The 57,671-nt window shown below is 53.9% G+C and carries 53 protein-coding genes and 1 pseudogene (1 of these 54 running past the window's edge); 32 read left to right on the top strand and 22 right to left on the bottom strand.

Features of this window, described 5'->3' with window-relative positions:
- Nucleotides 1–1,657: the 5' portion of a bifunctional 2',3'-cyclic-nucleotide 2'-phosphodiesterase/3'-nucleotidase gene (locus RT120_RS15180; protein ID WP_312983907.1), read on the bottom strand. Its footprint begins 290 nt before the window's first position; 1,657 of the gene's 1,947 nt are visible here — the first part of the coding sequence; it begins with the start codon at nt 1,655–1,657; the stop codon falls past the left edge of the window.
- Nucleotides 1,658–1,872: 215 nt separating this feature from the next.
- On the opposite strand from RT120_RS15180, the gene cysQ reads away from it, so the two are divergent.
- Nucleotides 1,873–2,613 (top strand): 3'(2'),5'-bisphosphate nucleotidase CysQ, encoded by a 741-nt coding sequence (gene cysQ, locus RT120_RS15175; RefSeq protein ID WP_312983828.1) that lies wholly within the window; start codon nt 1,873–1,875, stop codon nt 2,611–2,613.
- On the opposite strand, the gene RT120_RS15170 is transcribed toward cysQ, so the two are convergent.
- Nucleotides 2,603–3,160: a YtfJ family protein gene (locus RT120_RS15170; RefSeq protein ID WP_312983826.1), complete on the bottom strand. Its 558-nt coding sequence runs from the start codon at nt 3,158–3,160 to the stop codon at nt 2,603–2,605. The genes cysQ and RT120_RS15170 overlap by 11 nt on opposite strands.
- A gap of 335 nt (nt 3,161–3,495) precedes the next feature.
- On the opposite strand from RT120_RS15170, the gene RT120_RS15165 reads away from it, so the two are divergent.
- On the top strand, nt 3,496–3,702 hold the full coding sequence (locus RT120_RS15165; protein ID WP_032616223.1) for a DUF1107 domain-containing protein: 207 nt from the start codon (nt 3,496–3,498) through the stop codon (nt 3,700–3,702).
- Nucleotides 3,703–3,777: 75 nt separating this feature from the next.
- Here the strand turns inward: RT120_RS15165 and RT120_RS15160 are convergent, their stop codons facing one another.
- From RT120_RS15160 to msrA, 4 genes are all read right to left on the bottom strand, one after another.
- Nucleotides 3,778–5,109, bottom strand: a complete 1,332-nt coding sequence (locus RT120_RS15160; RefSeq protein ID WP_312983823.1) for a hemolysin family protein — start codon at nt 5,107–5,109, stop codon at nt 3,778–3,780.
- Nucleotides 5,110–5,279: 170 nt separating this feature from the next.
- On the bottom strand, nt 5,280–7,028 hold the full coding sequence (locus RT120_RS15155) for a M48 family metalloprotease (protein WP_312983821.1): 1,749 nt from the start codon (nt 7,026–7,028) through the stop codon (nt 5,280–5,282).
- A gap of 3 nt (nt 7,029–7,031) precedes the next feature.
- Nucleotides 7,032–7,472 (bottom strand): hypothetical protein, encoded by a 441-nt coding sequence (locus RT120_RS15150; RefSeq protein WP_312983819.1) that lies wholly within the window; start codon nt 7,470–7,472, stop codon nt 7,032–7,034.
- 197 nt (nt 7,473–7,669) lie between these two features.
- Nucleotides 7,670–8,311, bottom strand: a complete 642-nt coding sequence (gene msrA / locus RT120_RS15145; RefSeq protein WP_312983817.1) for a peptide-methionine (S)-S-oxide reductase MsrA — start codon at nt 8,309–8,311, stop codon at nt 7,670–7,672.
- A 262-nt stretch (nt 8,312–8,573) separates the two neighbouring features.
- Here msrA and tamA point away from each other — a divergent pair, with 262 nt between their 5' ends.
- From tamA to RT120_RS15080, 13 genes and pseudogenes are all read left to right on the top strand, one after another.
- Nucleotides 8,574–10,271 carry an autotransporter assembly complex protein TamA gene (gene tamA / locus RT120_RS15140; RefSeq protein WP_312983905.1) on the top strand — a complete coding sequence of 566 codons (1,698 nt, stop codon included), beginning with the start codon at nt 8,574–8,576 and terminating at the stop codon, nt 10,269–10,271.
- Nucleotides 10,268–14,044, top strand: a complete 3,777-nt coding sequence (locus tag RT120_RS15135) for a translocation/assembly module TamB domain-containing protein (protein ID WP_312983815.1) — start codon at nt 10,268–10,270, stop codon at nt 14,042–14,044. Before tamA ends, RT120_RS15135 begins: the two co-directional genes overlap by 4 nt.
- 2 nt (nt 14,045–14,046) lie before the next feature.
- Nucleotides 14,047–14,391, top strand: coding sequence for a gamma-glutamylcyclotransferase (locus RT120_RS15130; protein ID WP_312983812.1), 345 nt, complete (start codon nt 14,047–14,049; stop codon nt 14,389–14,391).
- Between the two features lie 520 nt (nt 14,392–14,911).
- Nucleotides 14,912–15,445 carry a fimbrial protein gene (locus tag RT120_RS15125; protein WP_312983810.1) on the top strand — a complete coding sequence of 178 codons (534 nt, stop codon included), beginning with the start codon at nt 14,912–14,914 and terminating at the stop codon, nt 15,443–15,445.
- A 74-nt stretch (nt 15,446–15,519) separates the two neighbouring features.
- Nucleotides 15,520–16,077: a fimbrial protein gene (locus tag RT120_RS15120; protein WP_312983808.1), complete on the top strand. Its 558-nt coding sequence runs from the start codon at nt 15,520–15,522 to the stop codon at nt 16,075–16,077.
- A gap of 49 nt (nt 16,078–16,126) precedes the next feature.
- Nucleotides 16,127–18,640, top strand: a complete 2,514-nt coding sequence (locus tag RT120_RS15115; RefSeq protein WP_312983806.1) for an outer membrane usher protein — start codon at nt 16,127–16,129, stop codon at nt 18,638–18,640.
- Between the two features lie 43 nt (nt 18,641–18,683).
- A complete protein-coding gene (locus RT120_RS15110) occupies nt 18,684–19,442 on the top strand; it encodes a fimbria/pilus periplasmic chaperone (protein WP_312983903.1) in 759 nt (252 codons plus the stop codon).
- Nucleotides 19,443–19,487: 45 nt separating this feature from the next.
- Nucleotides 19,488–20,042: a fimbrial protein gene (locus RT120_RS15105; RefSeq protein WP_312983804.1), complete on the top strand. Its 555-nt coding sequence runs from the start codon at nt 19,488–19,490 to the stop codon at nt 20,040–20,042.
- A gap of 10 nt (nt 20,043–20,052) precedes the next feature.
- Nucleotides 20,053–20,541 (top strand): fimbrial protein, encoded by a 489-nt coding sequence (locus RT120_RS15100; RefSeq protein WP_312983802.1) that lies wholly within the window; start codon nt 20,053–20,055, stop codon nt 20,539–20,541.
- On the top strand, nt 20,538–21,014 hold the full coding sequence (locus tag RT120_RS15095) for a fimbrial protein (RefSeq protein ID WP_312983801.1): 477 nt from the start codon (nt 20,538–20,540) through the stop codon (nt 21,012–21,014). Before RT120_RS15100 ends, RT120_RS15095 begins: the two co-directional genes overlap by 4 nt.
- Nucleotides 21,015–21,022: 8 nt before the next feature.
- Entirely contained in the window at nt 21,023–21,550 is a 528-nt protein-coding gene (locus RT120_RS15090) for a fimbrial protein (protein ID WP_312983799.1), read from the top strand.
- A 21-nt stretch (nt 21,551–21,571) separates the two neighbouring features.
- Complete coding sequence (locus RT120_RS15085) at nt 21,572–22,348, top strand: hypothetical protein (RefSeq protein WP_312983797.1); 777 nt, start codon at nt 21,572–21,574, stop codon at nt 22,346–22,348.
- Between the two features lie 270 nt (nt 22,349–22,618).
- Nucleotides 22,619–22,947, top strand: a pseudogene (locus RT120_RS15080) (IS4 family transposase); the annotation flags it as partial.
- A gap of 57 nt (nt 22,948–23,004) precedes the next feature.
- On the opposite strand, the gene ppa reads toward RT120_RS15080, so the two are convergent.
- Together ppa and RT120_RS15070 are read right to left on the bottom strand one after the other, a co-directional pair.
- Nucleotides 23,005–23,535: an inorganic diphosphatase gene (gene ppa / locus RT120_RS15075; protein WP_125294207.1), complete on the bottom strand. Its 531-nt coding sequence runs from the start codon at nt 23,533–23,535 to the stop codon at nt 23,005–23,007.
- 11 nt (nt 23,536–23,546) lie between these two features.
- Nucleotides 23,547–23,858 (bottom strand): hypothetical protein, encoded by a 312-nt coding sequence (locus RT120_RS15070; RefSeq protein WP_312983794.1) that lies wholly within the window; start codon nt 23,856–23,858, stop codon nt 23,547–23,549.
- Nucleotides 23,859–23,935: 77 nt separating this feature from the next.
- Here RT120_RS15070 and ytfQ point away from each other — a divergent pair, with 77 nt between their 5' ends.
- The 5 genes from ytfQ (at nt 23,936) to RT120_RS15045 (ending at nt 30,153) form a co-directional block, all read left to right on the top strand.
- Nucleotides 23,936–24,892: a galactofuranose ABC transporter, galactofuranose-binding protein YtfQ gene (gene ytfQ / locus RT120_RS15065; protein WP_312983792.1), complete on the top strand. Its 957-nt coding sequence runs from the start codon at nt 23,936–23,938 to the stop codon at nt 24,890–24,892.
- A 68-nt stretch (nt 24,893–24,960) separates the two neighbouring features.
- On the top strand, nt 24,961–26,463 hold the full coding sequence (gene ytfR / locus RT120_RS15060; protein WP_312983790.1) for a galactofuranose ABC transporter, ATP-binding protein YtfR: 1,503 nt from the start codon (nt 24,961–24,963) through the stop codon (nt 26,461–26,463).
- A gap of 9 nt (nt 26,464–26,472) precedes the next feature.
- Nucleotides 26,473–27,492 carry a galactofuranose ABC transporter, ATP-binding protein YtfT gene (gene ytfT / locus RT120_RS15055; RefSeq protein WP_312983788.1) on the top strand — a complete coding sequence of 340 codons (1,020 nt, stop codon included), beginning with the start codon at nt 26,473–26,475 and terminating at the stop codon, nt 27,490–27,492.
- Complete coding sequence (gene yjfF / locus RT120_RS15050; RefSeq protein WP_312983786.1) at nt 27,485–28,486, top strand: galactofuranose ABC transporter, permease protein YjfF; 1,002 nt, start codon at nt 27,485–27,487, stop codon at nt 28,484–28,486. Before ytfT ends, yjfF begins: the two co-directional genes overlap by 8 nt.
- A gap of 101 nt (nt 28,487–28,587) precedes the next feature.
- Nucleotides 28,588–30,153, top strand: coding sequence for a methyl-accepting chemotaxis protein (locus RT120_RS15045; RefSeq protein ID WP_312983785.1), 1,566 nt, complete (start codon nt 28,588–28,590; stop codon nt 30,151–30,153).
- A 66-nt stretch (nt 30,154–30,219) separates the two neighbouring features.
- On the opposite strand, the gene fbp is transcribed toward RT120_RS15045, so the two are convergent.
- Nucleotides 30,220–31,218, bottom strand: a complete 999-nt coding sequence (gene fbp / locus RT120_RS15040) for a class 1 fructose-bisphosphatase (RefSeq protein ID WP_312983783.1) — start codon at nt 31,216–31,218, stop codon at nt 30,220–30,222.
- A 174-nt stretch (nt 31,219–31,392) separates the two neighbouring features.
- Here fbp and mpl point away from each other — a divergent pair, with 174 nt between their 5' ends.
- Complete coding sequence (gene mpl / locus RT120_RS15035) at nt 31,393–32,772, top strand: UDP-N-acetylmuramate:L-alanyl-gamma-D-glutamyl-meso-diaminopimelate ligase (RefSeq protein WP_312983781.1); 1,380 nt, start codon at nt 31,393–31,395, stop codon at nt 32,770–32,772.
- 72 nt (nt 32,773–32,844) lie between these two features.
- Here the strand turns inward: mpl and RT120_RS15030 are convergent, their stop codons facing one another.
- Nucleotides 32,845–34,263, bottom strand: a complete 1,419-nt coding sequence (locus tag RT120_RS15030; protein WP_312983779.1) for a glutamate synthase small subunit — start codon at nt 34,261–34,263, stop codon at nt 32,845–32,847.
- A 50-nt stretch (nt 34,264–34,313) separates the two neighbouring features.
- Nucleotides 34,314–38,774, bottom strand: a complete 4,461-nt coding sequence (gene gltB / locus RT120_RS15025; RefSeq protein WP_312983777.1) for a glutamate synthase large subunit — start codon at nt 38,772–38,774, stop codon at nt 34,314–34,316.
- A gap of 682 nt (nt 38,775–39,456) precedes the next feature.
- Between gltB and RT120_RS15020 the strand changes: the two genes are divergently transcribed.
- The 4 genes from RT120_RS15020 (at nt 39,457) to mtgA (ending at nt 44,454) form a co-directional block, all read left to right on the top strand.
- Nucleotides 39,457–40,398 (top strand): TIGR01212 family radical SAM protein, encoded by a 942-nt coding sequence (locus RT120_RS15020; RefSeq protein WP_312983775.1) that lies wholly within the window; start codon nt 39,457–39,459, stop codon nt 40,396–40,398.
- A gap of 112 nt (nt 40,399–40,510) precedes the next feature.
- The gene (arcB, locus tag RT120_RS15015; RefSeq protein ID WP_312983774.1) at nt 40,511–42,847 is read left to right on the top strand and encodes an aerobic respiration two-component sensor histidine kinase ArcB; all 2,337 of its coding nucleotides are present in this window, start codon (nt 40,511–40,513) and stop codon (nt 42,845–42,847) included.
- Between the two features lie 228 nt (nt 42,848–43,075).
- Nucleotides 43,076–43,729 carry an isoprenoid biosynthesis glyoxalase ElbB gene (gene elbB, locus RT120_RS15010; RefSeq protein ID WP_312983772.1) on the top strand — a complete coding sequence of 218 codons (654 nt, stop codon included), beginning with the start codon at nt 43,076–43,078 and terminating at the stop codon, nt 43,727–43,729.
- Complete coding sequence (gene mtgA / locus RT120_RS15005) at nt 43,726–44,454, top strand: monofunctional biosynthetic peptidoglycan transglycosylase (RefSeq protein WP_312983770.1); 729 nt, start codon at nt 43,726–43,728, stop codon at nt 44,452–44,454. Before elbB ends, mtgA begins: the two co-directional genes overlap by 4 nt.
- A 13-nt stretch (nt 44,455–44,467) precedes the next feature.
- Here the strand turns inward: mtgA and npr are convergent, their stop codons facing one another.
- The 11 genes from npr to RT120_RS14950 all read right to left on the bottom strand — a co-directional run bounded on the left by npr (nt 44,468) and on the right by RT120_RS14950 (nt 52,519).
- Complete coding sequence (gene npr / locus RT120_RS15000) at nt 44,468–44,740, bottom strand: PTS phosphocarrier protein NPr (protein WP_125294223.1); 273 nt, start codon at nt 44,738–44,740, stop codon at nt 44,468–44,470.
- Entirely contained in the window at nt 44,737–45,591 is an 855-nt protein-coding gene (rapZ, locus tag RT120_RS14995; RefSeq protein WP_312983901.1) for an RNase adapter RapZ, read from the bottom strand. The genes npr and rapZ overlap by 4 nt, the downstream gene beginning before the upstream one ends.
- A 60-nt stretch (nt 45,592–45,651) precedes the next feature.
- Nucleotides 45,652–46,131, bottom strand: coding sequence for a PTS IIA-like nitrogen regulatory protein PtsN (ptsN, locus tag RT120_RS14990; protein WP_183169760.1), 480 nt, complete (start codon nt 46,129–46,131; stop codon nt 45,652–45,654).
- 83 nt (nt 46,132–46,214) lie between these two features.
- Entirely contained in the window at nt 46,215–46,502 is a 288-nt protein-coding gene (gene hpf, locus RT120_RS14985; RefSeq protein WP_125294226.1) for a ribosome hibernation promoting factor, read from the bottom strand.
- Between the two features lie 22 nt (nt 46,503–46,524).
- Nucleotides 46,525–47,958 carry an RNA polymerase factor sigma-54 gene (gene rpoN / locus RT120_RS14980; protein WP_312983767.1) on the bottom strand — a complete coding sequence of 478 codons (1,434 nt, stop codon included), beginning with the start codon at nt 47,956–47,958 and terminating at the stop codon, nt 46,525–46,527.
- Nucleotides 47,959–48,124: 166 nt separating this feature from the next.
- Nucleotides 48,125–48,850 (bottom strand): LPS export ABC transporter ATP-binding protein, encoded by a 726-nt coding sequence (gene lptB, locus RT120_RS14975; protein WP_312983766.1) that lies wholly within the window; start codon nt 48,848–48,850, stop codon nt 48,125–48,127.
- A 6-nt stretch (nt 48,851–48,856) separates the two neighbouring features.
- A complete protein-coding gene (lptA, locus tag RT120_RS14970; RefSeq protein WP_312983764.1) occupies nt 48,857–49,417 on the bottom strand; it encodes a lipopolysaccharide ABC transporter substrate-binding protein LptA in 561 nt (186 codons plus the stop codon).
- Nucleotides 49,386–49,961: an LPS export ABC transporter periplasmic protein LptC gene (gene lptC / locus RT120_RS14965; RefSeq protein WP_312983762.1), complete on the bottom strand. Its 576-nt coding sequence runs from the start codon at nt 49,959–49,961 to the stop codon at nt 49,386–49,388. Before lptC ends, lptA begins: the two co-directional genes overlap by 32 nt.
- On the bottom strand, nt 49,958–50,524 hold the full coding sequence (kdsC, locus tag RT120_RS14960) for a 3-deoxy-manno-octulosonate-8-phosphatase KdsC (protein WP_312983760.1): 567 nt from the start codon (nt 50,522–50,524) through the stop codon (nt 49,958–49,960). The genes lptC and kdsC overlap by 4 nt, the downstream gene beginning before the upstream one ends.
- Before the next feature lie 17 nt (nt 50,525–50,541).
- Nucleotides 50,542–51,528: an arabinose-5-phosphate isomerase KdsD gene (gene kdsD / locus RT120_RS14955; RefSeq protein ID WP_312983758.1), complete on the bottom strand. Its 987-nt coding sequence runs from the start codon at nt 51,526–51,528 to the stop codon at nt 50,542–50,544.
- Nucleotides 51,529–51,541: 13 nt separating this feature from the next.
- On the bottom strand, nt 51,542–52,519 hold the full coding sequence (locus RT120_RS14950; RefSeq protein WP_312983756.1) for a calcium/sodium antiporter: 978 nt from the start codon (nt 52,517–52,519) through the stop codon (nt 51,542–51,544).
- Between the two features lie 232 nt (nt 52,520–52,751).
- Between RT120_RS14950 and mlaF the strand changes: the two genes are divergently transcribed.
- The 7 genes from mlaF to murA all read left to right on the top strand — a co-directional run bounded on the left by mlaF (nt 52,752) and on the right by murA (nt 57,552).
- On the top strand, nt 52,752–53,567 hold the full coding sequence (gene mlaF / locus RT120_RS14945) for a phospholipid ABC transporter ATP-binding protein MlaF (RefSeq protein ID WP_312983754.1): 816 nt from the start codon (nt 52,752–52,754) through the stop codon (nt 53,565–53,567).
- Nucleotides 53,568–53,574: 7 nt separating this feature from the next.
- On the top strand, nt 53,575–54,357 hold the full coding sequence (gene mlaE, locus RT120_RS14940) for a lipid asymmetry maintenance ABC transporter permease subunit MlaE (protein WP_312983899.1): 783 nt from the start codon (nt 53,575–53,577) through the stop codon (nt 54,355–54,357).
- Between the two features lie 3 nt (nt 54,358–54,360).
- The gene (mlaD, locus tag RT120_RS14935) at nt 54,361–54,912 is read left to right on the top strand and encodes an outer membrane lipid asymmetry maintenance protein MlaD (RefSeq protein ID WP_312983752.1); all 552 of its coding nucleotides are present in this window, start codon (nt 54,361–54,363) and stop codon (nt 54,910–54,912) included.
- A gap of 15 nt (nt 54,913–54,927) precedes the next feature.
- Entirely contained in the window at nt 54,928–55,557 is a 630-nt protein-coding gene (gene mlaC / locus RT120_RS14930) for a phospholipid-binding protein MlaC (RefSeq protein WP_312983750.1), read from the top strand.
- Nucleotides 55,557–55,859: a lipid asymmetry maintenance protein MlaB gene (gene mlaB / locus RT120_RS14925; RefSeq protein ID WP_312983748.1), complete on the top strand. Its 303-nt coding sequence runs from the start codon at nt 55,557–55,559 to the stop codon at nt 55,857–55,859. The genes mlaC and mlaB overlap by 1 nt, the downstream gene beginning before the upstream one ends.
- A 127-nt stretch (nt 55,860–55,986) precedes the next feature.
- Complete coding sequence (gene ibaG / locus RT120_RS14920; RefSeq protein WP_002434217.1) at nt 55,987–56,241, top strand: BolA family iron metabolism protein IbaG; 255 nt, start codon at nt 55,987–55,989, stop codon at nt 56,239–56,241.
- A 51-nt stretch (nt 56,242–56,292) separates the two neighbouring features.
- Nucleotides 56,293–57,552 carry a UDP-N-acetylglucosamine 1-carboxyvinyltransferase gene (gene murA, locus RT120_RS14915; RefSeq protein WP_312983746.1) on the top strand — a complete coding sequence of 420 codons (1,260 nt, stop codon included), beginning with the start codon at nt 56,293–56,295 and terminating at the stop codon, nt 57,550–57,552.
- The last annotated feature ends 119 nt before the right edge of the window (nt 57,553–57,671 follow it).

The following is a 57,671-nucleotide window of genomic DNA, read 5'->3' as shown; positions in this document are numbered from 1 at the left end:
CGGCAAACTTAGCGCCGTATGCGCGATAGTTGTTCGTTGCTACCAGGAAAATCGCGTTCGGGTCGACAGGCTTGCCATTAAAGGTCAGTCCCTTAATCCGTTCAGCGTGAGGATTTACCACCTGGCATTCGCCGTCGTATTTCGCGGGCTGGGTGACATCAATCTGGTAATTCACCCCGTCGATCACATCGAAGTTATAGGTGCGGAAGCCATCCCAGTTAATCAGGCTCTGGGGCTGGCTGTTATTCACATCGATCTGGTTAAACTGCCCGGCGGAGCATTCCAGCCACTCTTTGACCTCTTTACCGCTGGCTTTCACCACCACCAGCGTATTCGGGTAAAGATAGAGGTCGGCGGCGTTACGGAAGGTGAGCTGGCCTTTTTCCACTTCCACATAGCTCGCTGGATCGTTTTTACGCCCGCCCACTTTGAACGGCGCGGCGGCAGAAAGCACCGGCAGCGACGCCAGATCCGGATCGCCCTGAATAAAGTGCTCAACATAGGCGCGCTGGGCGTTATTCACCACCTGAACGGTCGGATCGTCCTGCACCAGCGCCAGGTAGCTGTAGAGATTATCGGCGGATTTGCCGATTGGCTGGCTGACGAAATCGCGCGTGGCGTCGTGGGAAGGCTTCAGCACTTTCACCAGGTTGGCGTCTTCCGCCGCCAGGGATTTTTTCGCTGCGGCGTCGTAAATGGGCCGCGCCTGGGCTTTCGCCTCATTGACCTGCCATTTGCCGGCATCGTTATTCAGCACCATGTCCACTACGCCCAGGTGATCCCCCCACATGCCGGGCATCACCGCAGGAATACCGTTCAGGGTGCCTTTCTCACTATCTGCCCCTTTGATGGCGGCAAAATCTTTACCGGGGAATACCGCGTGAGCGTGACCAAACAGGATGGCATCTACGCCGGGCACGTCGGTTAAGTAGTACACCGAGTTTTCTGCCAGCGCTTTGTAAGGTTCAGTGGAAAGGCCCGAATGCGCCACGACCACTACCAGATCGGCCCCTTTGGTACGCATTTCCGGGATATAACGGCGGGCGGTTTCGGTGATATCGGTAACGGTGACCTTGCCGCTCAGGTTAGCTTTATCCCAGGTCATAATCTGCGGTGGCACAAAACCGATATAGCCAATTTTCAGGGAATGGGTTTTGCCCTCGCGATCTTTCACCTCGGTGGGTTGAATCAAATACGGCGTAAACAGCGGCTTATTGGTTTTGGCGTCGATAACGTTGGCGTTAACGTAGGGGTAGTTCGCCCCCGCCAGCGCGTTGTGCAGGTAATCGAGGCCGTAGTTGAATTCGTGGTTGCCGAGGTTGCCGACAGCGTAATCCAGAGTATTCATCGCCGCGAAGACCGGGTGCACATCGCCCTGTTTTAACCCCTTCGCCGCCATGTAATCGCCCAGCGGGCTGCCCTGAATCAGATCGCCGTTATCCACCAGCACGCTGTTGGTCGCTTCGCCACGGGCGGTGTTAATCAGCGAGGCGGTACGCACCAGGCCGAATTTTTCCGTCGGGGTATCTTTGTAATAATCGAAATCCATCATGTTGCTATGTAAATCAGTGGTTTCGAGAATTCTTAAATCGACCGTTGCCGCATAGACGTTGGCCGTCACAAGCGTCGCCAGGAGCGTTGCGCTAAACTTAATCATCATCAAGGTCCCTTTTTAAGATCTCTGTTGCAAAAAGATATGTATGTATAGGCTGTTGCTTACAGAAATGTGAATCCTGCCATAGATTGATGTAAGGAAATCCAGGCTCTATCACAGATGGCGGAATCAGACGCAATGCTATATAAAAAGTCATCAGGTAAAACAAAGGGTTAATCAGCGGCAGAATATGCCTGTCGCTCACAACGAGGTGGAAGATGTTAGAACAGGTATGCCAGTTGGCGCGCGAGGCGGGAAACGCCATTATGCAGGTCTATCAGGGCGAAAAACCGATTGACGCAACCCATAAAATTGACGATTCCCCGGTCACGGCGGCAGACATTGCCGCCCATAAAATTATCGTTGCAGGACTGAATACGCTGACGCCGGATATTCCGGTATTGTCTGAAGAAGATCCGCCCGCGTGGGAAATTCGTCAGCACTGGCAGCGTTACTGGCTGGTGGACCCGCTGGACGGCACCAAAGAGTTCCTGAAGCGCAACGGCGAGTTTACCGTCAATATCGCCTTGATCGAAAACGGGAAGCCGGTATTGGGCGTGGTGTACGCGCCGGTGATGAAGGTGATGTACAGCGCCGCCGAAGGTAAAGCGTGGAAAGAGGAGTGCGATATTCGCAATCAAATCCACGTGCGCGACGCCAGGCCGCCGCTGGTGGTGATCAGCCGTTCGCATACCGATGATGAACTGAAAGAGTATTTGCAGCAATTGGGCGAGCACCAAACCACGTCCATCGGTTCATCGCTCAAATTCTGCCTGGTGGCGGAAGGGCAGGCGCAGCTTTATCCGCGTTTCGGGCCGACCTGCATCTGGGATACCGCTGCGGGGCATGCGGTGGCGGTGGCGGCCGGGGCGCACGTTCACGACTGGAAAGGCGTCACGCTGGATTACACCCCGCGCGAGTCGTTCCTGAACCCCGGCTTCAGAGTTTCTATTTACTAAGCAACTGTTGCAGCAGGCTCATTACCTGCTGCACTTCCTGCTGGGTCAGCCCGCCGTCTTTAGCGAACTGCACACGTCCCTGTTTATCCAGCACCACTACCGCTGAACTTTCTGGCTCCAGCGCCCAGGATTTGGCGACCACACCATCGCTATCAACAATGAACTGCGACCACGGATACAGCTTTTTGTTGTCCTCCAGGCTGCTGCGCACAAACATCGCGCTACCGGGGATGGCATCGTCAGTATTTACAATGGTGGTGGTTTGATAGGTGTCATGAGGCAGTTTGGCGTTTTTGATGGCTTCAATCAGCCCGGCGTTTTTTTCTTTGGCGGAGGTGCGTCCGGCAATATGCTGCACCACTCGCACTTTTCCACTTAACTGCGCGCTGTTCCAGTTTTTGTAGCTAAACTTATCGTTAGTAAGAATCAATTCGCCACGGTCAGATACGCCGACCGGCGGGACGCGTTGATTATCCTGAAAATTATGTGCCGATGCCATTAATGGCAGCAGCAGTGTCGCGAGCGTCACGGCTTTGCGAAGGGTCATAGATTGACTCCATATTGTTGTTGTAAGCAGGTGATCGGACCACCTGGTCCCGACATTTTAAGCATATGTGCTAAATCCCGCATTTACCCGCAACCTTGATGCCAGTTTGCGGGCGGACGCACATATCCTGAAGAAAATCGCGCTTTATACTGCCTTTTATGAGCAACTGAAAAGAAAACTCTTAAAAAGTGTAATAAAACGGTAAATAAACTTAATCACACTGTGTCACCTGACCAATCTGGTCTATAGTCATTTGGCAACAAAATTTGCGCCTTATCCATGACGGTCCGATTGTGGAACCGCCGGGGCGTAACACTAAGCAGGAGTAGAAAAAAGTGAAAATATTCCAACGTTATAACCCCCTTCAGGTGGCTAAATACGTGAAGATCCTGTTCCGTGGACGGTTATATATCAAGGATGTAGGCGCTTTCGAGTTTGATAAGGGCAAGATCCTTGTCCCGAAAGTGAAGGACAAGCAGCATTTCTCTGTGATGTCCGAAGTGAACCGTCAGGTTATGCGTCTCCAGACTGAGATGGCTTAACCCTTTAAGTCGTACGTGAGTATTACCTGTGCAGTAATCAAACGGCCCCGATGGGGCCGTTAGTGTTTCTGAAGGTCAGGAAGCAGGGGTTTCTTCCGGCTTGCGGGGAACCAGCACGGTAGGCTTGTTATCAATGCGCGTCACCAGCAGTTGGTCGATGCGGTAGTTATCAATATCGACCACCTCGAACTTATAGCCGGAGAACTTCACCGAGTCGGTGCGTTTCGGGATTTTACGCAGCATAAACATCATAAAGCCGCCGATGGTCTCGTAATTGCCGGACTGCGGGAACTCATCAATATCCAGCACGCGCATCACGTCATCAATCGGCGTCCCGCCGTCAATCAGCCACGAGTTCTCGTCACGCGCGACAATTTGCTCTTCCAGCCCCTGGCCGACTAAATCGCCCATCAGCGTGGTCATCACGTCGTTCAGCGTGATAAGGCCTACTACCAACGCGTATTCGTTCATGATCACCGCAAAATCTTCCCCGGCGGTTTTAAAGCTTTCCAGCGCTTCAGAAAGGGTCAACGTGTCAGGAACAATCAGTGTATTGCGGATTTGCACGCCGCTGTTCAGCGCCAGGCTCTGGTTGCCCAGCACCCGGTTCAGCAGTTCTTTGGAATCAACATAGCCGACGATATGGTCGATATCGTCATTACACACCAGGAATTTGGAATGGGGATGTTCGGCGATTTTGCTCTTAAGGCTCTGCTCATCTTCATGCAGATCGAACCAGACGATGTTTTCACGCGAGGTCATCGACGACGGCACGGTGCGCGATTCCAGCTCAAACACGTTTTCAATCAGCTCATGTTCCTGTTTACGCAGCACCCCGGCCAGCGCCCCGGCTTCTACCACGGCGTAAATATCATCAGAGGTAATATCGTCTTTGCGCACCATCGGCAATTTGAAAATGCGGAAAATCACGTTGGCAAGGCCGTTAAAGAACCACACCAGCGGGCGGAACACAAACAGACAGAAGCGCATCGGGTTGATGATACGCAAAGCAATCACTTCAGGCGCAATCATACCGATGCGTTTCGGCGTCAGGTCGGCGATTAAAATAAACGCGCCGGTGACCAGCGAGAACGACATAATAAAGCTCAGTTGCTCCGCCATTTCAGGGGACACTAAGCCGTCAAATATTTTGTGAAAGGCCGGTGAAAACGCCGCATCGCCGACAATACCGCCAAGGATCGCCACCGCATTAAGGCCAATCTGCACCACGGTGAAGAACATGCCTGGGTTTTCCTGCATCTTCAACACGCGCATGGCGTTGATGTTGCCTTCATCGGCCATCAGTTTAAGTTTTATCTTGCGGGAGGCGGCAAGCGAGATCTCAGAAAGCGAGAAAAACGCACTGACGCCGATGAGACAAAGTATTAATAAAATACTGTTTAACATAGTTTATCCAGCCTGAGCCGGATCCTCGAAAGGGAAGTGAAAAATCCATTGAAAATAACATGATAAATTCCGGTCTCACCCTGGAGCGAGGCCGGAATTTCACCGCCTAGTATAGCAGCAGCCGCAACTGGGCTGCCAGTGGAAGCGGTTTTGCCTTAATAATCGAAGGGTTAAGCCGCTTTATTTGGCATGGCGGTTTTATCCTGCAAGGCATAATCGGGGTGGGTTTTGACGGATATCGGGCGCGCCTGAACGTAACGCATCACCGCCATGATTATAAAAAGCAACAGCAGCAGAATGGCCCAAAACAGCAACTGGGCTCCGGGTGCGGCGCGCAAAAATTCATTTTTTACCGCGTCATGAAAATCGGGGTTGATCAGTGCCGTGACGGAAAAATAGAGCTTACGAATAACGTCATTATCTCCGCCTACCATAAAGAGGATGCCGTAGGCCCATTGCACGACAGCACCCACACCTGTCCAGAGTACCGATAAGTAAATAACGCGCCCAGTCCGGGTACGGTAGTGGCGTTTTACGTACAAAAAGGCGGACAGAAAACCCGTCAGCACCATAACGGCAATTAATACCAGCGTTAGGCTGAAATACATCATGGCCTCCGACACCGCCTGCATCAGCGCAGCCGAGTCATGAATATATGTTTTGTTATACAGGGTTCTTAAAAATTGTGAGTCTGTAAAAAAGGCCAGCAACAATCCAAAGGTAATGGACAGCAGCGCGATAAGTATTTGCTTCAAAAAGAGGGTTCTTGAGGCGTTATTGTAGATAAGCGTAGACGCGACACGATTGATATGATTAAGAAACACAAACGACATCAGGGCGGTAACCATAAAAGCGACCAGAATAAACGTAGTACCAAAAAGTAAATCATACATTTGATCGACACTGATACTGTTAATGTCCTGCTCAACGTGCGGCATCACATTATCGATAAGTGAGGTAATGTCATCCGTCATCCATGAAAATATTCTGGCGATAACCCAGGAAATGGCCACCATAAATCCACTATCAATGTGTTGCCATATATCAGCCGTCGTCAAATTTTTTACGCGCTTTTCCACGGGGGGATGAAAGGAAAAAAGCGTTTGGCGTCTTGCTTTCTTTAGTGAAAGTTGAGAGATCAGCGCGCTTCGATATCCTTCCTGAGCCGCGACTTCATCAGTCAGCAATTCGCGAGTGCGAATAAAGTGCCGAATAATAAGTAAATTCACAATCAGAATAAAAATATCATCGTCTACGTTGATCAGTGCGCGCGGGATCATTACAACAAAATTATATAAAATGCTCTGGCCCTGCGCTGTCATTGTCGGCATGGCAGTGAAAAATTGTGACCAGAAGTAGAGTTGAATGGCAATGATATTAAATATTGTGAGTGCGGCAAAAGCGTAAAACAGGTAAAGGGGGAAGGTGATAAATAAAATATCTTTCTGTTTTATATGGGCGCATTCATGCGCGATAATACCATCGATATTTTCCTGCTTATTGAATGCAATGCATAACCCTTTTTCCGCGACCACGCGCGGGTGAAAATTGTGATACGTGTAGTACGCATTTTTGCCAATGGTTGAGGCCATCACCAGGGGAACTGTCTTGCCCATGATGCCACGAATGATCAGCGCGCAGTGGCTGAAAAAGTTAGCGTCCTGCTCATCGTTGGCGTTAACACGGTACCGTTGGTCACGCCGATAAGCGCTCACCATATATAAAACCAGGGCAAGCAGTAATAACAAACCACAATCAAACCAGGGAAGTAAAGGGTCGTCAATGCCGGGATAGAAAACCAGGCTAAGGTTATTAACCGGCCCATTGCCATAATAAAAATAAGCCAGCATAGAAAGGATAATTAACCACTGGCCGAGCCGGGTTTCGTCGTAAAAAGACAACTGATTTATTTTGCGCATACTTTACCTCTCAGGAGGCGTAAGTAACCTCAGGGCAATCGCATCCGCGATGCTGTCCGCTAATTCCCCGGAGAGTTTTTTCTTGCGGCAAACCGCCAGAACAATTTTTCTGACCTCAGTGGGGGAATATTTGACCTGGGCAGTCACGCCTTTTTCTGATGAAAACAGGACCTTTTTAAGCTGCTCCAGCGTCATGGCGCTTAATCCATGCAAAATGTCGGGCGCGATAATGGCGATAACATATTTTATTATCGGGAAAAGTTGGTTTGCCAGGTACTGAACGGTATCGCCAACGTCGAATGCGCCAGCCATATCCTGCTGGGGTTTAGCATTCAGTGAGTTATCAATAATATCGCCTAAATAGCGATATTCAGCAGGCTCATTTTCTTTAATAATCTGGGCAACAACTTCCCACGCTAACGAATCCTGGGCGCTGATTTTCATAAGATACCCCATGAGCGCAATGCCTCATTATTCTATATAACACGCCAGCCAGTTACGGTATCAACCTAAGGTTGTATCTTAAAGTGAAGCGGGTTATTTCCGGGTAATCAAATGTTAACGCCCCTTTATTTGCAGAAAGAGTGAGAAGCAGCGGATAAAAAAGTGTATGGGCCTGAAATAACAGGCCCATAGATGATTCAGGAAATGCGCGGTGGCAAACACACCCCAATCCCACCAATCCCGCAGTAACCATAAGGGTTTTTGTGAAGATATTGCTGATGCTCGTCTTCGGCGTAGTAGAACGGTTTGGCGCTGGCGATTTCGGTCGTAATGGGACGCTCGTCGCCTTTTTCCGCCATCGCTTTCTGGAAGCGCGCCAGGCTGGCCCGGGCGGCGCTGTCCTGTTCCGGCGTCAGCGGGTAAATCGCCGAGCGGTACTGCGTCCCCATATCGTTACCCTGGCGCATGCCCTGCGCGGGGTCGTGGTTCTCCCAGAACACCTGGAGCAATTGTTCATAGCTAATGATCTGGGGATCGTACACCACGCGCACCGCTTCAGTATGGCCAGTTTTACCGGTACAGACTTCCCGATAGGTCGGGTTCAGCGTATAGCCGCCAGAATAACCCGCCGCCGTGCTGTAAACCCCTGGCAAACGCCAGAACACGCGCTCAACGCCCCAAAAGCAGCCCATAGCAAAGATGGCGATCTCCATGCCATCCGGCACGTTGGTCATCGAATGTTCGCTAACGGCATGCAGCGCAGCAACCGGCATCGGCGTGCTGCGGCCTGGCAGAGCCAGATCCGGGTCAATCAAGTGCTTTTTATCAAAAAAATTCATCGTAGCGTCTCCCTTAGGTGGGGGAAAAAGCAACAGCCTCGCTAAGGTTGTCACACGGCGTGTCTTTGCACACAATACAGTTGATAAATACGTCTAGATTTAAACATAAGAAATATTTGGGTAGTCGTCTCTTTTTCAATTCCCGATATGCGGGAATTTTCATCAAGCCGCGGAGCGGCACTACGTTTCCTTCCAGGGGTGGGAAAAAGGAAATTCAGGAGAAAACGTGCCACGATTCCGTCTCTATTTCTGCGCCAGTTTTATGCTGGCCTCCGCCGCCGCGAGCGCGGCGAACGTGCGTCTACAAGTGGAAGGTCTGTCTGGCGAACTGGAAAAAAACGTTCGCGCTCAACTATCTACAATACAAAGCGATGAAGTTACGCCTGACCGGCAATTCCGCGCGCGCGTCGATGACGCCATTCGAAATGGGCTTAAAGCGCTCGGGTATTACGAGCCGACAATCGATTTTGATCTGCGTCCACCGCCGCCAAAAGGGCGCCAGGTTTTGATCGCCAAAGTGTCGCCTGGGGTGCCGGTTCGTATAGGCGGGACCGATGTGATCCTGCGTGGCGGTGCGCGAACCGATCGCGACTATCTCGACCTGCTCAACACCCGTCCAGCCATCGGAACGGTGCTCGATCATGGTGACTACGACAATTTTAAGAAAAGTCTCACCCGCGTTTCGTTGAGAAAAGGCTACTTCGACAGCGAATTTACGAAGAGCCAGTTAGGGGTTTCTCTCGAACGTCATCAGGCATTTTGGGACATCGACTATAACAGCGGCGAACGCTACCGTTTTGGGCCGGTGACCTTCGAAGGGTCGCAAATCCGCGAAGAGTATTTGCAAAGCCTGGTGCCGTTCGAGCAGGGCGATTATTACCAGTCTAAAGACCTGGCGGAACTGAACCGCCGGCTTTCCGCCACCGGATGGTTTAACTCCGTGGTCGTCGCGCCGGAATTCGATAAGGCCCGTCAGACCAAAGTGCTGCCGCTTCACGGCGTCCTCTCGCCGCGTATCCAGAACCGGATTGAAACCGGGGTCGGTTATTCCACCGATGTGGGCCCACGCGTTAAAGCCACCTGGCACAAGCCCTGGATTAACTCTTACGGCCACAGCTTCACCACCAGCACCAGTATCTCTGCACCGGAACAGCAGCTCGACTTCAGCTACAAAGTCCCGTTGCTGAAAAACCCAATCGAACAGTATTACCTGGTGCAGGGCGGCTTTAAGCGTACCGATCTCAACGATACCGAGGCCGATTCCACCACCCTGGCGGTGTCGCGCTACTGGGATTTGTCGAGCGGCTGGCAGCGCGCCATCAACCTGCGCTGGAGTCTCGACCACTTTACCCAGGCAGATGTCACTAATACCACTATGCTGCTTTATCCTGGCGTCATGATCAGCCGCACCCGCTCGCGCGGTGGGCTGATGCCGACCTGGGGCGATTCCCAGCGCTATTCGGTGGACTACTCCAACACGGCCTGGGGTTCAGATGTCGACTTCGTGGTGGTACAGGCGCAAAACGTCTGGATCCGCACCCTTTACGATCGTCACCGCTTTGTGGCGCGCGGCAATCTGGGCTGGATTGAAACCGGCGATTTCGACAAAGTCCCGCCGGACCTGCGTTTCTTCGCAGGCGGCGACCGCAGTATTCGCGGTTATAAGTACAAATCTATTTCGCCGGAGAATGATGACGGCAAACTTACCGGGGCCTCCAAGCTGGCTACCGGCTCGCTGGAATACCAGTACAACGTCAGCGGCAAATGGTGGGGGGCGATGTTCGTGGATTCCGGCGAAGCGGTGAATGATATTCGCCGCAGCGATTTCAAAACCGGCGCGGGTGTCGGGGTGCGCTGGCAGTCGCCCGTCGGCCCGGTCAAACTCGATTTCGCGGTGCCGATTGGCGATAAAGAAGAACACGGGTTGCAGTTCTACATCGGTTTGGGGCCAGAATTATGAGTTTATGGAAGAAGATCACCCTTGCCGTGGTGCTGTTTCTGGTGGTGCTGCTCGGGATTGTTGGTTTTTTAGTCGGGACGACCACCGGCCTGCATATCGTCTTCAAAGCGGCTGACCGCTGGGTGCCAGGGCTGGAGATTGGCAGCGTGACCGGCGGCTGGCGCGATCTGTCGATCAAAAACCTGCGTTATGAGCAGCCTGGCGTCAACGTGATGGCGGGCGAAGTTCACCTCGCCGTGAAGCTGGCCTGCCTGCGCGACAGCAGCCTGTGCGTAAACGCCCTGGCGTTACGCGATATCAACGTGGTTATCGATACCGAGAAAATGCCGCCCGCGGCTCAGGTAGAAGAGGAGGATAGCGGTCCGCTCGATCTCTCAACGCCTTATCCCATCACACTCAGCAGCGTGACGCTGAATAACGTCAACATCCGTATTGATGACACCACGGTATCAGTAATGGATTTTGCGTCTGGCCTTAACTGGCAGGAACGTAACCTGACGCTGACGCCGACAACCTTACAAGGGCTGCTTATCGCGCTGCCAAAAGTCGCCAAAGTGGCGCAGGAAGAAGTGGTTGAACCGAAGATAGAGAACCCGCAGCCGGATGAGCTGCCGCTGGGCGAGACGCTCAAACAGCTGTTCTCGAAACCGGTGCTGCCGGAAATGACCGACGTCCATTTGCCGCTGAACCTGACTATCCAGTCATTCCGCGGCGAGCAACTGCGTTTGACGGGCGATACTGACGTCACCATCAACGCGATGCTGCTTAAAGTCAGCAGCGTAGATGGCCTCGCTACTCTCGATGCGCTGGATATCGATTCCACCCAGGGAACGGTGAACGCCACCGGACGCGCCGAGCTGCGTAATAACTGGCCGGTTGATATCACGCTTAACAGCACCCTAAACGTCGATCCAATTAAAGGCGAAAAGGTCAAAATTAAAGTCGGCGGCGCGCTACGCGAGCAGCTTGAGTTTGGCGTTAACCTGTCCGGCCCGGTTGACCTGGTGCTGCGCGGCCAGACGCGGCTGGCGGAAGCGGGCCTGCCGTTGAATCTGGATATCACCAGCGAACAGCTGTACTGGCCGTTTACCGGTGAAAAGCAATATCAGGCGGACGATCTCAAGCTCAAGCTGACCGGGAAGATGACCGATTACACCCTGAGCTTCCGCACGGCGGTGAAGGGCGCGGATATTCCCCCGGCGACCATTACCCTGGATGCCAAAGGCAACGAGCAGAACATCAATCTGGATAAGCTGAACGTCGCGGCGCTGGAAGGCACTACTGAACTGAAGGCGCTGCTCGACTGGCAGCAGGCCATCAGCTGGCGCGGCGAATTAACCCTCAATAAAATCAACACCGCCAAAACCTGGCCGGACTGGCCCGCGAAGCTGGATGGCTTAGTGAAACTGCGCGGTAGCCTGTACGGCGGGAGCTGGCAGGTGAACGTGCCGGAAATCAAGCTGGCGGGCAACGTCAAACAGAACGCCGTGAAGGTTGATGGCCAGATCCAGGGCAACAGTTATATGCAGTGGGTGATCCCCGGCCTGCATGTGGCGCTGGGGCGTAATACCGCCGACATTAAAGGCGAACTGGGCGTGAAGGATCTGGAACTGGACGCCAACATCGACGCGCCGAATCTGGATAACGCCCTGCCGGGCTTAGGCGGTACTGCCAAAGGCCTGGTGAAGATCCGTGGCACGGTGGAAGCGCCGCAGGTGCTGGCGGATATTACCGCACGCAATCTGCGCTGGCAGGAACTGTCGATTGCCCAGTTGCGGGTAGATGGCGATATTAAATCCACCGACCAGATTGGCGGCACCCTGGATGTCCGGGTTGAACGCATTTCCCAGCCGGGGCTGACTATCGCGCTGGCAACGATTAACGCCAAAGGCAGCGAAAAAGATCATCAACTGGCGCTGCGGGTGCAGGGCGATCCGGTTTCCGGGCAGCTTAATCTGAAGGGCAGTTTCGATCGCGCTGAGCAACGCTGGCGCGGCACGCTTGAAAACACCCGCTTTGAAACGCCGGTCGGCCCCTGGTCGCAAACCCGCGCCATCGCGCTGGATTACCGTGGCCAGGAGCAAAAAATCAATATCGGCCCACATTGCTGGACTAACCCGAATGCGCAACTGTGTCTGCCACAGGCTGTGGATGCCGGGGCGGCAGGCCATGCGGTGGTGGACCTTAACCGCTTTGACCTGGCGATGGTGAAGCAATTTTTGCCGCCGGAAACCCAGGCGAGCGGCGTATTCACCGGCAAAGCTGATGTCACATGGGACACCACCAAAGAAGGGCTGCCGCAGGGCAGCGTGACGCTGGATGGACGCGGTGTCCGGGTTACGCAAATCGTTAACGGCAACGCGCTGCCGGTGGTCTTTGATACCCTGAGCCTGAACGCCGCCCTGCGTAATAATCAGGCGGAGCTGGGCTGGCTGCTGCGCCTGGCGGGTAACGGCCAGTTTGACGGCAAAGTGCAGATCGCCGATCCGCAAAACCGCCGCGACTTGTCCGGCAACGTCAACATCCGCAACTTCTCGTTGGCGATGGTTAACGCCATCTTCTCGCGCGGTGAAAAAGCGGCAGGGCTGTTAAACGCTAATCTGCGGTTGGGTGGCAACGCGGCGCAGCCGCAACTGTTCGGGCAGTTACAGCTGACCAGCGTGGATATCGACGGCAACTTTATGCCGTTCGATATGCAGCCAAGCCAGCTTTCTCTGGCGTTTAACGGCATGAGCTCCACGCTACAGGGCGTGGTGAATACGCGGCGTGGGCAAATCAATCTCAACGGCGACGCCGACTGGAGCCAGATTGATAACTGGCGCGCGCGGGTGGCGGCAAAGGGGGATAAAGTCCGCATTAGCGTGCCGCCGATGGTGCGGCTGGATGTCTCGCCGGACGTCGTGCTGGAAGCCACGCCAAGCCTGATTACTCTGGATGGCCGGGTCGATGTGCCCTGGGCGCGTATCGTGGTGCATGAGCTGCCGGAAAGCGCAGTCGACGTTTCCAGTGATGAAGTGATGCTGGATGCGCAGCTTAAACCGGAAAGTGCGCCGACGGCGGCCATCCCCATCAACAGCAATCTGATCGTGCATGTCGGCAACAATGTGCGGATGGACGCCTTTGGGTTACGGGCGCGACTGACCGGCGATCTGAAAGTGGCACAGGATAAACAGGGGCTGGGCCTGAACGGCCAGGTCAATATTCCGGAAGGGCGGTTCCGCGCTTACGGCCAGGACCTGATCGTGCGTAAAGGCGAACTGCTGTTCTCCGGTCCGCCGGATCAGCCGCTTTTAAACATAGAGGCAATCCGAAATCCTGAGGCCACGGAGAACGATGTGACCGCCGGGGTACGCGTTACCGGCACGCCGGATGAACCGAAAGTTGAGGTGTTCTCCGACCCGGCAATGTCGCAACAAGAGGCTTTGTCGTATCTGTTGCGCGGTCAGGGGCTTGAGAGCGGGCAGAGCGATAGCGAAGCCATGACGTCAATGCTGGTTGGCCTGGGGGTTGCACAAAGTGGGCAGGTTGTGGGTAAAATCGGCGAGACGTTTGGCGTCAGCAATTTGGCGCTGGATACCCAAGGGGTTGGCGACTCCTCGCAAGTAGTGGTCAGCGGCTATGTACTGCCGGGTCTGCAGGTGAAATATGGCGTAGGTATCTTTGATTCTCTGGCGACGCTCACGCTGCGTTATCGCCTGATGCCTAAGCTATATCTGGAAGCAGTGTCTGGCGTAGATCAGGCACTCGATTTGCTCTATCAGTTCGAGTTTTAGCAATGCGAATATTTGTCTACGGTAGTTTAAGACGCAAACAAGGCAACAGCCACTGGATGACCAACGCTCAGTGGCTGGGCGATCACACGGTAGAACACTACCAGTTGTTCAGCATTGGCCACTATCCTGGCGCGGTGCCGGGTGAAGGGGAGGTGTTGGGTGAAGTGTATCGCATTGATGCCAGTACTCTTGCTGAGCTGGATGCCCTGCGCACGAAAGGGGGGGAGTACCGGCGTCAGCTAATTCAAACGCCTTACGGCAGCGCCTGGATGTATGTTTACCAGCGGCCAGTTGAAGGCCTGACCCGCATAGAAAGCGGCAACTGGTTGGATAGAGAGAATTATTAACCTGGAAACCACGCTCCGGCGTGGTTTTTTATGCCCCTGACCTTGAGAATGCTTCTTTTTTATTACTTGATTACTTAATTACATTTTATTGTTAATAAACTTTTTAATAAAATTAAATGATGAGGCGGTTCTTTTCTTCGCCTCATACCGTATCATGCCCTACATATTATTCATGATGATTATTTAAAATGAAGCCCATTAATTCTCTTTATATGTTGAGACGTTAAGAAGCCCACTTGAAGTCTATGTTTTTTTGAGGGTTATTATTAAGGTTAATATTTATCTAAATCATTTAAACGATCCTTTAATGGGGCGTTTGTTCTTTTTGGAGCAAAATAATAATTGTCAATATATTTCCGCAGTATTAAAATTGGTTATCTGTGATTGACATTTTTAAATGTAAATAAAAGCGTAATACTAAGTTGTAATGAAAGATACGGTGAATTTTATCGGATTTAATTCGTTGAATCACAGATAAACATTTCTCAAGGACAATAATAGATTTAGGAAGGATATGAATATGAGCTTTAAAAAATTAGCGCTGGCTTCCGTAATGAGTTTGGTTCTGGCTTCCGGTGCTGCAAGCGCAAAAGACCAGGGGCACGGTGTAATTAATTTTAGCGGTTCTATTATTGATGCTCCGTGCTCAATTAATCCAGATGATGATAATCAGGATGTTGACTTGGGCCAGATTTCTAACGTGGCGTTAGAAAGTGACAGTAATGCTGGTACCTCTACTCCAAGAGAGTTTAAAATCCGTCTGGAAAAATGCTCCCTCGGCACGATCAAAACTGTTACCACCACCTTTACCGGTTCCGCTGGCGTGGTACCTGATTCCCTGGGTATCGCGGGTACTGCTAAAGGCGCCAGTATCATTCTGACCGATGGCGGCAATGCACAAATCAAACTGGGCCAACCTACCGCTCCTCACGTGCTTCAGGATGGTAATAATACCCTGCTGTTCACCGCATACCTGCAGGGTGACGGCGCTGCCGCAACTATCGTCCCAGGTGACTTCACTTCTATCGCCGACTTTACTCTGGCCTACCAGTAATATTCTGCGTCTTTTGGTGAACATACGTCTGCTGATGCAGGCGTATGATTTTTACCATGTTCAGAGAGGGAAGAATGTTCGGATTACCACAAGGCGTAATGGGCATTGCCTTTGCAACGTTAACCTTTGCTGCACTGGCATCAGAACAAACAGCCAATCCTGCTTCTGAATTTGATTTGGGCTTGACAGGCCGGTTGAATATGCAGGGTTCTATTCTTTCCAGCGCCTGCGATATCACAACCGGCGACGGATGGCAGGCAATAGAACTGGATTCAGAAACCCGCAGCCACATGAAGCGCATCGGAGAAGGCGAGCCGAAACCTTTTACTATTCATCTGAGGAACTGCTCGTTAGCCGTTTCGGAAGAGCATGCGCCGTGGCAGTACTTACGCGTGACTTTCGACGGCGCAGATAATCATGGGCTTTTTAAGGTTCAGGGAGCTGGTGGAGTCGCGCTACAGCTTGTGGATCAGAATGGTAAAGAAATAACACCGGGAAAAGCAGTTCCTTACCGAACAGAGGCGTCAGATGATATTCGTCTGGATTATCAGGTGCGGCTTAAATCTACGATGGGAAATTTATTGGTGGGTAGTTATCAAACCACCATTAAATACCGTGTGGAATATTTTTAGCACCAGAAAAAACACCATCGGACTGTAGTGTTATGACTGGCGGTAATTAATGAATAAATTAATAAAAAACAATAACCGGCGAGCGGCGACATCGAAAGTAATGCGTCTTTCTTTACTGGCTTTTTTCATTTTTGCCGCATGGCGAGCCCCCGCAATGGCTGCCGAAGAAATTCAGTTTAATACCGATATACTGGACGTGAAGGACAAACAGAATATTGACCTTGGCCAGTTCTCAAAGCGCGGATATGTTATGCCGGGCGAATATACCTTCAAAATTAAAATCAATCAGAGCGAGCTTGAAGAGCAGCCGATACCTTTTTTTGCGTCTGAAACCGATAAAACTCAATCGATACCCTGTTTGACGCCTGAAGTTGTCACTAAGTTTGGGCTTAAAGAAGCCTATTCTAAAAAAATGACGACCTGGCGTAACGGCCAGTGTGTGGATATGAATTCCCTGAGCGGTATTGACGTTATTCCGGATCTCGGAACCAGCACGCTGACAGTAAATATACCTCAGGCCTATCTGGAGTATGTTTCAGATGACTGGGCTCCTTCGTCTATGTGGGACAATGGTATTCCAGGGATACTGGCAGATTACAACTTCAACGCGCAAGTGCGTAATAACGAAGGAAACAGCGACGATAACTCAATATCAGGCAACGGGACCTTTGGGGCTAACTTTGGGCCGTGGCGTGCTCGTGCTGACTGGCAGACGAATTACGACAACACGAATGACGAAAACAGTGGTGGTCAAAAGCAGTGGGACTGGAGTCGCTTTTATCTTTACCGGGCGCTACCAGCCCTGAAAGCGAAACTCACGCTTGGTGAAGATTACGTCAACTCAGATCTCTTCGACAGTTTCCGTTTTACCGGGGGGAGTCTGGTTTCTGATGACAATATGCTGCCGCCTAATCTGCGCGGTTACGCGCCAGAAGTCACGGGTGTCGCGAAAACCAATGCGAAGGTCACGATATCTCAACAGGGGCGGGTGATCTATCAAAGTCAGGTCGCTGCAGGTCCGTTTGCGATTCAGGATCTGAATAATGCCGTTTCCGGGACGCTGGATGTTCGCGTAGAGGAGCAGGACGGCTCGGTTCAACAGTATAAGGTTAGTACCGCCAGTATTCCCTATCTGACCCGTCCGGGTAGCGTGCGCTATAAGTTTTCTGCGGGGAAGCCAACTAACTATGACCATCACACCGACGGCAATACGTTTGGTACCGGGGAATTTTCCTGGGGTATAAGCAACGGCTGGTCACTGTATGGCGGCGCGGTATCAAGCAGCAAATATCTGGCACTGGCGGCGGGGATTGGCCGCGACCTGATGGCGCTGGGCGCGTTGGCTTTTGACGTCACGCGTTCAGACGCGAAATTGGATGATGAACACCGTCATGGTCTGTCATATCGGGTGAGCTACTCCAAACGCTTTGATGATACAGGTAGTCAGGTCACCTTCGCAGGGTATCGCTTCTCCGAGAAAAACTACATGAGCTTTAGCGATTACCTGGGCTATCGCGCGGATTATGGCGATTTCATGCAAAGCAAGGAGATGTACACCATCACCTTTAGCCAGCAATTTGAGAGTTTAGGGTTAAGCGCTTATGTCAACTATTCACACCAGACCTACTGGAATAGCCCAGCGGAAGACCGCTATAGCCTGTCGCTGTCCCGCTATTTCGATGTGGGTAAATGGAGAAATATCAATGCATCACTGACGGCATACCGCAACAAATTCAACGGAGTGAATGACGATGGGATGTATTTAGCCGTGTCCATTCCGTGGGGTGATAGCGGTACGTTAGGGCTGAACTCATCTTATAACGGTGATATGAACAGCCACAGCATGAGCTATTTCGACCGTCTAAAAAATGGCGATAACTACCGGATAGCGGCAGGCGGCACTGAAGACGGCGGTTCACTCAGCGGTTATTACGATCATGAAGGCGACCAGGCTGAAGTAACCGGCAACGTTGACTATCAGCACGGACAGTACAGCTCGGCAGGTCTGTCTCTACGCGGCGGGATGACGGCCACAGCGCAGGGTGCGGCATTACACCGTTCGAATGTCATGGGGGGAACGCGTGTATTGCTGGATACCGGCGATGCGACTGGGATCCCGGTGCAGGGCTATAGCGACACCACCACCACTAACCACTTTGGTAAGGCGGTAGTGACCGAAGTGAGTGATTACAGCAAAAACAGCCTGAGCATTGACATTAATCACCTTCCAGATAACGCCGAAGCATCTTCTTCGGTAGTGCAGGCGACCTTAACCGAAGGCGCAATTGGCTATCGCAAATTTAATGTAGTGTCAGGCCTGAAGGCGATGGTCATTATTCGCCTGGCCAGTGGGGCTTATCCACCGTTCGGCGCCAGCGTAAGAAATAAGGACAACCAGGAAATCGGTATCGTTAACGACGAAGGGCAGGCCTATCTGAGTGGCCTGAAATCGGGTGCGAAAATGAGCGTTATCTGGGACGGCGCGGCACAGTGTGCCGTAACTATTCCGGAGAATCTGGAAGGAATGAACCAGACCGGAAATCTCTTACTGCCGTGCCAATAAGGCACGGTTTAGAAACCAAGTAGCAATGAGTCATAAGATGAAAATGTTAACACGTAAAAATATTGTTTCCACTGCATTCATGGCACTGTCGAGCCTGATGGTAGCGCAGCAGGCCTCTGCGGCTATCGCCCTTGACCGTACCCGCGTGGTCTATAACGGGGGCGAGAAGTCAGTAAGCCTGAATATCAATAATGAGAATAAAAACTTACCGTATCTTGCCCAGGGCTGGATTGAAGACGCCCAGGGAAACAAAATCTCCTCGCCGCTTACCGTACTACCGCCTGTTCAGCGAGTCGAGCCCGGTGCGAAAAGTCAGGTAAAAGTACAGGCAACGCTGGCAATTGATGCCTTACCGAAAGACCGCGAGACGCTGTTTTACTTCAACCTGCGTGAAATTCCGCCACGCAGCAAAAAGCCAAACACATTGCAAATTGCCCTGCAAACTCGCATCAAGCTTTTTTATCGTCCGGCCGCGATTGCTCTGGATAAATCACAGGCTGCCGAAGGCGATTGGGTAGAGAAAGTCACTCTAACCCGCCAGGGCGATAAATTTGTCATCAATAATGCGGCACCATATTTTTTGACGGTTGTCGAGGGGGCACCTTCGGCGAAGGGTAAGCCGGTTCCATTTGAGCCAGTAATGGTTGCGCCTAAAAGCAGTGCCGCCATTGAGGCATCCTCAGCGGCTTTGGGTTCAAGCCCGGTTCTCACCTATGTGAATGATTACGGTGGTCGACCGCAGCTCCAGTTCAATTGCGGCGGATCAACCTGCACCGCGAAGCTCGTAAAGGATAAAAAATAGAGCAGGAGCCTAGGAGGCATTGAGATGAACAGGATTTTGACCAGTATGGCCGCCAGCCTGTTATTTACCCTGGTAGGGCATGCTTGCGCAGACGAAAAACCGCTGGTGGATACTGGTGAGTTGTATGTATACGGTGATTTGCGTGAGAACACATGCCGTATGGAAATGGATTCGGCATGGCAGGATGTTGACTTAGGTTCAGTTGCGCGCGCTGACATAAGTATGGTCGGAAAAGCGGCAAATCCGGTAACGGTAAAACTTTACCTGCGAGACTGTCCAGAACTGGGAAACTGGGGCACGAATATTACGCCGCTAACAGAAACAGTCAGTACCCTGCAACCTCCTTATAAAGCGCGTGTTGTGGCGGTAGCCGATGAATCTAATCCAGATCTGATTAAAGTCACAGGCGCGTCGGGTATCGGATTGCGTTTGCGCGACAGCCGGGGTGAAACGGTGAAGTTCTCTCGCTACAGCGATGTGGTTCTGCTTAACCCTGGACAGAATCAGGTGACGTTCACCATCGCGCCGGAGCGCACTTCAGCTCCCTTTGCAGCAGGCCCATACTATGCGGTGATCCATTTCAGCATGATTTATCAGTAGGGGGTGGGTGATGAAATTTTCCAGATTGGTGGCGTTGCTGGGCATGTTAGGCAGCGTAACGGCCATAGCCGATGATAACACGGCTGTTCTCACCGTTGAGGTGGTCATAAATGCCCCCCCGTGTGAAATCAACGGCAATAAGATCATTGATGTTGATTATGGTGAAAACGTCATCACCACAGACGTAGCGAAAGGAATAGTGGAAAAGGCAGTGAACTATACCCTCGATTGCTCAAGTGCCGATCAGAGTAAAACACTGGTAATGCGCATTAGCGGTTCTGGGGCGGATTTCGACAGCAAAGTGTTGAAAACCAGCATCCCAGAGTTGGGGGTGAAGCTTAAGGCGGACGGCGTGGACTTCCCGCTAAACACGCCATTAGCAATGGCTTCATCAACCAGCCAACCCGCCTTGACCGCATTGCTGGTACAGCAACCGGGAGCTCGCTTAGAGACTGGCGATTTTACTGCCGGGGCAACCATGACGGTGGAGTACCAATGAAACGGATGCTGCTTTTAATCAGCCTGGCGCTGCCGGGCATGACGCTTGCTGCCGACAATATGTCATTCCACGGTACGTTAGTTGCCCCGCCATGCAAAATTAGTAACGGACAGACCATTGAAGTGGTATTTGGCGACGATTTGGGCGTCACTAAAATCGACGGCAATAATTACAAAAAGCCTGTGGATTACAGTATTACGTGTGACACCGGCTATAGCGCAAATAACCTCGCTATTGTGGTTGATACCACGAATCCAGCGCCGTTCGATACCGCAGCGGTAGATACCAATCTGGAAGGGCTTGGTATTCGTATTTTGGTGGACGGTATGGCGGTGGAATTTGCTAAGCGCGTTGCGGTGGATGACCCGGCAAGACCACCTCAAATTGAGGCAGTTCCAGTACAAGATCCGGCCGTGACACTTACTGCGGGCGCTTTTGAAGCCACAATGACGCTGCGCGTTGACTACCTGTAGGAGAGGCGATGAAAGGGATATATTTATTGCTCTGCGCAGCACTGGGCGCAACGGCACACTCTGCATTAGCGGCACAGGATAATGTGCATTTCACCGGTGCGCTGGTCTCTGAACCCTGCACATTGCCCGAACCCGATAAAACTATCATTCTTGATTTTGGTTCGGTAATTGAAAAGTCCCTTTATGAGTATCAGCGAACCAAATCGAAGCCGTTTAGTATACATTTGCAAGATTGTGATCCGGCTATTTTGAGTACCGTAAGCGTGACTTTCGAGGGGGACTTTGATCCAGAACTCACAAATATGTTATCTCTGGATGCCTCCAGCACCGCGAAAGGTGTGGCGCTAGGACTTGAATTAGCGGACGGTACACCGTTGGCTATTAATAAACCCACTCCGTATATTCAATTAGCGAGCGGTAACAATACGCTGACTTTTAATGCTTTCGTACAGGCGCAGCCAACAGTTATAACTGCTAATTCGCTGGTGGCCGGAGATTTTACGGCGACAGCGAGTTTTGTGCTGACCTATCAGTAAATAAAATTTAAGTGAATTAAAATGCGCAAATTGATGCTTTTATTATTAATATTTGTTTCACCATTATGGGCAAGTAAATACCCAATTATTTCATCCATTTCCACTAAATATAAGGTGGGAGGGGCTGAATATACTATTACGCAAAAAATTTTGGAAATTGGTCCCTCAGCGGATCAAATCGTACCGGAAACTTGGGTAGTTGGGCTTGCGCATAAGCACTATGACTATGATGGACAAGAATCAGTTGCTTTTACAGGTAGCACAATAATGTCGACCGGATATGATGCCATTGGTTCGCTAGCTATACGTAATTACAATAATGGTTCAGCAGGGGTAACTATTATATATCATGGTGGTCCGAATGTAGTTAATAAGGAATGCGTGGCATATGTAGGTGCCAGGAGTAGCACTATTCAAACTTCTTGGGCCAATGCAATGGTTCCGGGCGGTTGTATGATGGTTCCGCCTGCCGACGAGTGGTGTAAAATCACTACGCCAGAAATAACTCTCGATCATGGCACTATTATTTTGAAAAATGCTGAAGGACATTCAGCAACCGCACAAATGGGCGTTTATTGCACCACTCCCACGGCGGTAACATTTAATTTGGTAACTGATAGCAGCTATGTTTATTTGGATGAAGGCAAGTCAGAAATTACTGTTAATAATCTACCCCTCAAAACCAAAATTGATTTACCTGATGGGGATTCTACTATGCCGATAAAAGATTTACTTACCGGTGTTAACAGTGAAGGTTATCATACCGGAAGTAGTATTCTGGTTATGATGCCCTATTAATAAGCTGCTAAATTTTTAATTTTTTGCTCTTATATTCATAAAGTTATGGGAAATAAAACACCGACGAAAGGCCTGAGGGTTCCCATAAATAAAGACTGGCATAGAAGGTTGTGTCTACTTAGTGTTCCACCATAAAGTAAGGTCACTCCTCTATGCCTGCAGTTCAAGTTTGCCATAAATTTTTTAGCCAGTCCCTGAACTCTCTCCATCAGTACCATAAAAAGCGTTGCTCGACACGACTGTCGCCCTGACCCGCGGTGCTTCGCTCTTCTGGAGCAGAACTTCCGGGACGAGAAAAGTGAGCGTTATGAACTGAGTCTACGGGTCAGTAAAAGCCGGAGAGAAAAACGAATATCCATGCTGTGAGTGGTAATCACCCTCTACAGTATCATTATGTAGTGACAGGTTATTTCCCTGAAAGTAAGTGAATAAGCCACGAGTTTCAGGTGAACAGGATGAAATCGGGATTGGTGTTGTCGTATCTGAGGCTAAGTGAAAACGCCTTCCGCCAGTCAGCGGGATTACTGTCGGGGGATGAACCCCGACAGGGTGTATGCCGATATGGCGGGGCTTACAAAAACATCATCATGGTGCACTGATCATTTTTCTGAGGATCCCTCAGGCCTAAAGGCTTTTTACATCACGCGACAGAAAAATCACTTTTTCGCAGCGCGTTCGAAAGAAGCAACGATTTCCGCTTTAGCCGCTTCTGCGTTATCCCAGCCGTCCACTTTCACCCATTTGCCTTTCTCGAGATCTTTATAGTGCTCGAAGAAGTGGGCAATCTGCGCTTTCAGCAGTTCCGGCAGGTCGTTCACGTCTTTGATGTGATCGTACTCTTTGCTCAATTTGGTGTGCGGGACCGCAACCAGCTTGGCGTCTTCGCCCGCTTCGTCAGTCATTTTCAGCACGCCAACCGGACGGCAGCGGATCACAGAACCCGGCTGTAGCGGGTACGGCGTCGGGACCAGCACGTCAACCGGGTCACCGTCCAGAGACAGGGTGTGGTTGATGTAACCGTAGTTGCACGGGTAGAACATCGCGGTAGACATGAAACGGTCAACGAACAGCGCGCCGCTGTCTTTGTCGATTTCATATTTGATCGGGTCCGCATTAGCCGGGATTTCGATAACTACATAGATGTCTTCTGGTAGATCTTTACCAGCAGGCACGTTGAGTAAGCTCATGTCTGTTTCCTTTAACTGTATGGCAAACAATGCCGGGTATTATAGCCAAATGCGCCTGAAAGTCCTGGACTGTTTTTCCCGCCGCCCGAAAATCCCAACCCTTGTTTGGGCTTTTTTTCGACTGAATAATCCATAAAGTCAGCCGCTTTCTGAATAAATTTTTGTAACCGGTTACAAAGTGAGATTTTTGCCCGGTCAACAGCAAAAAAATCTCTCGAATCCGCGACCTGGCGCAGGGGCGAAAAGTCGCTACCCCGCTCACACTCTTGCGTTCTCAGGCTCATAACCTTTATGTAACTTTTTTGAATTGTGATGTAACGCATTTTGTTACATCCCTTATTGTCTATAGTTTTCCCGCAGGTGGAGATTTAACCAACAATAACCCTACGAGGATTTACTTATGTGGAAGCGCTTACTTCTGGTCACAGCAGTTTCGGCAGCCATGTCGTCTATGGCAATGGCCGCCCCCTTAACCGTGGGTTTTTCTCAGGTAGGTTCTGAATCAGGCTGGCGTGCGGCAGAAACCAGCGTTGCGAAAAGCGAGGCCGAGAAACGCGGCGTTACGCTGAAGATCGCCGATGGTCAGCAAAAACAGGAAAACCAAATCAAAGCCGTGCGTTCGTTTATCGCTCAGGGCGTTGATGCCATCTTCATTGCCCCGGTGGTTGCGACCGGTTGGGAGCCGGTGCTGAAAGAAGCCAAAGAGGCGGAAATCCCGGTGATCCTGCTGGACCGTAATATCGATGTAAAAGACAAATCACTGTATATGACCACCGTCACCGCTGACAACGTGCTGGAAGGCCGTCTGATTGGCGACTGGCTGGTGAAAACCCTCGACGGCAAACCGTGTAACGTCGTTGAATTGCAGGGCACCGTTGGGGCGAGCGTGGCCATCGACCGTAAGAAAGGTTTTGCTGAAGCCATCGCTAAAGCGCCGAACGTGAAAATCATCCGTTCGCAATCCGGCGACTTCACCCGCAGTAAAGGGAAAGAAGTCATGGAAAGCTTCATCAAGGCTGAAAACAACGGCAAAAATATTTGCATGGTTTACGCCCATAACGACGACATGGCTATCGGCGCTATCCAGGCCATTAAAGAAGCGGGTCTGAAACCGGGCTCCGATATTCTGACCGGCTCTATCGACGGCGTTCCGGATATCTTCAAAGCGATGATCGATGGCGAAGCCAATGCCAGCGTTGAATTAACGCCGAACATGGCCGGCCCGGCATTCGATGCGCTGGAAAAATTCAAAAAAGACGGCACCCAGCCTGAGAAAACCACCATCACCAAATCAACGCTGTTCCTGCCGGATACCGCGAAAGAAGAACTTGAGAAGAAAAAAGGCATGGGCTACTAAGCCGACCGCAGACAAGGCTCTCTTCGGAGAGCCTTTTGCTCTACTGACACGCTTTTCGGAGTCCGGTGATGCAACCACAACAACATCAGGAAATCTTGCGCACCGAAGGGCTGAGTAAAGTCTTTCCGGGGGTAAAAGCGCTGGATCACGTCGATTTTAGCTTACGACGTGGCGAAATTATGGCCTTGCTGGGGGAGAACGGCGCAGGCAAGTCCACCTTGATCAAGGCTCTCACCGGCGTGTACCAGCCCGACGGCGGTACAGTCTGGTTAGAGGGCCAAACCATCCGCCCAAAAAATACCGCCCATGCCCAGCAGCTTGGCATCGGGACGGTGTATCAGGAAGTAAACCTGCTGCCGAATATGTCGGTGGCGGATAACCTATTTATCGGTCGCGAACCGAAACGCTTCGGTTTACTGCGCCGCAAAGAGATGGAAAAACGCGCCACGGCGCTGATGGAGTCCTACGGATTCAGCCTGGATGTGCGCGAGCCGCTCAACCGTTTTTCTGTCGCCATGCAGCAAATTGTGGCGATCTGCCGCGCCATCGACCTGTCTGCCAAAGTGCTGATCCTCGATGAACCCACCGCCAGCCTCGATACCAAAGAAGTGGAAATGCTGTTTACCCTGATGCGCCAGTTGCGCGACCAGGGCGTCAGCCTGATTTTCGTTACCCACTTTCTGGATCAGGTGTACGAAGTCACCGACCGCATCACCGTGCTGCGCAACGGCAAGTTTATCGGCACCCGCGATACCCGCGAGCTGCCGCAGATCGAGCTGGTAAAAATGATGCTGGGCCGCGAACTGGACCAGAATGCCCTGCAACGCGCCGGGCGCACGCTGCTGAGCGAAAAACCGGTAGCGGCATTTAAAGACTACGGCAAAAAAGGCGTGATTGCGCCGTTCTCGCTAGAGGTGCGGCCCGGTGAAATTGTCGGCCTGGCGGGGTTGTTAGGCTCCGGGCGCACCGAAACCGCCGAAGTCATCTTTGGCATTAAGCCCGCCGACAGCGGTAATGCGCAGATCAAAGGCAAGCCGCAGGCACTGCGCTCCCCGCATCAGGCCTCCTGCCTGGGGATCGGCTTCTGCCCGGAAGATCGCAAAACCGACGGGATTATTGCCGCTGCCTCGGTGCGCGAAAACATCATTCTGGCGCTCCAGGCCCAGCGCGGCTGGCTGCGTCCGATCCCCCGGCGCGAGCAAAACGATATTGCCGAACGCTTTATCCGCCAGTTAGGTATCCGAACCCCGAGCGCCGAGCAGCCGGTGGAGTTCTTGTCCGGCGGCAACCAGCAAAAAGTGCTGCTGTCGCGCTGGCTGCTGACCCGGCCGCAATTCCTGATCCTCGATGAACCCACGCGCGGTATCGACGTCGGCGCGCACGCCGAAATCATCCGCCTGATCGAAACGCTGTGTGCCGACGGGCTGGCCCTGCTGGTTATCTCGTCGGAACTGGAAGAGCTGGTGGGGTATGCCGACCGGGTGATCATCATGCGCGACCGGGAACAGGTGGCGGAGATCCCGCTTGAAGAGCTGTCCGTCAGCGCAATTATGAATGCCATCGCGGCATAAGGAGGGCTCTTGATGACTCGTTCAGTGCCGGACGTGGGTACACCAAAGCGCCGTTTCCGCTGGCCGCAGGGAATGCCGCAACTGATAGCGTTGCTGCTGGTATTGCTGGTCGACAGCATGGTGGCGAACCATTTCTTCCAGATTGTGGTTCAGGATGGGCGCTTATTTGGCAGCCCAATAGACATCTTAAACCGCGCCGCACCGGTGGCGCTGCTGGCGATTGGCATGACGTTGGTGATTGCCACCGGCGGGATCGACCTGTCGGTCGGTGCCATCATGGCGATTGCCGGAGCGACAGCGGCGTCATTAACCGTTGCGGGCCATAGCCTGCCGGTGGTGTTGCTGGGCGCGCTTGGCGTTGGGGTGCTTGCCGGATTGTGGAACGGCATCCTGGTCGCTGTGCTAAAAATTCAGCCCTTTGTGGCGACGCTTATTCTGATGGTTGCCGGGCGCGGCGTGGCGCAGCTCATTACCTCCGGGCAAATCGTCACCTTTAACTCGCCCTCGCTCTCTTTTCTGGGTAGCGGCTCGCTGTTGTTTTTCCCGACGCCAGTGATTATCGCGCTGGTAACGCTGATCGTGTTCTGGCTGTTCACCCGCAAAACCGCGCTCGGCATGTTTATCGAAGCAGTGGGAATTAACATCCGCGCGGCGAAAAACGCCGGGGTAAATACCCGCCTGATGGTGATGCTGACCTATGTGCTCAGCGGCCTGTGCGCCGCCATTGCCGGGATCATCGTTACCGCAGATATCCGCGGGGCAGACGCCAACAACGCCGGTCTGTGGCTGGAGCTGGATGCCATCCTCGCGGTGGTGATTGGCGGCGGTTCGCTGATGGGCGGGCGCTTCAACATCGCGCTGTCAGTGGTGGGCGCATTGATTATCCAGGGGATGAACACCGGGATTTTACTGTCCGGTTTCCCGCCAGAGCTGAACCAGGTGGTGAAAGCGGTGGTGGTGATGTGCGTGCTGATTGTTCAGTCACCGCGCTTTATTAGTCTGTTACGTCGGAGACGCCGCGATGATTAAACGTAATTTACCGCTGATGATCACCCTGGCGGTGTTTGTGCTGGGTTATCTCTACTGCCTGACGCAATTCCCTGGTTTCGCCTCCACGCGGGTGATTTGCAACATCCTGACCGATAACGCCTTTCTGGGGATTATCGCCGTCGGAATGACCTTCGTGATCCTCTCCGGCGGAATTGACCTGTCGGTAGGCTCGGTGATCGCCTTCACCGGCGTGTTCCTCGCTAAAGCCATCGGTTTCTGGGGTATATCGCCGCTACTGGCATTCCCGCTGGTGCTGGCGATGGGCTGCGCCTTCGGTGCGTTTATGGGCTTACTGATCGACGCGCTGAAAATCCCGGCGTTTATTATCACCCTCGCCGGGATGTTCTTTCTGCGCGGCGTTAGCTATCTGGTTTCCGAAGAGTCAATTCCGATTAACCACCCGATTTACGACACACTGTCCAGCCTCGCCTGGAAAATCCCCGGCGGTGGGCGCTTAAGCGCCATGGGGCTGTTAATGCTCGGCGTGGTGGTGATTGGCATTTTCCTGGCGCATCGCACCCGCTTCGGCAACCAGGTCTACGCCATTGGCGGCAATGCCACCTCCGCCAACCTGATGGGGATTTCAACCCGCAGCACCACCATCCGTATCTATATGCTGTCTACCGGGCTGGCGACCCTCGCGGGCATCGTGTTTTCTGTTTATACCCAGGCGGGCTATGCGCTGGCGGGGGTAGGGGTAGAGCTGGACGCCATCGCCTCGGTGGTGATCGGCGGCACGCTGCTTTCCGGCGGCGTAGGTACGGTGCTGGGTACGCTGTTTGGCGTGGCGATCCAGGGGCTGATTCAGACCTATATCAACTTTGACGGTACGCTCAGCTCCTGGTGGACCAAAATCGCTATCGGCATTTTGCTGTTTATCTTCATCGCCCTGCAACGTGGCCTGACCGTGCTGTGGGAACGCCGCCAGAACGCCGCTGTGACCCGTGTTAACCCGGCGATAGCAAAGCAGTAACATATTGAAAATATTCGTACCTGACTAAACTTTTTCCGGTAAATGCCGATAACTCACTACTGGCTTCACGTGGCGTTATCGGCAACCACCGGGAAATAACTATGTTGAAAAACCTCTCTATTCGCATGGGCCTGTTGGCCGTTCTGGCAGCCATGACGCTGCTGTTATTACTGGTCAGCGGGATCGGTATTTACGCGCTGACCCAAAGCTCCACCTCGCTGCAACGCATTAATCATCTCCAGGGCGAACAGATCATGCGCCTCAACGACGGCTACACCCAGATCCTGCGGGCGCGCAATGAATCTGGGCAGGCGGTGCGCCTGATGGAAGTCGGCCTGTTGCAGGATGCGGAAAAGTCGGTCAGCCGCATCGAAAGTGAAATCAGCCAGGGACGGAAGACGTTAAAAAGCCTACTGGAAAGCAACGTCAACGATGAGCAGGGCCAACAATTGCTGGGGCAACTGTCGCGCAGTTTTGACGCCTTTAACGTCAACGGTATCACGCCAATGCTGGCCTCGCTGAAAAGCCAGAGCCCGGACGATTACTATGCCCTCATGGAAAACGGCCTGATCCCGCTGTCGCAAAAATTTGATAACGACATGCGTACCTTCCTCGCCTGGAGTGAAAACCGGGGTAAAGAGGAAGTGGCGGCGGTGCTGCAACATAAACAAGCCGTGCTGGGATTGATGGTGCTGGCGGCGCTGATCACGGCGGGCCTGATTGCCGCCGTCTGGTTCGGCATGCGCCACCTGCTGCTGAGCCCGCTTAACCGTGCGATCGTGCAAGTGGAACGAGTGGCGGCGGGTGACCTGACCTACACTGTTATCCCAGACACGAACAATGAGCTGGGCCGCCTGGCGAATGCCATTGACGCCATGCGCCAGTCGCTGGTGGTGTCGGTCACTAAAGTGCGTGACGCCAGCACGCAAATCGATACCGGCAGCCGGGAGCTCACCGCCGGGAATATCGATTTATCCCGCCGTACCGAGTCTACTGCCACCTCACTGGAGCAAACCGCCGCCAGCATGGAGCAGATCACCGCCACCGTGAAGCAGAACGCCGAGAATGCTGAACAGGCCCATCGCCTGACGCAAAACGTGTCGGAAACTGCCGATCGCGGCAGCGAAATGGTGTGCTATGTGATTGAAAAAATGCGTGATATCTCCGGCAGCGCCAACCGTATCGCCGATATCCTGAGTGTGATCGACGGTATCGCTTTCCAGACCAATATCCTGGCGCTGAATGCGGCAGTAGAAGCAGCGCGCGCCGGTGAGCAGGGGCGTGGATTTGCAGTCGTGGCAGGCGAGGTGCGCACCCTGGCGAGCCGCAGCGCCGAAGCCGCCAAAGAGATCCGCACGCTGATTGCCGATTCGCAAACTCACGTAGGTGAGGGCAGCGATCTGGCGATGCAGGCCGGGGAAACCATGGATGAGATCGCCAGCGAAGTGATGCGTATGACCAAACTGATGCGCGAAATCGCCAGCGCCTCCCAGGAGCAGAGCCGGGGCATTGAACAGGTGAATATCGCGGTGAGCCAGATGGACGAAGCGGCGCAGCAAAACGCCGCGCTGGTAGAGCAGTCGTCTGCCGCCACCCATTCTCTGGAAGCGCAGTCGCAACTGTTGGTGGAAACCATGTCAGGCTTTAAAGTGCAGCTACAGGCATAAAAATACCCCGGCGTGCCGGGGTATCAAATAATGCAGATCCCCTGTCAGCGACGGGGGATTTTTGTTTTACGCGTCAGGATATTCGCGAATAAAGCGCTCGACATCGTTCACCATGCTGTCGTTGCCGACGAAGAACGGACGACGCTGGTGCAGGCTCTCAGGGATAATATCCAGGATACGGGCTTTCCCGTCGCTCGCCTTGCCGCCCGCCTGTTCCGCCAGGAATGCCATCGGGTTGCATTCATACAGCAAACGCAGTTTCCCTTCCGGGTGGCTTGCGGTGCTCGGGTACAGGTAAATCCCGCCTTTCAGCAGGTTGCGGTGGAAATCCGCCACCAGCGAACCGATATAACGTGACGTATACGGGCGTTGAGTATTGGTATCTTCTTCCTGGCAGAACTTGATGTATTTCTTCACGCCCTGCGGGAATTTGATGTAGTTGCCTTCGTTAATCGAGTAGGTGTTGCCTTTTTTGGGGAAGCGCATGCGCTCCTGGCTCAGGCAGAACACGCCCAGGGAAGGGTCGTAAGTAAATGCGTGTACGCCACAACCGGTGGTGTAAACCAGCATGGTTGAGGAGCCGTAAACCACGTAACCCGCCGCAACCTGTTTGTTGCCAGGCTGGAGGAAATCTTCTTCAGTAACCGGCGTACCAACCGGAGTCACGCGGCGGTAGATAGAGAAAATCGTCCCAACAGATACGTTAACATCAATATTGGACGAGCCGTCCAGCGGGTCCATCAGCACCACGTACTTAGCGTGTTCACAACCCTCGAACACCACTATTTCATCTTCTTCTTCCGACGCGATCCCGGCGACGATATCGCGGGCTTTCAGCGCGGCCTTCAGTTTTTCGTTTGCGAACAGGTCGAGTTTTTGCTGCACTTCGCCCTGGACGTTTTCAGCGCCGCTGGCACCTAAGATATCAACCAGTCCGGCTTTGTTGATATCGCGATGGATAATCTTGGCGCCCAGCTTTATTGCCGACAGCAGCGCAGTCAGTTCGCCGGTAGCATGAGAAAATTCATGCTGCTTTTCGACAATAAATTCACCTAACGTTTTCATAACACTTTCCCTGCATCCTAGTTTGAGTAAAGCGATCATTTAATCGTAACAAAGATAGAAAGGTTAGCGCACAGGTGAATCGAGACAGCAAATAACAGAATCGCCTTAAATGCGTTTCTTCGCGCTCCAACATGCGGGTAGAATATGCGCCGGATGAAAAAAGGACAGTAACGTATGCGTATTCATATTCTGGGTGTATGTGGCACCTTTATGGGCGGGCTGGCGATGCTTGCGCGGGCCCTGGGCCACGAGGTAACCGGCTCGGATGCAAATGTTTACCCGCCGATGAGTACCCTTCTTGAAAAGCAAGGTATTGATTTAATTCAGGGCTACGATGTCGAGCAACTCGATCCGCGCCCGGATCTGGTGATTATCGGCAACGCCATGACGCGCGGCAACCCGTGTGTTGAAACGGTGCTTGAGCAGAATATCCCTTATATGTCTGGCCCGCAGTGGCTGCATGACTTCGTGCTGCGTGACCGCTGGGTGATCGCCATTGCGGGAACGCATGGCAAAACCACCACGGCAGGCATGGCGACCTGGATACTGGAAGCCTGCGGCTATAAGCCAGGTTTTGTGATTGGCGGCGTGCCGGGCAATTTCGACGTTTCCGCGCGGCTGGGTGACAGCCCGTTCTTTGTGATTGAGGCCGATGAGTATGACTGCGCCTTCTTCGATAAACGTTCCAAATTCGTGCATTACTGCCCACGCACCCTGGTGCTCAACAACCTGGAGTTTGACCACGCGGATATCTTTGACGATCTGCGGGCGATCCAGAAGCAGTTCCACCACCTGGTGCGCATTGTGCCGGGGCAGGGCAAGATCATCTGGCCGGAAGGCGATGCCAATCTGAAGCAAACTCTGGCAATGGGTTGCTGGAGCGAGCAGGAGCTGGTGGGCGAGCAGGGCCACTGGCAGGCGAAAAAACTCAATGCCGACGCCTCAAACTGGGAAGTGCTGCTGGATGGCGAGCGCGTGGCTGAAGTGAACTGGCAACTGGTGGGCGAGCACAACATGAATAACGGGCTGATGGCGATTGCCGCCGCGCGTCACGTGGGCGTGACGCCCGCCGATGCGGCGCAGGCGTTAGACAGCTTTATAAACGCCCGCCGCCGCCTGGAACTGCGCGGAGAAGCCAATGGCGTGACGGTGTATGACGATTTCGCGCATCACCCGACGGCGATCCTGGCGACGCTTGCCGCGCTGCGCGGCAAAGTTGGCGGTACGGCGCGTATTCTCGCCGTGCTGGAGCCGCGCTCCAACACCATGAAAATGGGCCACTGTAAGGACGACCTGGCACCCTCGCTGGGCCGCGCTGATGAAGTGTTCCTGTTCCAGCCGTCGCACATTCCGTGGCAGGTGTTTGAAGTGGCGGATGCCTGCATTCAGCCTGCGCACTGGAGCGGCGATGTCGACACGCTGGTGGAAATGATCGTAAAAACCGCCCAACCCGGCGACCATATTCTGGTGATGAGCAACGGCGGCTTTGGCGGTATCCACCAGAAACTGCTGGATGCGCTGGCGAAGAAAGCGGAGCTGGTCCAGCAGGATTAACGCGGCTTCGACAAACTGAAGCCATAAAAAAAGCCCGCCAGCGATAACCTGACGGGCTTTTTACTGGCCGAATTACACGTCCAGGTAATTCATAATGCCGTCAGCGGCTTTACGCCCTTCGGCAATCGCCGTTACCACCAAATCGGAACCGCGCACGATATCGCCGCCGGCAAAGATTTTCGGGTTGCTGGTCTGGAACGGGTTGTCGCTGCGCTCCGGGGCGATAATGCGGCCCTGAGAGTCCAGCTCCACGCTGTGCTGCGCCAGCCACTCCATGCTATGCGGACGGAAACCAAACGCCATTACTACGGCGTCAGCAGGCAGAATGTGTTCGGAACCCGCGACAATCTCCGCGCGACGACGGCCATTGGCGTCCGGCGCGCCCATTTCGGTGCGAACCATCTTCACGCCGGAAACTTTACCGTTGGCGTTAATTTCCACACCCAGCGGCTGCACGTTGAATTTGAACTCTACCCCTTCTTCACGGGCGTTTTTCACTTCACGGCGCGAACCCGGCATGTTCTCTTCATCACGACGGTAGGCGCAGGTGACGTGGGTCGCGCCCTGGCGCACGGAGGTACGCACGCAGTCCATCGCAGTATCGCCACCGCCCAGCACCACCACGCGTTGGCCTTCCATGCTGATATACGGCGACGCCGCATCTTCGCCGAAGCCCATGGTGTTGCGGGTGTTGGCGATCAGGAACGGCAGCGCGTCGAATACGCCCGACGCATCTTCGTTTTCAATGCCGCCGCGCATCGACTGATAGGTGCCGACGCCCAGGAATACCGCGTCGTACTCGGCAAGCAGCGCTTCCAGTTGCACATCGCGGCCCACTTCGGTATTGAGCTGGAACTCAATGCCCATGCCGGTAAAGATTTCGCGGCGGCGGGTCATCACTTCTTTTTCCAGTTTGAATGCCGGGATACCAAAGGTCAGCAGACCGCCGATTTCCGGGTGACGGTCATACACCACCGCTTTGACGCCGTTACGGGTCAGCACGTCGGCACAGGCGAGGCCCGCCGGGCCCGCGCCGATAATCGCCACGCGTTTGCCGGTCTGCTTCACGCCGGTCATATCCGGACGCCAGCCCATTTCAAACGCCTTGTCGTTGATATAGCGCTCAATGTTGCCGATGGTGACTGCGCCGAATTCGTCGTTCAGGGTACATGACCCTTCACACAGGCGATCCTGCGGGCAGACGCGCCCACAGACTTCCGGCAGGGTGTTGGTCTGGTGCGACAGTTCCGCCGCTTCGAAAATCCGGCCTTCGTTGGCTAACTTCAGCCAGTTCGGAATGTAGTTATGAACCGGGCATTTCCACTCGCAGTACGGGTTACCGCAGGAAAGGCAGCGGTCCGCCTGGGCTTTCGCCTGGCTTTCTGAAAACGGCTCGTAGATCTCAACAAACTCAATTTTACGGATTTTGAGTGGCTTCTTCGGCGGATCAACGCGCTGTAAGTCGATAAATTGATATACGTTTTGGCTCATCATGACCTCTTAAATCCGGCCAGCGCAACGCGGTGCGCTGGCCGAGATTCTTACTGCGCCTGCACCCGCAATTCAGCGGCGCTGCGACTACGGTGACCCAACAATGCTTTGACATCACTGGACTTCGGTTTAACCAGCGCGAATTTGGCTGAGAACGACGGCCAGTTGGCCAGGATCTCTTCGCCGCGCTGGGAGCCGGTCAACTGCACGTGCTCCGTGATCAGACCGCGTAAGTGCTCTTCATGGATGGCAAGCTCATCCACGCTCAGTACTTCCACCAGTTCCGGGTTCACGCGTTTACGGAATTCACCGTCTTCATCCAGCACGTAGGCGAAACCGCCGGTCATCCCCGCGCCGAAGTTAACGCCGGTTTTACCCAGGATACAGACGATCCCGCCGGTCATGTATTCACAACCGTTATCGCCGATGCCTTCCACGACCGTGATAGCCCCGGAGTTACGCACCCCGAAACGCTCGCCCGCGCGGCCCGCCGCATACAAACGCCCACCGGTCGCGCCGTACAGGCAGGTGTTGCCGATGATGCTGGCTTCATGGCTGCGGAACGCGGAGCCCACCGGCGGACGAATCGCCAGTAAACCGCCTGCCATGCCTTTGCCCACATAGTCGTTGGCGTCGCCGGTCAGGTACAGCTCCACGCCGCCCGCATTCCAGACGCCGAAGCTCTGGCCCGCGGTGCCGTTGAAGTGCGCCTTGATCGGGTCGGAAGCCAGGCCCTGGTCGCCGTGCGTCTGGGCGATATAGCCCGACAGCAGCGCGCCCACGGAACGGTCGGTGTTGCGAATATCAAACCAGAAGGTCTTGCTCTGTTTCTGGTCCACGTACTCTTTCGCCTGGTTCAGTAACTGCGCGTTCAGCACGCCGTTATCAAACGGCGGGTTGGTTTCGGTGCAGTACAGCGCTTTGCCAGGATGCGGCTCGGCGGTTTCCAGCAGACGGGACAGATCCAGCTTCTGCTGCTTCGCCGTGTAACCGTCCAGCTCTTTCAGCAGGTCGGTGCGGCCAATCAGGTCCACCAGGCGTTTCACGCCCAGTTGCGCCATCAGCTCGCGAGTTTCACGGGCGATAAACTCAAAGTAGTTAGTCACTTTGAACGGCAGGCCGTGATAGTGGTTCTTACGCAGTTTGTCATCCTGAGTCGCGACGCCGGTCGCGCAGTTGTTCAGGTGGCAAATACGCAGGTATTTACAGCCCAGCGCCACCATCGGGCCGGTGCCGAAACCGAAGCTTTCTGCGCCCAGAATCGCCGCTTTGATGATATCGAGGCCGGTTTTCAGGCCGCCATCCACTTGCAGGCGGATTTTATGACGCAGGCCGTTGGCCACCAGCGCCTGCTGGGTTTCCACCAGGCCGAGCTCCCACGGGCATCCCGCATACTTCACTGACGATAGCGGGCTCGCGCCGGTGCCGCCGTCGTAACCGGCGATGGTGATCAGGTCGGCATAGGCTTTTGCCACGCCGGTAGCGATGGTGCCCACGCCCGGCTCGGAAACCAGTTTCACCGAGATCAGCGCTTTCGGGTTTACCTGCTTCAGGTCGAAAATCAACTGCGCCAAATCTTCAATCGAGTAGATATCGTGATGCGGCGGCGGGGAGATCAGCGTCACGCCCGGCACCGAATAACGCAGTTTGGCGATGTACGGGGTGACTTTGTCGCCCGGTAGCTGGCCGCCTTCGCCCGGCTTCGCGCCCTGCGCCACTTTAATCTGGATAACGTCAGCGTTGACCAGGTAGGACGGGGTCACGCCAAAGCGGCCCGAGGCAACCTGTTTGATGCGCGACACTTTATTGGTGCCGTAGCGCGCCGGATCTTCGCCGCCTTCGCCGGAGTTAGAGTTGCCGCCGATGCTGTTCATGGCTTCCGCCAGCGCCTCGTGGGCTTCCGGGCTCAGCGCACCGATAGACATCGCTGCGGTGTCGAAGCGTTTGAACAGTTCGCTCGCCGGTTCTACGTCGTTGATGTTGACCGTTTCGCCTTGCGGATTCAGCCCCAGCAAGTCGCGCAGCGTTGCCGCCGGACGTTCGTTAACCAGCCTGGCGTATTCCTGATAATCGCTGTACTCGCCGCTCTGCACCGCCTGTTGCAGGGTGCGCACCACGTCCGGGTTGTAGGCGTGGTATTCGCCGCCGTGCACATACTTGAGCAGGCCGCCCTGCTCCAGCGGTTTGCGGGCAAGCCAGCTGCGCTTCGACAGGTTCAGCAAATCCTGTTGGAAGTCGGTAAAACCGGCGCCGCCGATACGGCTGACCACGCCCTGGAAGCACAGGCTGGAAACTTCATCATGCAGGCCAACGGCTTCAAACAGCTTCGAACAGCGGTAAGAGGCGATAGTCGAGATGCCCATTTTGGACATAATCTTGTACAGCCCTTTGTTGATGCCGTTACGGTAGTTCTGCATCACCGTGCGGTAGCTTTTCTCAATGGCGTGGGTATCCACCAGCTTCGCCAGGGATTCATAGGCCAGGTACGGGTAAATCGCGGTCGCGCCAAAGCCGAGCAGCACGGCAAAGTGATGCGGGTCGCGGGCGCTGGCGGTTTCAACAATGATGTTGGCGTCGCAGCGCAGGCTCTTATCCACCAGGCGGGTCTGGATTGCGCCCACCGCCATCGGTGCCGGAACCGGCAGACGGTTTTTCGCGATGTTGCGGTCAGACAGCACCAGCAGCACCGTGCCGTTGCGCACCATTTGTTCCGCTTTATCGCACAGCGCTTTCACCGTCTCTTCAAGCGAAGTTTCGGTGACGTCAAAAGTCATGTCCAGCACATCGGCGCGATAGTGCTCTTCGGTCATGGTGGTGAGCTGATTGAAATCAGACCACAGCAGGATCGGCGATTTAAAGCTTAAACGGTGCGCCTGGCCTTCGGCCTCGCAGAACACATTCATCTCGCGGCCAATGCTGGTCGCCAGCGACATCACGTGCGCTTCACGCAGCGGATCGATTGGCGGGTTGGTCACCTGCGCGAACTGCTGGCGGAAATAGTCATAGATAATGCGCGGCTGGCTGGAGAGCACGGCGAACGGGGTATCGTCACCCATTGAGCCGACCGCTTCCTGGCCGTTTTCACCCAGTACGCGGATAATGGAGTCCAGCTCTTCAAAGCTGTAGTTAAACTGCTTCTGGTAGCTGGTGAGCGTGTCATCGTCCATTTCGCGCTGGCCGACCTGGTCGTCAGGCAGATCTTCAAACGGCACCAGACGGCGCACGTTTTTCTCCATCCACTCTTTATACGGGTGGCGGATTTTCAGATCGTGGTCGGTTTCCGCCGAGTGCAGAATGCGGCCAATGCGGGTGTCGATCACCATCAGCTCGCCCGGCCCAACGCGGCCTTTTTCCACCACTTCATCCGGCTGGTAATCCCAGATGCCCACTTCAGAAGCACAGGTAATCAGCTTGTCTTTAGTGATGACGTAGCGCGCCGGACGCAGACCGTTACGGTCCAGGTTACAGGCGGCGAAACGACCGTCGGACATCACGATGCCCGCCGGGCCGTCCCACGGCTCCATGTGCATGGAGTTAAAGTCAAAGAACGCGCGCAGGTCCGGGTCCATGTTCGGGTTGTTCTGCCAGGCTGGCGGCACCAGCAGACGCATGGCGCGCACGATGTCCATCCCGCCTGCCAGCAGCAGTTCGAGCATGTTATCCATCGAGCTGGAGTCGGAGCCGGTTTCGTTAACGAACGGCGCGGCGTCGTGCAGATCCGGGATCAGCGGGGTCTGGAATTTATAGGTACGGGCGCGTGCCCACTGGCGGTTGCCGGTGATGGTGTTGATTTCACCGTTGTGCGCCAGGTAGCGGAACGGCTGGGCCAGCGGCCAGCGCGGCACGGTGTTGGTGGAGAAGCGCTGGTGGAACAGGCAAATAGCCGATTCCAGACGCAGGTCCGCCAGGTCCAGGTAAAAGCGCGGCAGATCCGCCGGCATACACAGACCTTTATAGATGTTCACCAGGTTAGACAGGCTACAGACGTAGAAGTCTTTATCTTGCTGATTGCGTTTTTCGATACGGCGGCGTGCGATAAACAGACGGCGCTCCATATCACGCGGACGCCAGCCCGCAGGGGCGTTAACAAATATTTGCTCAATTCGCGGCAGGGAGGAGAGGGCGATATCACCGAGTACGCCGTCGTTGGTCGGCACTTCGCGCCAGCCTACGATCGACAGGGTTTCACGTTGCAACTCTTCTTCAACGATGCGGCGGCTTTGCGCCGCAAGTTCCGGGTCCTGATTTAAAAACAGCATCCCGACGGCATAGTTTTTTGCTAAGCGCCAGCCGCGTTCTTCCGCCACCAGGCGAAAGAAACGATCGGGTTTTTGTAACAGCAGGCCGCATCCATCGCCGGTTTTGCCGTCTGCGAGGATTGCGCCACGGTGCTGCATACGGGCCAGTGCGTGAATAGCGGTACGCACTACCTTGTGGCTAGGTTCGCCTTCTATGTGGGCGATCAGGCCGAAACCACAGTTATCCTTCTCAAGGGATTTATCGTACAACATATCAGTGAACCTCCCCAGGCTCTGCGGATTCGCTCTGACACCGATAGCGCGCGGACACAGCAAGAGCAGGCGACGGGGTTTTGCGTATCATACGCGCACCTCGCATTCGCCCTCTCAATATCCTTTTCGCATCGGTACACAAGTGTTGAGGACTTGCTTCAGAGGGAATCTCAATTACTGCATAAATATGATGAGCAGAGTGCTCATCCAGAAAGCTTCCAGCGGATTTCCAAGTTATCGGGATTTGCGACACAGGTCAAATGGCATTCTTATTTATTCAAATTTGTGCTAACAGCACACTAATTCAATGAATGTTAAGGGTATTTACGGTTTTTTGGATTGCAAGGAGTGGCCTGGATACCGTGAGCAAGTGTGATCTGTCTCACTATCAAAAAGCGGCTAAAACTATATAGCGCGCTATTGTTAAATAAATTGGCAGATAATTGTGCTGAATATGCCTCTGGAGCCGCATAATGCCTCTGTTTTCGCGGCTGTGTCATATTCTTTAAATAATGGGGGAGTTTATAAGTAAAAGTAATTGCTTCAGGAGTGACTGAAATTTCAATAATTCTGAATGCTTATTCAAATGATAAAGGCAAGGGCAGGCGCTTGATCCACATCATCGCCGTAAAGAGGTAAAAATGGCAGTCTGAGGCCCTTTTTCAGGCCGGCCTTCCAGATTATGCAGTTACAAAAATTAGTCAATATGTTTGGTGGCGATCTTTCACGTCGCTACGGACAAAAAGTTCACAAACTCACGTTGCATGGCGGCTTTAGCTGCCCAAACCGCGATGGCACCTTAGGGCGCGGCGGTTGTACCTTCTGCAACGTGGCCTCGTTCGCTGATGAAGCGCAGCAGCACCGCAGTATTGCCGAACAGCTCGCTGACCAGGCGCGGCTGGTGAATCGCGCCCGTCGCTATCTGGCCTATTTTCAGGCTTACACCAGCACCTTTGCCGAGGTGCAACTGCTGCGCAGTATGTATCAGCAGGCCATCGATCAGGCCAATGTGGTGGGGCTTTGTGTGGGGACGCGCCCGGACTGCGTGCCGGATAGCGTGCTGGATCTCTTGTGCAGTTATCGGGAGCAGGGCTACGAAGTCTGGCTGGAGCTCGGTCTGCAAACCGCGCACGATAAAACCCTGCACCGCATAAATCGCGGTCATGATTTCGCCTGCTACCAAAAGACAACCCGTCTTGCCCGCCAGCGCGGCCTGAAAGTTTGCACGCATCTAATTGTCGGTTTGCCCGGCGAAGGCCAGCAGGATGCGCTGAACACGCTGGAGAGCGTGGTCCACACCGGCACTGACGGCATCAAGCTGCACCCGCTGCATATCGTTACCGGCAGCATAATGGCGAAGGCCTGGGCGGCAGGGCGGCTCAACGCTATCGAACTGGAGGATTACGCCACTATCGCAGGTGAAATGATCCGCCATACTCCGCCGGAGATTATCTATCATCGTATTTCCGCCAGCGCGCGGCGGCCGACGCTGCTGGCACCACTGTGGTGCGAAAACCGCTGGACCGGGATGGTGGAAATTGACCGCTACCTGAGCCGAGAAGGCGTTCAGGGCTCGGCATTAGGCACACCCTGGCAGGCAAATCCTTCCTCTATCGCCGTTTAACGCCGCGTTCAAACGGCGATAAATGGATTCCACCGCGCACTTTTTTTCACAACCTTCAGCGTAACGGCCGGAATTGAGTATTATTGAGCGGTACGCAGCAAAGGAACATCCTATGAAGCAAATCCGTTTATTGGCACAGTATTACGTCGACCTGTTGGTCAAACTTGGGCTGGTTCGTTTTTCGTTATTGCTGGCGTTAGTGCTGGTGATACTGGCGATGGTTGTGCAAATGGCGGTGACCATGGTGCTGCATGGTCGGGTCGAAAGTATCGATGTGATCCGTTCTATCTTCTTCGGGTTGTTAATCACGCCCTGGGCGGTCTATTTCCTGTCAGTGGTGGTCGAACAACTGGAAGAGTCGCGCCAGCGCCTGTCAAAGCTGGTGGATAAGCTGGAAGAGATGCGCGAGCGCGACCTGAAGCTCAACGTCCAGTTAAAAGACAACATCACCCAGCTTAACCAGCAGAATGCCGAGCGTGAAAAGGCAGAGGCCGAGCGCCAGAAAGTGCTGGAACAGCTCACCGTCGAGATGAAAGAGCGCGAAGTCACGCAAATCCAGCTTGAGCAGCAATCCTCGTTTTTACGCTCCTTCCTGGATGCCTCCCCGGACCTGGTGTTCTATCGCAACGAAGACAAAGCGTTTTCCGGCTGCAACCGCGCGATGGAACTGCTGACCGGCAAAAGCGAGAAACAGCTTATCGGCCTGCAACCGCACGATGTCTATGCGCCGGAAGCAGCGGAAAAGGTCATTGAAACCGATGAAAAGGTGTTCCGCCACAACGTCTCGCTCACCTATGAACAGTGGCTCGATTACCCCGATGGCCGCAAAGCCTGCTTTGAAATCCGTAAAGTGCCGTACTACGACCGCGTGGGCAAACGCCACGGGCTGATGGGCTTTGGCCGCGATATCACCGAACGTAAGCGCTATCAGGATGCGCTGGAGCGGGCGAGCCGCGATAAGACGACCTTTATCTCTACCATCAGCCATGAACTGCGTACTCCGCTTAACGGCATCGTCGGCCTGAGCCGTATCCTGCTGGATACCGACCTCACAGCGGAACAGCAAAAGTACCTAAAAACGATCCATGTCTCCGCCGTGACTCTTGGCAATATCTTCAACGATATTATTGACATGGATAAAATCGAGCGCCGCAAAGTGCAACTGGATAACCAGCCTGTCGACTTTACCGGCTTCCTGGCCGATCTCGAAAACCTGTCTGGTTTACAGGCCCAGCAAAAAGGGCTGCGCTTCGTGCTGGAGCCTGCTCTGCCGCTGCCGCACAAGGTCATTACCGACGGTACGCGCCTGCGCCAGATTATCTGGAACCTGATCAGTAACGCAGTGAAGTTCACGCAAAAAGGGCAGGTGACGGTGCGGGTCAGCTACGAAAGCAGCATGCTGCGTTTTGAAGTGGAGGATTCCGGCATCGGCATCCCGCAGAACGAGCAGGATAAAATCTTTGCCATGTACTATCAGGTGAAAGACAGCCACGGCGGGAAGCCCGCTACCGGCACCGGGATTGGCCTGGCGGTATCACGCCGGCTGGCGAAAAACATGGGCGGCGACATCACCGTCAGCAGCCATCCGGGCAAAGGCTCGGTCTTTACTCTGACGGTACAGGCGCCGCGCGTGGCGGAAGAGATCGACAGTACCTCTGACGATGACGATATGCCGCTGCCGGCGCTGCATGTGCTGCTGGTTGAAGATATCGAACTGAACGTGATTGTCGCCCGCTCGGTGCTGGAAAAAATGGGTAACAGCGTCGATGTGGCAATGACCGGCCAGGAAGCGCTTGATATGTTTAAACTGGGTGAATATGACCTGGTGCTGCTGGATATCCAGCTTCCGGACATGACCGGGCTGGACATTTCCCGCAAACTGACCAGCCAGTTTGACGCCAGTGAACTGCCACCGCTGGTGGCGTTAACGGCCAACGTTTTGAAAGACAAAGGTGAATATTTGGCGGCGGGCATGGATGACGTGCTCAGTAAACCGCTATCTGTCCCGGCGCTTACCGCCATGATCAAGAAGTTCTGGGATTCCCGTTCTAACCATGAGGAGAGGATCGTGTCACTCGAACAACACAGCAAACAGAACGCATTGCTGGATGTCGCAATGCTGGAGCAGTACATGGAACTGGTTGGGCCGAAACTGATCACAGACGGTCTTGCCGTGTTTGAGAAAATGATGCCGGGCTACCTGAGCGTCCTGGATTCCAATCTGACCGCCCGGGATCAAAAAGGGATCGTCGAGGAAGGCCATAAGATCAAAGGCGCGGCAGGATCGATCGGTTTACGCCATCTCCAGCAGGTCGCGCAGCAGATCCAGTCTCCGGATCTTCCGGCATGGTGGGATAACGTCGGCGAATGGATCGAAGAGCTGAAACAGGAGTGGCAAAACGACGTGGCGGTGTTGAAAGCGTGGGTAGCGAGCGCTCCAAAAAAATGACCCCGGCTATACCGGGGTGCGCGAATACTGCGCCAACACCAGGGAAATCGAGGCCATGTTAATGGTGTTGTGTTAGTCGGGTAACATGGCCGGGTAGATGAAACTGCACGTGCATTAAGATAGCAAAACTTAAATTTATTGTTACGTGAATCAGTTAAATGTGTGAAGCATAGCGTTTTATAAGCGTAATTAATCTGCTTCGGGATGTCGGAAGAAAGGAAAATCGCGATGAAAAAAGTAGGCGTGGTGCTGGCAGGATGTGGCGTTTATGACGGCGCTGAAATCCATGAAGCGGTGATCACTTTACTGGCGTTGGCACGGCAGGGCGCGCAGGCTTGTTGCTTCGCACCGGATAAACCCCAGGCCGATGTGATCAACCATTTGACCGGGGATCCTATGGCGGAAAGCCGCAATGTGCTGATCGAAGCAGCGCGTATTGCCCGTGGCGCGATCAAACCCCTTAGCGCGGCCAATGCCCGTGAACTGGATGCGCTGATCGTACCCGGCGGCTTTGGTGCGGCGAAAAACCTCAGCAACTTCGCCAGCCAGGGCAGTGAATGCGCCGTCGATCCTGAATTAAAGCGCCTGGTACAGGCGATGCACGCGGCGGGTAAACCGCTGGGGTTTCTGTGTATCGCCCCCGCGATGCTGCCAAAACTGATCCCCGCGCCGCTGCGCCTGACTATCGGCACCGATATCGATACCGCCGAAGTTATTGAAGAAATGGGCGGCGAACATGTGCCATGCCCGGTTGAAGATATCGTGGTCGACGAAGAGAACAAGCTGGTGACCACCCCGGCTTATATGCTGGCCAAACGTATTGATGAAGCGGCAGACGGCATTGAGAAACTGGTCGTCAGGGTGCTGGATCTGTGCGAATGACGCGGGGCCGCTTGCCGATCGTCGGTACGCTAAAACGGTGGATTGTCCGGTTACTGTTAGGGGTTTTTGGCTTGTGGATTGCCGGGATCCTGATGTTCAGCATGCTGCCGGTGCCTTTTTCCGCCGTGATGATTGAGCGGCAGCTTTCCGCCTGGCTGCACGGTGATTTCGGCTATGTGGCGCACTCTGACTGGGTCGGTATGGATGAGATCTCGCCGTGGATGGGCCTCGCGGTTATCGCGGCTGAGGATCAAAAATTCCAGGAGCACTGGGGGTTTGATATGGCGGCGATCCAGAAAGCTGTCGCCCATAATGAGCGCAATGAAACCCGCATTCGCGGCGCGTCGACGCTGTCTCAGCAAACGGCAAAAAATATGTTTCTGTGGGACGGCAGAAGCTGGCTGCGCAAGGGGCTGGAAGCCGGTTTAACCGTGGGGATCGAGACGGTATGGAGCAAGCGGCGGATCCTGACGGTATACCTTAACGTCGCCGAATTTGGCAACGGGATCTTTGGCGTGGAAGCCGCCGCGCAGCACTATTTTAATAAGCCAGCCAGCAGGCTTAGCGCTTCGCAGGCCGCATTGCTGGCCGCTGTGCTGCCAAACCCGCTGCGTTTTAAAGCGGATGCGCCGTCAGGCTACGTGCGTTCGCGGCAGGCCTGGATCCTGCGTCAAATGCAGCAGCTTGGTGGGGAGTCGTTTATGGCGCAGCACAAGCTTGATTGAGCGCGCCGGAAGGTTAGTCTTCGTCGAAACCCGCGTTAAACAACGCAATTACCGCTGCCAGCGCTTCGACTTCCTGCGGGCCATTGGCTTCGATTTCAATATGACCGCCCTGGGCGGAATCCAGCATCAACAGGCCGATAACGCTGCTGGCTTCCGCTTCGGTGCCCGCCTCGTTTCGTAATAACACTTCCGCATCAAAGCTTTGCACTAATTCGAAAAGCTTCATTGCCGGGCGTGCATGCATGCCCAGCTTATTGGTGATTTCAACGGTTTGTTTGACGGTCATGTTTTACGTTTTTCCAGCGTGCGATGGCGGGACTGGACGTTTTTGCCGCGCGAGCGGAAGTAATCAGCCAGTTGCTCGGCAATGTACACAGAGCGGTGTTTGCCGCCAGTACAGCCAATGGCCACCGTTAAGTAGCTACGGTTGTTGGTTTCCAGCATCGGCAGCCACAACTCAAGATAGCTGCGCGTCTGGTAGATAAAGTTATGCACCTCGGTGTGGCGGTCTAAAAACGCCGCGACCGGTTTATCCAGACCGGTCATCGGACGGAGTTTCGGGTCCCAGTGCGGGTTAGGCAAAAAGCGCACGTCAAACACGTAATCCGCATCGATAGGGATGCCGTGTTTAAAGCCAAAGGATTCGAACACCATGGTCAGTTCACGCTCGCGTTTACCCAACAGGCGGGTACGCAGCATTTCCGCCAGTTCGTGGACAGACATCTCAGAAGTATCGACGATCAAATCAGCGCGGGAACGCAGCGGCTCCAGCAGATCGCTTTCTTTGTCGATAGCGCTTTCCAGTGAGAGATTCTTGCTGGAAAGAGGATGCAGGCGACGGGTATCGCTGTAACGGCGGATCAGCGTATTGCGATCGGCATCGAGAAACAGCAACTGCGGCGAGAAGGTATCCGGCAGGTTGTTCATCGCCTGTTCGAAAATTTCCGGTGATTCCGGCATGTTGCGAACGTCAATGCTGACAGCGGCGGAAATATGATTATCCGAAAGCGTCCGGGCAAGATCGGGTAAGAGCACAACCGGCAGGTTGTCTACGCAATAGAACCCCATATCTTCCAGCGCACGCAACGCCACGGACTTTCCTGAGCCTGAGCGTCCGCTGACAATCATCAATACCATCTCGATTTCTCCCACACGGCGGGCTGCTTCGGTACAGCCAGGGTGACTTCCTCCACCCAATTATTCACTTTGGTTTTCATTGCTGCCTTCAGTAATGATCTGATACAGCTCTTCGTCGCTTTGCGCGGCACGCAGGCGGCGGCAAATCGTTTTGTCCGCCAGACGCTTCGCCACTAATGACAGGGTATGCAAATGCGTTTTAGTTTGATCTGCCGGGACCAGTAAGGCAAACAGCAGGTCTACGGGTTGGTTATCAATGGCATCGAATGCGATAGGCGTCTCAAGCTGCACAAACACGCCTACGGCGCGCAAGGTATCTTCTTCCAGTTTGCCGTGTGGAATGGCAATGCCGTTGCCGATACCGGTACTGCCCATACGTTCGCGGGTCAGGATCGCTTCAAATACCACTTGTGGCGGCAGGCTTAACTGTTTTGCGGCCAGTTCGCTGACGATTTCCAGAGCGCGTTTTTTGCTCTGGCAGTGAACACCGCTGCGGGTACATTCCTGGTTAAGGACACTGCTCAAATCATAAGTCATCATATTTTCACCTAAGCATTCTCAATGCCAACGGCTCGTCGTCAGTGACCACGAGCCGTTGAAACACCAGGTAAACGCCCGGACTCTTAATGTTGTTTTAGTTTATCTTTATGTTTAGTCAATTGACGCGCCAGTTTATCAATAAGCCCGTCGATGGCTGCATACATGTCTTGCCCTTCCGCACTGGCATGAATCTCCCCACCGTTCACATGCAGAGTCGCATCCGAAATGTGAGTGACCTTCTCCACTTTCAGCACAATATAGACCTGGTTTATCCTTTCAAAATACTGCTCCAGCTTGGCGAACTTCGTGTTCAAAAACTCGCGCAAAGATTCAGTGATTTCGACGTTATGTCCTGTGATGTTGAGCTGCATAGTGTCTTCCTTATCGGTTATGTCAGACCAGTTGTTTACGCTGGTTTGACGGCGGAATGGACAGAGACTCTCGATATTTGGCGACGGTACGGCGTGCCACCATGATACCTTGTTCAGACAGCATGGAGGTCAGTTTACTGTCGCTCAGGGGTTTTGCCGGATTCTCGCCGGCGATTAATTTCTTCACCAGAGCCCGAATAGCGGTGGAGGAGGCTTCGCCGCCGCCTTCAGTATTCACATGGCTGGAGAAGAAATACTTCAGTTCAAAAATGCCGCGCGGGCTATGCAAATATTTTTGGGTCGTGACGCGCGAAATCGTCGATTCGTGCATTTCGACGGCCTGGGCGATATCTGCCAGCACCATCGGTTTCATATGCTCTTCACCCTGTTCAAAAAACGCCTGCTGCTGTTCTACAATGCAGCGGCTAACACGTAACAGGGTGTCGTTGCGGCTTTCCAGGCTCTTAATCAACCAGCGTGCTTCCTGAAGGTTGCTGCGGATAAACTGGCCATCGGCGTCGTTGCGGGCGCTACTGCCCATCGAGGCATAATGCTGATTGATCTTTAAACGCGGAATACTGTCGGCATTGAGTTCTACCGTCCAGACGCCGTTGTGTTTGCGCACCAGCACATCCGGGATGACATATTCCGGCTCGCTGGTTTGAATCGACTGGCCCGGCCTGGGATCGAGGGACTGGATAAAATTGACCGCTTCTTTGAGGATGTCTTCTTTGAGCCGCGTCACGCGCATTAGCGTGCGGAAATCGTGATTCGCCAGCAGATCGAGATATTCGCTGACGATCAGCCGTGACTCTTCCAGCCAGGGGGTGTCTTTGGCATATTGCGAAAGCTGGATCAACAAGCAATCTCGCAAATCCCGCGCGGCGACGCCGACAGGATCAAAACGCTGGATGCGCTTCAGTACGGCTTCGACTTCTTCAATATCCGTTTCGTCATCCCCGACGCTTTCCAGAATATCTTCCAGCGACACGGTGAGATAGCCGGTGTCGTCCACGGCATCGACGATAGACGTGGCAATCGCGCGGTCGGTATCGGAAAAGGGGGTCAGTTCAACCTGCCACATCAGGTAATCCTGGAGTGACTGGGTGGTTTCGCCCTGATAGATGGGCAGTTCGTCATCCTGATAATCCACCCCGTTACCCGAAGGTGTGCCGGCGGTGTAGATTTCGTCCCAACTGGCGTCTAACGGCAGTTCGTCCGGCATCTCTTTCTGTTCAAGTGCGTCGGCGGTGTCCAGCGTTTCAGTATCACGGGCTTCCTGAGTGTCTATCTCATCATGAGAGTCGGTTTGCTCCAGCAACGGATTGCTGTCCAGCGCCTGTTGCAGCTCCTGCTGGAGTTCTAACGTAGACAGCTGCAACAAGCGGATCGCCTGTTGCAGTTGCGGCGTCATGGCAAGCTGTTGGCTTAGCCTCAGTTGCAAACCTTGCTTCATATTCAGAGCAACATTCCTCAGGTTTATACCCTAACTGTACAACCTCTCTGGCATCGAAAGCCGATGCAGGGAAGCGGCAAGGGGTACTTACGTCAATTATACCTGCACAGGCAGATTCTGAAGCTTCGTCAGGGAGCTTCAACCCTCTGTGATTTGCTCTACCGTATCAGAGTCTGAACTCTTCCCCAAGATACACACGTTTAACCTGTTCGTCTTGCAGGATTTGGTCAGGCGTACCGTGCGCAATCAGGTTGCCCTGGCTCACGATATAAGCGCGCTCGCAGACCGCCAGCGTTTCGCGGACGTTGTGGTCGGTGATCAGTACGCCGAGGCCGCTGTCGCGCAGGTGCTCAATAATACGTTTAATATCAATTACCGAGATGGGATCTACCCCAGCAAACGGCTCATCAAGCAGAATAAATTTGGGATTCGCCGCCAGCGCGCGGGCAATTTCAACGCGGCGACGTTCACCGCCGGACAGCGACTGACCGAGGCTATTACGCAAGTGGTCGATGTGGAACTCTTCCATCAACTCGACGGCGCGGTCTTCACGCTGTTCGTTGGTGAGATCGTCACGGATCTGCAACACCGCCATCAGGTTGTCATAAACGCTCAGGCGGCGAAAAATCGACGCTTCCTGCGGGAGGTAACCAATACCGCGACGGGCGCGGGCATGCAAAGGCAGCAGGCTGATGTCTTCATCATCAATGATGATATTCCCGGCATCGCGCGGGACAATTCCCACCACCATATAGAACGTCGTGGTCTTGCCCGCACCGTTCGGGCCGAGCAGACCCACAATTTCACCTGAATTCACCGTCAGGCTGACATCCTCGACGACGCGGCGGCCTTTATAGGCTTTGGCGAGGTTTTTCGCTGTTAATGTTGCCATAAAAAATTAGTTACTCTTGTTGGGCGCTGGCGCATTGGCGGCGGGTTTGTTCTTGTCCTGCAACTGCGACGGCACCAGCACGGTCGTCACGCGTTTGCCCTTATCGCTAAACGCCTGCATCTTCTGCTCTTTGACCAGGTAGGTGATTTTGTCGCCCTTGATGTTGCTGTCCAACTGCTCAAGGAAGGCATTGCCGGTCAGGGTCACAAAGTCATTTTGCAGTTCATAATGCATGGTATCGGCACGGCCTTTCACCGGTTTGCCGTTGTCCTGCATCTGGAAAAAGGTGGCGGGTTTACCGTAGCCGTCGATCACCTCTTTGCCGCTCTCGCCGCCCGGACGGGTGACAACCACTTTGTCGGCATTGATTTTGATCGTGCCCTGGGTCACCACGACGTTACCGGTGAAGGTCACGATGTTGCCCTGCATATCCAGCGACTGTTGATCGGATTCGATATGAATCGGCTGATCGGTGTCACCGGTCAACGCCAGCGCTGGAAAAGCCGCCGCCAGCAACGCACCGGATAAGGCAAGGTTAAGGCTGAGTTTGTTTATTTGGAATTTCATAGGACGTTCTAACCTTTTCAATCAGCTCGGCAGTTTTGCTGCGTAAGTTTCCGCGCATTTTCAGGCCGCTGGAGTTAAAGCTGGTGCCGTATAACGTCACCAGATCGTCTGACGCCACATCCTGCGTCAGCAGATTGATCTGCGCGTTATCGGTAGTAATTTTGCGTAATTGCGCTTCAGGGGTCAGCGCGTCAACAACGACATTGCCATACAGATACAGCATCCTGTCATTAGTCAGTTTGGCTTTATCTGACTTGATTGACCAGGTAGGAACTTTGTTGGCATCCAGCATGATCATGACAGGTTTCGTAAACCACGACACGCCACTATCAGAAAAGTATTCAACGTGTTGCGCTTCCAGCTGGTAATTCAGCGCCCCTTCAGGACTATAAACCAGCGTGTTGGATTGCTCGCTTTGGTAAGTCGGCTCGTTGTTATTATTAACGACCTGCGTCGCGTCATCCTGGCTGGTCAGATTAATACCGATCAAAACCAGCGCGACCAGCGCGAGCAGAATGATAACCCAACGTCTGGTTTTACTCATATCGATTGCCCTTTGGCGTCTTCCAGCTTGCCCTGCGCCAGCAGCAGCAGATCGCAAACCTCACGTACCGCGCCCCGGCCACCGGCGATGTGGGTGACATAATCCGCGCGCGGCGTCAGCAGAGGATGGGCATCGGCAACCGCCACGCTGAGCCCAACGTCTGCCATCACCGGCCAGTCAATCAAATCGTCGCCCACATAGGCGACCTGTTGAGCCGACAGCGACAATTTTTCCAGTAGCTCGTGATAGGCGATCAGTTTATCCGACTGGCCCTGGTACAAATGTTTGATCTTCAGCGTAGCGCACCGGTCTTCCAGCAGTTTGGCTTTACGCCCGGTGATGATGGCCACTTCAATACCCGACGTCAGCGCGCAGCGTATGCCATAGCCATCGCGCACATTGAACGCTTTGAGCTCTTCGCCATTATTACCCATATAAATCAGGCCGTCGGACATCACGCCGTCGACGTCCAGAATCAACAGGCGGATCTTCTGCGCCTTATGAATGACTTTTGCGCTCACCGGACCGTAACAGGTGGTGATTGCAGCATCATGATTACTCATTAAAGACTTATCCTTTATTACACTACGCCAGCGCGCAGCAGATCGTGCATATGTACCACACCCATTAACTGGTCGCCATCCGCCACCAGAACGGAGGTAATATGCCGTGATTGCATCAGGTTCAGCGCATCCACCGCCAGGGTGCCAGGGCGAACGCGAACGCCGCCAGGAGTCATCACCTCGGCAATGCTCAGGGTACGAACATCAGCATCCATATCCAGTACGCGACGTAAATCGCCGTCGGTAAAGATGCCTTCGATTTTCATCAGGTCATCGCAAACCACTACCATACCCAGCCCTTTACGGGTGATCACCAGCAGCGCATCACGTAATGATGCTTCTTTGCTGACGTGTGGGATTTCATCGCCACTGTGCATTATATCGTTGACGCGCAACAATAACTTACGCCCCAGTGCGCCGCCGGGGTGGGAGAGGGCGAAATCTTCTGCCGTAAAGCCGCGCGCTTTTAATAACGCCACGGCCAGCGCATCGCCCATTACTAAGGTGGCGGTCGTGCTGGTGGTGGGGGCTAGCCCTAACGGGCAGGCTTCCTGCGGCACATGAATACACAAATGAATGTCTGCGGCTTTCGCCATGGCGCTTTCCGGGCGGCTGGTCATGCAGATCATCGGGACGCGCAGGCGTTTGAGCACCGGGATCAGCGCAAGGATTTCATTGGATTCCCCGGAGTTGGAGATCGCAATCACCACATCCTGGGCGGTGACCATCCCGAGGTCGCCGTGGCTGGCTTCGCCAGGGTGAACGAAGAACGCAGGCGTACCGGTACTGGCGAACGTTGCCGCCATTTTTTTACCGATATGGCCGGACTTGCCCATTCCCATCACGATCACTTTGCCCGCGCAGTAAAACATCAGTTCGCAGGCCTTCACGAAATCTTCATTGATGTACTGATCAAGCTGTGCCAGACCTTCACGTTCAATATCCAGGACATCTTTCCCGGCCTTTTGAAAGTCAAAACCCGGCTGCAAATCTATGTGCGACATATGCGTTTCCGATTCATCCAATGAGATAAGATGAGCCCCAAAAAAGCAGCACCATCCATAACATAAAGCCGATCAATAACCCTGCGCCAGTGCGTTTGCCGATATGGCGGGCGCGTCGCCAGCATAGCAGAGCAAACAGGGCGCTAACCCCCAACATCACCCCGTAGTCACGGGTAAACGCGAGGGAGTTGATAGCACCGGGCGCCAGCAACGCCGGTAAACCTAACACAATGGCGATATTATAAATGCTGGAGCCGATGATGTTGCCGATTGCGATATCATCTTCACCTTTACGCACGCCAGCAATAGCCGTGGCCAGCTCCGGCAAACTGGTGCCGATGGCGATAACCGTCAGGCCAATAGTGAGCTCATCAACGGCAAAGTAATGTGCCACTACCGTCGCGTTGTCGATCACCATGCGCGTAGCCATAGGCATAATAATCAGCGCCACGGCTAACCACAGAAACGCTACCGGTAGCGTGCCGCCGCGCGGCAGTTCGGCCAGTTGCTCGCGCGTCAGGCTGTCATTGCCCTGTTGCTGCGCAAGCTTTGCGATTTTAACGACAAACCACAGGTAACACACGGCAATCAGCAATAAAACTATGCCATCGGTGCGCGACAGGGCACCGTCATAGAGAAATAAGCCTGCCAACGCGCTCATCAGCAACATTAGCGGCAATTCGCGGCGAAGAATATCGGAATGCACGGTAAATGGATGCAGTAATGCCGCCAGGCCAGCAATTAACAGAATATTGGTTATATTTGAGCCCAGCGCCGTACCTACGGCTAAATCCAGTTGCCCATGCAGCGCGGCCGCGACCGATACCATGATTTCTGGTAGGGATGTCCCGACGCTCACCACCGTCATGCCGACAATCAATGGAGGTATATTAATGGAGCGACACAGTAACGAAGCCGCGAAAACCAGTCTATCGGCGCTATAAACCACCAGAAATAAACCAATTACTAACAGCATCGTTGCTAACAGCATGCAAAGTCCTTTCTTCAGGTATAATCGCCGGCCCACTTTACCTGATGTACTGGCCGCTCAGAGGGAAAGACTCAGGATGGTTGTGAATTCTTAATTCTGACTTTTAGCGTCCGAAAAGTAAAACAAATGCCAGCTTTGGCTAACCCTGGTGGGTAATAATCTGTAAAAATGTTGGGTTTATGGTGATGTTACGCGCCATGCTTAACCTGAAAATCACTTAAAGGATAAGTTGATGAGCCAGGCTGACTCAAATCTGGTTGAGATCCAGGGGATGCGTTTTACCCGCGGGAACCGTTGTATCTTTGATGATATTTCGCTGACCGTACCCCGAGGAAAAATCACGGCCATCATGGGGCCGTCGGGGATTGGTAAAACCACGCTCCTGCGCTTGATTGGCGGCCAGATCCCACCCGATTGCGGCGAAATTTTATTTGATGGCGAGAATATTCCCGCCATGACGCGCTCACGCCTGTATACGGTGCGTAAGCGTATGAGCATGCTTTTCCAGTCCGGCGCGCTGTTTACGGACATGAACGTTTATGAAAACGTGGCTTACCCGCTGCGGGAGCACACGCATCTGCCCGCGCAGTTGCTGAAAACAACGGTCATGATGAAACTGGAAGCCGTCGGGCTGCGCGGCGCGGCAAAACTCATGCCGTCGGAACTCTCTGGCGGGATGGCGCGGCGTGCTGCGCTGGCGCGCGCCATTGCGCTGGAACCGGACCTGATCATGTTTGATGAACCGTTTGTCGGGCAGGACCCCATCACGATGGGTGTCCTGGTCAAACTGATTTCCGAACTGAACAGCTCGCTGGGCGTGACCTGTATTGTGGTGTCGCACGATGTGCCCGAAGTGCTAAGCATTGCGGATTACGCCTATATCGTCGCTGATAAACGCATCGTCGCCCACGGGCAGGCGCAAGCGCTGCAAACCAACACCGACCCGCGCGTCAGGCAGTTCCTGGATGGCAACGCCGACGGGCCTGTGCCCTTCCGTTATCCTGCTGGCGATTACCAGCACGATCTTTTACCTGGAACAGGGAGTTAAGCCACTCATGCTGTTAAATGCACTGGCATCGTTAGGCCATCGCACGCTGAAAAGCTGCGCGTCCTTTGGTCGTGCCGGTTTGATGTTATTCAATGCGTTGGTTGGGAAACCGGAATTCCGCAAGCACACGCCGCTATTGCTGCGCCAGCTGTATAACGTCGGCGTACTGTCGATGATTATTATCATGGTTTCCGGCGTTTTTATCGGCATGGTGCTGGGGCTGCAAGGCTATCTGGTCTTGACGACCTATAGCGCGGAAACCAGCCTCGGTATGCTGGTGGCGCTGTCGTTATTGCGCGAGCTGGGTCCGGTGGTGGCGGCGCTACTGTTCGCCGGGCGTGCCGGTTCGGCGTTAACGGCGGAAATTGGCCTGATGCGCGCTACTGAACAGCTCTCCAGCATGGAAATGATGGCGGTCGATCCGTTACGCCGGGTGATATCTCCGCGCTTTTGGGCGGGTGTGATCTCACTGCCGCTGTTGACCATTATTTTCGTCGCGGTAGGGATCTGGGGCGGGGCGCTGGTCGGCGTCAGCTGGAAAGGCATCGATGCGGGCTTCTACTGGTCGGCGATGCAAAGCGCCATCGACTGGCGCATGGATCTGGTCAACTGTCTGATTAAAAGCGTAGTTTTTGCCATTACGGTAACGTGGATCGCGTTATTCAATGGTTATGACGCTATCCCAACTTCAGCAGGGATTAGCCGGGCAACTACACGTACTGTTGTGCACGCATCGCTGGCCGTTCTCGGCCTGGATTTTGTGCTTACTGCACTGATGTTTGGGAATTAATTCATGCAAACGAAGAAAACTGAAATCTGGGTCGGCGTTTTTATGCTGGTAGCACTGCTGGCGGCGCTGTTCATCTGCCTGAAAGTGGCGAATGTCACGTCGATGCGCACGGAGCCGACGTACCGTATCTATGCCACTTTCGATAATATCGGCGGCCTGAAAGCGCGTTCGCCGGTGCGTGTTGGCGGGGTGGTGGTTGGCCGGGTTGCCGACATTGAACTCGATCCGAAAACCTATTTACCGCGTGTCGCCATGGACATTGAAGAACGCTATAACCAAATCCCGGATACCAGCTCCTTGTCGATCCGCACTTCAGGGTTACTGGGCGAACAATACCTGGCGCTGAATATCGGTTTCGACGATCCTGAGCTAGGATCTTCAATTCTGAAAGAGGGCGGCACTATTCAGGATACCAAGTCCGCCATTGTGCTCGAAGATCTGATTGGTCAGTTCCTCTATAAGAGCAACAGCGGCGAGAATCAGAATCCAGGCGATGCGCCAGCGCCTGGCGCCGAACATAATGGATCCATGCCTCAAAACGGCACGACGAACTAACTGGAGAATTACACTATGTTTAAACGTCTGTTAATGGTCGCCATGCTGGTGATCGCCCCGTTGGCGCACGCTGCCGATCAGTCCAATCCGTATAAGCTGATGACTGAAGCGGCACAGAAAACCTTTGATCGTCTTAAGAACGAACAACCGCAAATTCGTAAAAATCCGGATTACCTGCGCCAGGTGGTGGATCAGGAACTGCTGCCTTACGTGCAGGTTAAATACGCCGGTGCGCTGGTATTAGGCCGCTACTATAAAGACGCGACCCCTGCGCAGCGCGACGCCTATTTTGCCGCGTTCCGTGAATACCTGAAACAGGCTTATGGTCAGGCGCTGGCGATGTATCACGGCCAGACTTACCAGATTGCGCCGGAACAACCGCTGGGCGATGCCACGATCGTGCCGATTCGCGTCACCATTGTCGATCCTAACGGCCGTCCGCCGGTACGCCTGGATTTCCAGTGGCGTAAGAATACCCAAACGGGTAACTGGCAGGCATATGACATGATTGCCGAAGGCGTCAGCATGATCACCACTAAGCAAAACGAGTGGAGCGACCTGCTGCGTACCAAAGGCATCGACGGCCTGACCGCGCAACTGCAGTCAATTTCCCGTCAACCGATCACCCTGGACGATAAAAAATAATGACAGAGGCTCTGGAGTGGCGACGTGAGGACGAACGGTTAGTCCTGTGCGGCGAACTTGATCAGGAAACCGTGGTCGCGCTGTGGGAACGGCGTGAAGCGGCGATGGCGGGTATTGAGATGATTGATCTTAACGCCCTGAGCCGCGTTGACACGTCCGGCCTGGCGCTGTTGCTGCACCTGGTTGATCTCGGCAGGCAGAGCGGTAAAACCGTGATCCTGACCGGGATGAGCGATAACTTAGCCACCCTCGCTAAGCTTTATAACCTGCCTGACGGACTTTTACCTGCCAGGGTATTCTAACCTTTTCAGTTAATTACTCCGAAAGCCTCGCAAACTATCATTGCGGGGCTTTTTGTTTGTTTAAGCGCGCCTCACTTTCCTCTAAAATGTTTGGCCTGTTTTCACTTAACGACGAATAGAGAACCCCATGGAAAATCATGAAATCCAGACAGTGCTGATGAATGCGCTGCCCCTTCAGGAAGTTCACGTTACCGGCGACGGCAGTCACTTCCAGGTTATTGCAGTGGGTGACCTGTTTGCAGAGATGAGCCGGGTGAAAAAACAGCAGACGGTTTACGGCCCGTTAATGGGGCTGATTGCCGAGAACCGCATTCATGCGGTGTCGATCAAAACGTACACGCCGCAAGAGTGGGCGCGCGACCGCAAGTTAAGTGGTTTTTAAGCTGTGGGCCTTGTGCCGGCAGCCTGTGTGATTATTAAGAGATAAATTTCCATGGATAAATTTCGTGTACAAGGTCCGTGCCGCCTTCAGGGCGAGGTAACGATCTCCGGCGCTAAAAACGCGGCGTTGCCGATCCTGTTCGCTGCGCTGCTGGCGGAAGAGCCGGTAGAAATCCAGAACGTACCGCAGCTCAAAGACATCGACACCACCATGAAACTGCTGAGCCAACTGGGTACCAAAGTTGAGCGCAACGGTTCCGTATGGATTGATGCCAGCAACGTCAACATTTTCTGTGCGCCTTATGAGCTGGTGAAAACCATGCGCGCCTCTATTTGGGCGTTAGGGCCGCTGGTGGCGCGTTTTGGTCAGGGCCAGGTCTCCTTGCCGGGCGGCTGCGCTATCGGCGCGCGTCCGGTCGATCTGCATATCGTCGGCCTTGAGCAACTCGGCGCTGAGATCAAACTGGAAGAAGGTTATGTGAAAGCCTCCGTTCAGGGTCGTCTTAAAGGCGCGCATATCGTGATGGATAAGGTGAGCGTTGGCGCAACGGTGACGATTATGTCCGCTGCGACGCTGGCTGAAGGCACCACAATCATTGAAAACGCCGCCCGTGAGCCGGAAATTGTCGATACCGCCAACTTCCTGAATACTCTGGGTGCGAAAATCACCGGTATGGGCACAGACCGCATCGTTATCGAAGGCGTTGAGCGTCTGGGCGGCGGTGTTTACCGTGTTCTACCGGACCGTATCGAAACCGGGACCTTCCTGGTCGCCGCTGCCGTTTCCGGCGGCAAAGTGGTGTGTCGCAATACCCGCCCGGATACCCTGGATGCGGTGTTGGCAAAACTGCGTGAAGCAGGTGCCGACATCGACGTGGGCGAAGACTGGATCAGCCTGGATATGCACGGTAAGCGCCCGAAAGCGGTAAATGTGCGCACCGCGCCGCATCCGGCGTTCCCAACGGATATGCAGGCGCAGTTCACTCTGCTGAATCTGGTGGCAGAAGGCACGGGCGTGATCACCGAAACCATTTTCGAAAACCGCTTTATGCATGTGCCAGAACTGATTCGTATGGGCGCGCATGCTGAAATCGAGAGCAATACCGTGATCTGCCATGGCGTGGAAACGCTGTCCGGTGCGCAGGTTATGGCGACAGATTTACGCGCTTCGGCAAGCCTGGTGCTGGCGGGCTGTATTGCTCAGGGCGCCACCTATGTCGATCGCATTTATCATATTGACCGTGGTTATGAGCGTATTGAAGAAAAATTACGGGGTTTAGGCGCTAATATCGAGCGTGTAAAAGCCAGTTAATTCTGGTAGTGGCGCATTTAATCGCGCCATCCGCCTGCACAGGAAGCCGGGGCATTGCCCCGGCTTTTTTTTGCCTATAGAAAACCCCCAGCTAGGCTGGGGGTTCCGTAAAGCTTTCA

This window comes from Atlantibacter sp. (assembly GCF_032062175.1).
GTDB lineage: Bacteria > Pseudomonadota > Gammaproteobacteria > Enterobacterales > Enterobacteriaceae > Atlantibacter.
This window is presented reverse-complemented; position numbering and strand designations above follow the sequence as displayed.

Bases quoted from the DNA above. Each gene is read 5' to 3' on its own strand.
- cysQ (WP_312983828.1), top strand. From the start codon at position 1,873: ATGTTAGAACAGGTATGCCAGTTGGCGCGCGAGGCGGGAAACGCCATT.
- RT120_RS15170 (WP_312983826.1), bottom strand. From the start codon at position 3,160: ATGACCCTTCGCAAAGCCGTGACGCTCGCGACACTGCTGCTGCCATTA.
- RT120_RS15160 (WP_312983823.1), bottom strand. From the start codon at position 5,109: ATGTTAAACAGTATTTTATTAATACTTTGTCTCATCGGCGTCAGTGCG.
- RT120_RS15155 (WP_312983821.1), bottom strand. From the start codon at position 7,028: ATGCGCAAAATAAATCAGTTGTCTTTTTACGACGAAACCCGGCTCGGC.
- RT120_RS15150 (WP_312983819.1), bottom strand. From the start codon at position 7,472: ATGAAAATCAGCGCCCAGGATTCGTTAGCGTGGGAAGTTGTTGCCCAG.
- msrA (WP_312983817.1), bottom strand. From the start codon at position 8,311: ATGAATTTTTTTGATAAAAAGCACTTGATTGACCCGGATCTGGCTCTG.
- tamA (WP_312983905.1), top strand. From the start codon at position 8,574: ATGCTGGCCTCCGCCGCCGCGAGCGCGGCGAACGTGCGTCTACAAGTG.
- RT120_RS15135 (WP_312983815.1), top strand. From the start codon at position 10,268: ATGAGTTTATGGAAGAAGATCACCCTTGCCGTGGTGCTGTTTCTGGTG.
- RT120_RS15130 (WP_312983812.1), top strand. From the start codon at position 14,047: ATGCGAATATTTGTCTACGGTAGTTTAAGACGCAAACAAGGCAACAGC.
- RT120_RS15125 (WP_312983810.1), top strand. From the start codon at position 14,912: ATGAGCTTTAAAAAATTAGCGCTGGCTTCCGTAATGAGTTTGGTTCTG.
- RT120_RS15120 (WP_312983808.1), top strand. From the start codon at position 15,520: ATGTTCGGATTACCACAAGGCGTAATGGGCATTGCCTTTGCAACGTTA.
- RT120_RS15115 (WP_312983806.1), top strand. From the start codon at position 16,127: ATGAATAAATTAATAAAAAACAATAACCGGCGAGCGGCGACATCGAAA.
- RT120_RS15110 (WP_312983903.1), top strand. From the start codon at position 18,684: ATGTTAACACGTAAAAATATTGTTTCCACTGCATTCATGGCACTGTCG.
- RT120_RS15105 (WP_312983804.1), top strand. From the start codon at position 19,488: ATGGCCGCCAGCCTGTTATTTACCCTGGTAGGGCATGCTTGCGCAGAC.
- RT120_RS15100 (WP_312983802.1), top strand. From the start codon at position 20,053: ATGAAATTTTCCAGATTGGTGGCGTTGCTGGGCATGTTAGGCAGCGTA.
- RT120_RS15095 (WP_312983801.1), top strand. From the start codon at position 20,538: ATGAAACGGATGCTGCTTTTAATCAGCCTGGCGCTGCCGGGCATGACG.
- RT120_RS15090 (WP_312983799.1), top strand. From the start codon at position 21,023: ATGAAAGGGATATATTTATTGCTCTGCGCAGCACTGGGCGCAACGGCA.
- RT120_RS15085 (WP_312983797.1), top strand. From the start codon at position 21,572: ATGCGCAAATTGATGCTTTTATTATTAATATTTGTTTCACCATTATGG.
- ppa (WP_125294207.1), bottom strand. From the start codon at position 23,535: ATGAGCTTACTCAACGTGCCTGCTGGTAAAGATCTACCAGAAGACATC.
- RT120_RS15070 (WP_312983794.1), bottom strand. From the start codon at position 23,858: ATGCGTTACATCACAATTCAAAAAAGTTACATAAAGGTTATGAGCCTG.
- ytfQ (WP_312983792.1), top strand. From the start codon at position 23,936: ATGTGGAAGCGCTTACTTCTGGTCACAGCAGTTTCGGCAGCCATGTCG.
- ytfR (WP_312983790.1), top strand. From the start codon at position 24,961: ATGCAACCACAACAACATCAGGAAATCTTGCGCACCGAAGGGCTGAGT.
- yjfF (WP_312983786.1), top strand. From the start codon at position 27,485: ATGATTAAACGTAATTTACCGCTGATGATCACCCTGGCGGTGTTTGTG.
- RT120_RS15045 (WP_312983785.1), top strand. From the start codon at position 28,588: ATGTTGAAAAACCTCTCTATTCGCATGGGCCTGTTGGCCGTTCTGGCA.
- fbp (WP_312983783.1), bottom strand. From the start codon at position 31,218: ATGAAAACGTTAGGTGAATTTATTGTCGAAAAGCAGCATGAATTTTCT.
- mpl (WP_312983781.1), top strand. From the start codon at position 31,393: ATGCGTATTCATATTCTGGGTGTATGTGGCACCTTTATGGGCGGGCTG.
- RT120_RS15030 (WP_312983779.1), bottom strand. From the start codon at position 34,263: ATGAGCCAAAACGTATATCAATTTATCGACTTACAGCGCGTTGATCCG.
- gltB (WP_312983777.1), bottom strand. From the start codon at position 38,774: ATGTTGTACGATAAATCCCTTGAGAAGGATAACTGTGGTTTCGGCCTG.
- RT120_RS15020 (WP_312983775.1), top strand. From the start codon at position 39,457: ATGCAGTTACAAAAATTAGTCAATATGTTTGGTGGCGATCTTTCACGT.
- arcB (WP_312983774.1), top strand. From the start codon at position 40,511: ATGAAGCAAATCCGTTTATTGGCACAGTATTACGTCGACCTGTTGGTC.
- elbB (WP_312983772.1), top strand. From the start codon at position 43,076: ATGAAAAAAGTAGGCGTGGTGCTGGCAGGATGTGGCGTTTATGACGGC.
- mtgA (WP_312983770.1), top strand. From the start codon at position 43,726: ATGACGCGGGGCCGCTTGCCGATCGTCGGTACGCTAAAACGGTGGATT.
- npr (WP_125294223.1), bottom strand. From the start codon at position 44,740: ATGACCGTCAAACAAACCGTTGAAATCACCAATAAGCTGGGCATGCAT.
- rapZ (WP_312983901.1), bottom strand. From the start codon at position 45,591: ATGGTATTGATGATTGTCAGCGGACGCTCAGGCTCAGGAAAGTCCGTG.
- ptsN (WP_183169760.1), bottom strand. From the start codon at position 46,131: ATGATGACTTATGATTTGAGCAGTGTCCTTAACCAGGAATGTACCCGC.
- hpf (WP_125294226.1), bottom strand. From the start codon at position 46,502: ATGCAGCTCAACATCACAGGACATAACGTCGAAATCACTGAATCTTTG.
- rpoN (WP_312983767.1), bottom strand. From the start codon at position 47,958: ATGAAGCAAGGTTTGCAACTGAGGCTAAGCCAACAGCTTGCCATGACG.
- lptB (WP_312983766.1), bottom strand. From the start codon at position 48,850: ATGGCAACATTAACAGCGAAAAACCTCGCCAAAGCCTATAAAGGCCGC.
- lptA (WP_312983764.1), bottom strand. From the start codon at position 49,417: ATGAAATTCCAAATAAACAAACTCAGCCTTAACCTTGCCTTATCCGGT.
- lptC (WP_312983762.1), bottom strand. From the start codon at position 49,961: ATGAGTAAAACCAGACGTTGGGTTATCATTCTGCTCGCGCTGGTCGCG.
- kdsC (WP_312983760.1), bottom strand. From the start codon at position 50,524: ATGAGTAATCATGATGCTGCAATCACCACCTGTTACGGTCCGGTGAGC.
- kdsD (WP_312983758.1), bottom strand. From the start codon at position 51,528: ATGTCGCACATAGATTTGCAGCCGGGTTTTGACTTTCAAAAGGCCGGG.
- RT120_RS14950 (WP_312983756.1), bottom strand. From the start codon at position 52,519: ATGCTGTTAGCAACGATGCTGTTAGTAATTGGTTTATTTCTGGTGGTT.
- mlaF (WP_312983754.1), top strand. From the start codon at position 52,752: ATGAGCCAGGCTGACTCAAATCTGGTTGAGATCCAGGGGATGCGTTTT.
- mlaE (WP_312983899.1), top strand. From the start codon at position 53,575: ATGCTGTTAAATGCACTGGCATCGTTAGGCCATCGCACGCTGAAAAGC.
- mlaD (WP_312983752.1), top strand. From the start codon at position 54,361: ATGCAAACGAAGAAAACTGAAATCTGGGTCGGCGTTTTTATGCTGGTA.
- mlaC (WP_312983750.1), top strand. From the start codon at position 54,928: ATGTTTAAACGTCTGTTAATGGTCGCCATGCTGGTGATCGCCCCGTTG.
- mlaB (WP_312983748.1), top strand. From the start codon at position 55,557: ATGACAGAGGCTCTGGAGTGGCGACGTGAGGACGAACGGTTAGTCCTG.
- ibaG (WP_002434217.1), top strand. From the start codon at position 55,987: ATGGAAAATCATGAAATCCAGACAGTGCTGATGAATGCGCTGCCCCTT.
- murA (WP_312983746.1), top strand. From the start codon at position 56,293: ATGGATAAATTTCGTGTACAAGGTCCGTGCCGCCTTCAGGGCGAGGTA.